Consider the following 57,671-nt stretch of genomic DNA (forward strand, 5'->3'; position numbering starts at 1 on the left):
CCGCCCGCTGCCAGCCCACCCCGCCCGACCGCGCCGACACGGCACCGCTCTCCTCCAGCGCACCACGGAAACCGGCGGCCGACGCCAACTGCCGGACCAGCTCCCGCACCGGCACCGCACGCCCCGCGGCCACGTTCACCAGCCGCGGCAACGTCCCCGGCGCGGTCACCGCGAGCACGGCGGCCCGCGCCACGTCACGCACGTCCACGAAGTCCCGGTACGCCGACAGATCACCCACCCGCACCGTGCCGTCCCGGCCCTGACGCCGCAGCTCGGCGGCGAGCCGGCCCGGCAGCCCGGCCGCCGGCGCCCCCGGCCCGACCGGGTTGAACACCCGCAGCACCACCGCGTCCAGCGGCGCCGCCACCACCGTCAACGTCCCCGCCAGCTTGGTCGCGCCGTACACCCCCACCGGACACACCGGCGCCGACTCCGACAACGCCACCCCCTCCGGACCGGCCCCGTACTCGGCCGCCGACCCCAGATGCACCAGCCGCACCCCCGGCGCCGCCAGGGCCAGGGCGGCACACAACACCGCCGGTCCCCGAGCGTTGGCCTCCGCGAGTGCCGTCGGATCACCGCCCACCGCCCCCGCGCAGTTGACCACCGCGTCCACCGCCAGCTCCCGCACCGCCGACGCCAGCACCGGCACCGGCACACTCCCCAGGTCGGCACAGAGATCGTTCCCCGCGGCCCGCCCGCCCACCAGCACCCGCACACCCGGCAGCGCGCGCAGGCACGCGACGGTGTGACCGCCGACGAACCCCCGCGCGCCCAGCACCAGAACCCGCACCGGCCGTCACGCCCCCCGCAGCAACAGGCCGCGGTGCGTGGTGAACTCCGCGTTGGCCCGGTCGTAGTCGGCCGGACGCCCGATGTCCAGCCAGTACCCGCCGAAGTCGTAACTGGCCGGTGACCGCCCCGCCGCCAGCAGATCCAGCACCAGCTCGTCGAAGCCCAACGGCAGCCCCGCCGTGTACGGATCGAGCGCGGCCCGGGTCAGCCCGTACACCCCCATCGACACCCGGTAGGCCATGCTGGGTTTCTCGGTGAAGCCCACCACCCGCCCGGCGTGCGTGGTCAGCACGCCGAAGTCGATGGTGACGCTGCGCTCGTAGGTGGCGATGGTCAGCGGCGGCCCCTCGGCGCGGTGCCGCCGCAGCATGTCGCCGTAGTCGAGATCGGTGAGCACGTCACCGTTCATCACCAGGAAGTGCTCCGGCAGCCGGTCGCGCAGGGTCAGCAACGGGCCGATGGTGCCCAACGGGCTCTCCTCGACCGCGTAGTCGACCCGCAGCCCCCACTGCGAGCCGTCCCCGACGTACGCCCGGATGATGTGTCCGAGGTGGCCGATGGCCAGCGTGCAGGTGGTGAAACCGGACGAGGCGAGCTGCCGCAGCACGATCTCCAGGATCGGATGCTGGTCGCCGATGGGCACCAGCGGCTTGGGCAGAGCGGTGGTGTAGGGACGCAGCCGGATGCCTTTGCCTCCGGCGAGAATGACCGCGTGCACTGGGAAGACCCCCTTGTGGCGAAGCGTCGGACGGAACGGCTCAGACGTTGTACAGATGTGTCTTGTAGCGGGCGAGGCCGGCCGGGTCACGGAAGAAGGCAACCGTGCCGGCGAGTCCGTCCTCCAGCGAGTGCCGGGGCGCCCAGCCGGTGACGGCACGCAACCGCGAGGCGTCGCACACCAGCCGCATCACCTCCGACCCGGCCGGCCGGACCCGCCGCGGATCCCGCCGCACCTCCACGTCGGCGTCCATCACCTTCCCCACCACGGCCACCAGGTCGGCCACCGAGATCTCCCGCCCGGTACCGGCGTTGAACACCCCACCGACCACCGCGTCCGCCGCCGCGGTACCCACCGCCAGGAACGCCGCCGCGGTGTCCGCGACATAGGTGAAGTCACGCGTCGGCCGCAGATCCCCCAGCGTGATCACCCGCCGGCCCGCCGCCAACTGACCGATCACCGAAGGGATCACCGCCCGCATCGACTGCCGCGGCCCGAACGTGTTGAACGGCCGCAACGTCACCACCGGCGTGCCGAAACTGGCGTGATAGCTCTCCGCGAGCCGGTCCGCCCCCGCCTTCGACGCCGCGTACGGCGACTGCGCGTGCACCGGATGCTCCTCGTCGATCGGCACGGTACGCGCGGTGCCGTACGTCTCGCTGGTCGAGGTGTGCACCAGCCGCGGCGTACCGTGCCGCCGCACCGCCTCCAGCACGTTGAGCGTCCCCACCACGTTGGTCTCCACGTACGAACGCGGTGCCTGGTACGAGTACGGAATCGCGATCAGCGCCGCCAGGTGGTAGACCACCTCCGCGCCGGCCACCAGCCCGTCCACCGAACCGGGGTCCCGCACGTCACCGAGGACCACCTCGGTCGCCTCCAGCACCGACGGCGGCAACGCGTCCAACCAGCCGTAGGACCCGAAGGAGTTGTACTGCACCATGGCCCGCACCCGATGGCCCGCGGCCACCAGCGCCTCCACCAGGTGCGATCCGATGAAACCCTCCGCGCCGGTCACGGCGACGGTTCCCGCTGTACTCATGACGGCCTCCAGCGACGATCAGACTGCCTTGATTGCCTCGACTCGCCCCGGCGCCTCGCGCCCGGGCGGCGTACCCCTCAGCGGTGCGCGGTGACCCGGCCCAGCCGGACATGGGCCACCACGGCCAGGACGACGGCGGTACCGCCGCAGACCACGGCACGCACCACGTCCGGCCCCGACGCCCGCCCGGCCCACGGGACCGACTGCGCGCCCACCGCCGCCGCACACGCCAGCGCCGGGAGCCACGCGATGCCGAACGCCTGCAACAACAACGCGACCCACAACAACGCACCGAGCGCCGCCAACCCCGCCACCGGCCACACCCCGGCACCACCCCAGACGGCCGGCGCCGCCCCCGGCACCACCAGCACGGCGACATACCCCCCCAGACACCGCGCCAGCACCCCGCCCATCCGCCCCCGGAACTCCCCGGCGCTCCCCACCGCACGCGACACCGCGAACGCCCCAGCGCGGTACCGGTGCAACAGCCACTCGGCCGGACCCATCGACAACGTCAGCACGATCCCCGTCCACCGCACCCGGTCACCCAGCACCAGCGACACCGTCAACACCCCGCCCGCCAGCCCGAACAACCCGAACGGCACCGACCGCGCCAACGCCGGCGCCGCCCCGGCCACCGCCTCGTCCCGCCACGCCCGCCGCAACCTGCGCACCGCCGCCGGCACCGCCAGCACCGGCGCCACCGGCAACACCACCAGCGGACCCCACCCCACCCCGGGAACCACCGCGAGCACCGCACCACCGGCCACCGCGGGCGCCAGCACCACCAGCAGATCCCGCTCCGCGTCCAGCACCAGCAACACCACCGCCGCCGCCAGGTACACCGACTCACCCACCGCGAGCCACCCGGCCGCCGCCCCACCGGCCACCGCCAGCGCCCCACCACACCCCAGCACCGCACCCGCCGCGGCACCCCGCAGCAGGCAACGCGCCGCACCCCGCCGCCCCGCGACCGCCAGCCACAGATACGCCCGGTGCGCCAGCCCCTGGTACCACCCCCACCCGATCAACGCCGTCACCACCAGCGCCGCCGCCCCGCGCCCGGACCCGCCCGCCACCGGACCGGCCAGCGCCAACGCCACCCCCGGCAACGCGAAGACCACCCCCCGCAGAAGACACCGCCGCACATCGGCCCGCCACGGGTTGGGCACCTCCGGCGGCGCGGGCGGACGGCGCTCCGTCCGCGCGTACAACTCCTCGGCCACCGCGAACAGATCACCACGACCCAGCCGCCGCGCCACCACCTCGTCCGACAACCCGTCGGACTCCAGCACCGCCGCCACCTCCCACGGATGCACGGCGGTGGCCAGCGTCTCCGCCAGCCGCTCGGCCAGCTCGTCCAACGGATCCGGCACGGCCCACGACGGACGGCGCCGTGGCCGCCGCAGCCCGGGCAGCGCGTCCCCGTCGTCCCCCGCGCCACCGGGCAGCAACCGCAACGGCGCGCTCACCGGCCGCCCTCCGCCGCCACCACCGGCCGGCCGACCACGCCATCCGCCGCCCCCGGCCGCACCCCCGCCGCCAGATCCCGGTAGATCACCCGGAACGTCTCCACCGTGCGGGCCAGCGTGAACCGCTCGATCACCCGCGACCGCGCCTCCTGCCCCATCCGGGCCCGCCGCGGCGGATCCGCCAGCAACTCCAGGGCCGCCCGGGCCATCGGCTCCGGCTCCCGCGGCGGCACCACCAGACCCGCGTCCCCCACCGCCTCCCGCACCCCGCCCACATCGGTGGAGACCGTCGCCCGACCGCACGACATCGCCTCGATCAGGGTGAACGGAAACCCCTCACTGATACTGGAGAGCATCACCACGTTCCCCGCCGCGTAGGCGTCCCGGATGTCCTCCACCCGCCCCTCGAAGACCACCGCGTCCGCCACCCCCAGCTCCACGGCCAGCTCCTCGCACCGCCGCCGGTACCCCTCACCCCCGCGCGGCGTACCCCCGAACAACCGCAGCCGCGCCCCGGGCACCTCCGCCCGCACCAGCGCGAACGCCCGCACCAGCGTCTCCAGGTCCTTGATCGGGTCCACCCGGCCGGCCCAACTCAGCGTCGGCACCTCAGGCTCCGGCCCCACCTGCGGAAACGCCTGCGGATCCACCCCGTTGTACACGGTGCGGATCCGCTCCGCCGGCGTACCCCCGCGCTCCTCCCACCGCCTGTTGTAACGGTTCCCCGGCGTCACCAGCGCCGCCCGGCGGTAACTCTCCTGCGCCAGTAACCGGAAGAAACCCAGCAGCAACGCCTTCACCGGCCACGCGTACGGCCCCGTGCGATACCCCAGATAACGCTCCCGCAGATAGATCCCGTGCTCGGTCAGCAGGAACGGCGTACCGTGCCGATGATGCGCCACCAGCCCCGGCAACGCCGCCAGCCCGCCGCTGACCGCGTGGGCCACCCCCGACTCCGGCACCGGCGCCGCCAGCGGACGCAGCGCGTGCTCCAGCAACTCGGTCGCCGTCAGCGCGTCGTGCAACGTCGGCCGGGCCCGCGCCACCTCCAGCCCCGGCCGCCGCCACACCTTCACCAGCGTCCGCAGCGCCCCCTCCGACCGCAACCCCGCACTGAGCGTGCCCCCCGCCGCCTCGTCGGCGAACCGGTACAACTCCCGCGCGAAATACCGCTCACACGCCGGATCCAGCAACGACAGCACGAACCGCTCGAACGCCGCGAGAAACACCCTGCGCCGCCTGCCCCGCGGCGCCCGCCCGGCCGGCGCCGGCCCCCACAACGGCACCGCCACCACCGACGACACCTGCGGCGGCACCTCCCACACCACCGGCTCCCGCCCGGTCCCGGTGACCGCCACCACCCGGAAGTCCACGTCCGGCATCCCCCGCACGAGCTGGTCGCACCACACGCTCACGCCACCGTGACTGTGCGGGTAGGTGCCTTCGGTCAGCAGTGTCACCGTGGTGGTGTCGGGTATGACGTCGTCGGCGGCTTGGACGGGTCTGTGGCGTGCGTCGGGTCTGTGGCGTGCGTCGGGTCTGCGGTGTGCGTCGGGTCTGTCCGGTTCGGTGGATCTGGCGTGCTCGGCGGGTCCGGCGGGTCTGGCGGGCTCGTCCGGCTTCTCCGGTGTGTTCGGCCTGCTCGGTCTGCCGGGTCTGTGTCCGGTGGTTGTGCGCATGAAGGTTCGGTCCCCGTGAGTGGTTGGGCGCCCGGTCGACGTTGGAACGGTCCTGCGGCGGGCCCGGTGCGGACGCGATGCGTGGCGCGGCGCGCCCGCACCGGGCAACTGCCCGCGGCCTCGTTACCGGCGGGTCCTCGGCGCGGCGGCCGGACGTACGGCACGCACGTCACCCGGCCCGTACGGCACCGCGCGGCGCACACCGTCCGGCACCCGCGACCGCGGCGCGGGGGCCTGGACACGGACCGCCGACACGGTCTGCGGACGTACCAGGGCGGGCGCCGACGGAGCCGGCAGCTCCAGCGTGACGCTGCTCTGCAACAGCCCGGGCGTGGCCCATCCGGACAGGGCGCCCGCGTATCCGCCGCCGAACGCGGAGCTGCCGATCAGCTGATCCTGCCGCGTACCGTCCGGCATGGTCGCCGGCACCGCGACGCCGTCGGGCGCCTCGACGGTGACGGTGTCACCGACCAGGTAGGCGGTCACCGATCCGCCCGCCACCGCGGCCTGCCAGGCGGCGCGCCGCTGGAGCTCCGCGCCGATGTCGGAGAGGCGCAGGTCGACGAAGGGCGTGTCGTCGGCGAAGAGGGCGCGGTACTGGCCCAGAACGGCGTCGAGCACCGGGTAGGCGATGCGGTCCTCGGCGAGGTTCGACTGGTGGATGAAGTGCGGGCTCGGGTTGTTCGACAACACGTGCCCCAGGTCGATCCGCGCCTCCAACGGCACGATGTACGACGCGTAGCCGGTGGTGGTGTCCAACGGCGCGGGCAGGCAACTGGAGGAGCCCGAGGACTCGCACAGCCCGCTACCGCCGGCCGCCTTGCTGGTGTAGATCCAGTTGTACTCGTCCACCTCCTCGTTGACATGGCCCGCGTTGTAGAACACGTTCATCGGCGTGCGCGGCACCGTCAGCGCCGGACCGGCCTGCCGCTGCCGCGGTTCGCGCGAGGTGTCGCTGGCGATCCACTTCACCCCGGTGGCGGTGAGCGCCGGCGCCAGGTTCGGGTTGTCCTGCGGCTGCTGCGGCAGCAGCTTGAGCCCGGAGTGCTCGCCGGTGACCAGTTCGTCGTCCTGGAGCGGGATGCCGTGCGCCGCGGCCCACTGGCGGTTCTGGTCGATCTGCGAGGTGATCGTCGACTGCGGCACCCAGGTCACCGCACCGGAGGAGTCGGTGGTGCACTGCCACGGCACCACGGTGACGTTCTGCACACACCCCAGGAACTCGTGACTGTAGGTGTGGTTCACCCAGCGGTAGGCATCCTTGTCACCGACGAGCTGCTGAGCCAGCGGATCCGAACCGCCGTTGTCCTGCGCGTAGTCGTCGCTGCCGCCGCCGTTGAACACGAAGTCGAAGGTCAGGCCGTTCGCCTGCGACCACTGCTTGGCATACTGCGCGTCGGCCGCCGTCATCCGGATCGAGTTGGCGTCCGCCCCGGTGCCGGGCGCGCAGTCCACATCACCCGGGGTGCACTTGAGCTGCGTGTTCCACCGGTCGTCGGCCAGCAGGACATCGTCCACGTTCACCGAGAAGTAGTTCCGTGCGGCCCCCAGATGCACACCCCGCGTCACCCACTCCACCATGCCCCGGGCCAGCAACCGGAACTGCTCCTGATACTGGTTGTACGCGAACGTCACCACCAACTCGCTGCGCCCGTCGTGGTCGTACTCCCCGACCAGCGAACCACGCGCCGCCGGCGACCCCGGCACCGCCATGTCCACCAACGGCGTGAACGTCGCCCCCGGCGCCTGCTGACCCAACGGCTGCGCCACGTACCCGTAACTCTCCGCAACCGTCGGCGAGTTGTCCTCGAACGGCACACTGCCCCGCAGATATCCGAACGCTCCCGCCAGGCCGGCCGTGGTGACCTGCGCGGTGTCTCCGTCGAGCGGACCGATGTAGCCGGAGTTCTGGGCGTAGTCCAGGCCCACTTGCGGCCGGGCGTAGGTGTAGGCGTCGATCTGCCGTATCTGGAACTGCTGCTCGTACGCGGCGAGCGCGCTCATCTCCGCCGACCCGGCCGCGAACGGATCGTCGTTCGGTGACACCACGGCCTGGAACTTCGCCCGTGGCTGTCCGTCCGTGATGTCACTGAGGAAAGCGGCGTCGATGGTGGGCCGGTTCGCGCTGGTCAGGTCGACCTTGGTGTAGGGCGTGCCCTCGCTGTCGAGTTCGGCGGTGATGGCCGCGGTGACCGGGCCGCCGTCGTCGAGGACGAGAACGCGGAGGTCGATGCGTGGGGTGGGGGAAGTGGTGGCGTTCGGGGTGGCTCTGAAGGTGGCTTTGGTAGTGGTTTTGGTCGTCGCTTTGGTGGTGGCGGCTGTGTCGGTGGCCGCCTGCGCCGCGGCCGGTGCGGTCAGTGTCAGCAGCGCGGCGGTGGCGGATATGGCGAGTGTTCGTCCGGTTCTGCCCATGGGCGTGGCCCCCCTCGGCGCGGCAGAGTGCTGCCGCCCCCTCTTGTGCGGTGTGGTGTGTTGCTGTGTGTCCGTTGTGCGGGCTGCGTCGGTTGTGTGCGTGCGGTGGGTGGGGTGGTGGCGGGCGCGTACGTCGGCGGACGGACGCGTTGGGCGGTGGGACGTCGGCGTGGCGGGGCGGTTGGCTTGTGCGCGGGTTGGTTCCCTGCCGGAGGGCGTGATGGCCGTGCCTCAGCTCGGTGGGCCGTTTACAGGCCAGGCTTCCGCGGCTGGGACGTCCCCTCGTCCCGACCGGTACAGCGTGGCGCGCTGCGGATCATTCCGCGTTCGCAGGGGACATTCTGGAGGGCGCCGGGGAAGTTTCCGTAACTGATTGCCGAAAACTGGCGTGAAGTATTCATTACTGGTCGGTCATCGGGTTTTCCCTATAGGCCACCGCTGCGGTCTTCGCCGTCTCCATGACCTGCTCACCTGCGAAGACGGTCCACGGGGAATGCGCTTTCCTTTCCCCGGGCTATGCGGTGCCAATCGGCCATATGTCAATCTCTCAGGGCGGTGTCACAGCCCGTCCACAGCATTTTGAGAGAGATGGCTGAGGATTGAAATGAGAACGCGCGGCACGGTGGTGTGCGGGTGTGTTTGTGAATGTGCCAGTGGCAACGGTGCGTTCGGTGCGGCCGGTGTTGTGTGTTGGTGGGCCGTCCGGAAATGAGGAGGCCCCACCCGGCGGCGCTTGGGGCTCACCGTGGGTGGGGGTCGGTGGGCCGTTGGGGCCGGGTGGGGCTGTGTTGGTGTTGTGGGGTTAGGGGTGGGTGGTGGTGATGGTGGTGGTTGTGGTGGTGGTGTGGTTTTGGGTGGTGTGGGTGGTGGTGGTGTGGGTGTGGGGTTGGGTGGGGTGGGGTTGGGTGGTGGTGTGGATGTGGGTGGGGGTGTGGTGTTCGGTGTAGTGGTGGAAGGTTGTGGTGAGGTGGGTGATGGTTTGGGGGGTGGGGTGGTGTTGGTGGTGGGTGGCTTGGCGGGCGGCTTCGAGGAGGAGCATGCCGGGGGTGTGGTCGGTGGGGTGGTCGTAGAGGGTGGGGTGGGTGGTGTCGGTGCGTAGGAGGTAGGTGTGGGGGTGGGGGGTGGTGGTGAGGACGATGTCGTGGGGGTTGGTGCGGTTGAGGTGGGTGGGGTTGAGGGTGGTGGGGGGTGGGGTGGGGGTGTGGGTGGTGGGGTGGTGGGGTTGGCGGATGCGGTGGTAGATGGTGGGGGAGTGGTTGGTGTATTGGGTGGTGGCGGTGGCGAGGGGTTGGTGGTCTTTGGTGATGGTGTAGGTGAGGTGGATGGTGTGGGGGGTGTTGCGGTGGTGGGTGATGTGGGTGGTGGTGGTGTGGATTTCGATGTGGGGTGGGGTGGGGGTGGTTTTGAGGTGGTGGGGGTGGTGGATGGTGAGGGTGAGGGTTTTCCAGATTTGTTTGTGGTCGAGGGGGGCGTTGTAGGTGGTGTGGGTGAGCAGGGGGATGGTCTGGCGGATGGTTTCGATGAGGAGGAGGGGGTCGTGGTGGTGGTTGACGGGGTGGTAGAAGGGGTGGTTGCGGGGCCATTGGGCGGTGATGGTGTGGTGGTCGGGGGTGGTCTGGCGGTAGCTGGTGAGGAGGACTTCGGCGTGGGCGGCGCGGTGGACGAGTTGGCGGGGGACGGTGGTGGTGAGGGGGGTGGGTGGTGGGGTGGTGTGGTGGGTGGGGTGTGGGTGGTGCGGGGTGGGGTGATGGCGGTGGTCATGTGTGGTGTCCCCCTTGGTGGTTGGTGCGGTGGGTGGTGGGTGGGCTGGTGCTGGGTTGGTGCCGGATGGGTGGGTGGTGGGTGGGTGGTTGGTGTGGTTGGTGGGCCGGGGCCGGGGCCGGGGTGGTGGCGGGGTCCGGGGTGGTGGCCGGGTGTGACGGGTGTGCGGGTTGTCGGGGTGGGTGGCCGGGTGGCCGGGTGTGCGGGCTGTTGGGGTGGGTGACGGGTTGTCGGGTGGGTGGGTGCCGGCTGGTGTGAGGGGCGGTGCCTGGGGTGTGACGGTTCGTCGGGTGTGGTTGTGACGGTTCGTCGGGTGTGGCGGTTTCCCGGGTGTGGGGTGGGGGTTGCGGGGTGGTGGCCGGCCGGGGTGGGGGTGTGGTGGCCGGCCGGGGTGGGGGTGTGGTGGTTGTGCGGGTTTCTTCGGGTGTGGCGGGGCCTGGGGTGGGTGGGCTGCCGGCCTGGCGGGTGGGTGGTGGTTGTGGGTGGGTGGTGTCTCCTGTCCTGGGGTGGGGTGGGTTGTCCGGTGGGGTGGTGCCGGGTGGTGGGTGGGCCGGTGGTGGTGCGGCCGGGTTGGCCGGTGTGGGGTCTGTGTGGTGCGGGCCCGGGTCGGGCCGGTGGTGCGGGCGGGGTAGGCCGGTGGTGGTGGTTGGGGTTGGGCTGGTGGTGGGTGGGTCGTGTGGGTGCGGGCCTGGTGGGCCGGTGTGGGTGGTGCGGGCCTGGTGGGCCTGGTGGTTCGGTGCGGGGTGGTGCGGGACCGGGTGGGTGTGGGTGGGGTTGTCCGGTGTGGGTGTGTGGGTGGGTGGTTGGGGTGGTGTGTGTCGGTGGCACATGCCGGGGGTGGTGGCATGGGTGTGCGGTGGTGTGCGTGCTGGTTGTCCGGTTTGTTTTGGGGTGGGGTGGGTGGGTTGGTGGTGGGTGGTGCGGGGGCGGGGTTGGTCCTATCGTGCGGGGTGGGGCGGGTCGGGGGGTGGGGCGGGGGTGGGGGCGAGGGTTAAAATACATACTGGATGGTTTCCTTTCTAGCGGTTTGGTGGAGGTTGCCGTGGCGCGGTTGAGGCAGGAGCGGGCGGTGCGGACGCGGGAGAAGATCGTGCTGGCGGCGGCGTCGGTGTTCGAGGAGCGGGGGTTTGCCAGGGCGAGTATCAGTGAGATCTTGGCGCGGGCGGGGGTGACGAAGGGGGCGTTGTATTTTCATTTTCCGTCCAAGGAAGCACTTGCACAGGGGGTGATGGCGGCGCAGGGGGATGCGCTGGAGCTGCCGGGGGGGACGGCGGGGCTGCAGAATCTGATTGATCTGACGTTGTATCTGGCGGGGGCGTTGCAGCGGGATCCGCTGTTCCGGGCGGGGGTGCGTCTGGCGGTGGAGCAGGCGGCGTTCGGGATGCGGGACACCACGCCGTACCAGTTGTGGATCGAGGCGTTCGGGGTGCAGCTGGTGGCGGCGAAGGAGCGGGGGGAGATGTGGCCGCACGTGGAGCCGGAGCGGATCGCGCGGCTGCTGGTGGGTGCGTACAGCGGGATCCAGTTGCTGTCGAAGTTTTATACCGACCGTGCGGATCTTCCGGAGCGGGTGGCGGAGATGTGGCGGTGTCTGCTGCCGGGGATCGCGGTGCCGGGGATGGTGGCGCATCTGCGGATCGACGAGCCGCTGGCGGCGTTGTCGTCGGTGCCGGAGGGGGGTCTTCGTCCGGCGCCGGTGCCGGCGGGCGGTGAGCCGGTGTCCTGACCGCTTCCCTGACCCGTTTCCCCGACCGCTTCCCTGCCCCCTTTCCCTGGCCGCTTCCCTGACCCGTTTCCCTGTCCGTTCCCCTGGCCTGTTCCCGTTCCGCCGGCCTGGCCGGCGACTCCGTTCCTGTTCCCGTTCCGCCGGCCTGTTCCCCTGGCCTGTTCCGTCGCCCCGTCCCGCCGTCCCGTTCCCGTTCCGCCTGCCCGTCGTGTGGTCTGTTGGGCTGTTTGTTGGGCTGGGTGTTCGCCGGCCGGTTCCGGTTGTGCGGGTGGGGGTGGGGCTGTGGGGTGCGTGTCCTGCGGCTGGGTTCGTGCGGTCCTGGGTGGGGGCGGTGCGGTGTGGGTGTGCTCCTGTGCCGGGTATGGGTGCGGTTCTCGGGCCGGTGGGGTGTCCCGGTCTGCGGTTGCCGGGGGTGCGTGATGGTTTGGGCCGCCGGCCGGGGCGGACGGTGGTCTTGTGCCCGGTGCCCGGTGCCCGGTGCCCGGTGCCCGGGGTCTGGTGCGGGGCGGGTTGTCCCGGGGCCGTGGTGTGGGCGGGCGGGGTGCCGCGGTTCCCGGTTTCCGGTTGCCGGTTCGGGGGTCGTGTGGTGGTCTTCGGTCTTCCCGGTGCGGGCGGGTCGCGGGTCGTGTGCGGGCTGGTCCGGTCTGTTGAGGGTGGTCTGCGGGTGCCGCAGGTCCGCCCGTGGGGGCGGGGGCCGGCCGGGTGGCTTGCGGGTGTTCGGGCGTGGGTGGTTTCGGTGTTGGGCGGTAGTGGGCCGGCCCGGTCGTTCCCGGGGCGGGTTGCCGGTCCGGTGCCGGCCGGGGGGCCGGGGGTGTCCGGGTCGTGCACGGTGCGGGTTCGGTCCGGGGCGGGTGGTATTGGGCTGTGCCCGGGTGTTTTGACCGGGAGCCGGCGTAGCCGTTCCGGCTGCCGGTTCTGTTTGTTCCCGGGTATGTCGTGTGGCCGGGCGGTCCTGGTGGGGGGCGTGCGGGACTGTCTCTCGTGCGGGGCCGTCTCGCGCAATAACTGATCGTTTCAGAATGAGGTTCGTAGGCGGCGCAGGCATATGAGGCTGCAGGCCAGTTCGAGCAGGCCCTGGTGGATGTCTGCGCGTCGCTCGTAGCGGATGCGGAGTCGCTTGAACTGGTGCAGCCAGGCGAAGGCACGCTCGACCACCCAGCGGACCTTGCCCAACCCGGAGCCGTGGGCGACGCCGCGTCGGGCGATCATGGGCTTGATGCCGCGTTTCCACAGCAGGCGGCGGTACTTGTCGAAGTCGTAGTCCCGGTCCGCATACAGCCGCCGGGGCCTGCGGCGGGGGCGGCCCCGCAGGCCCCGGATCGGCGGGACCGTGTCCAGCAGGGGCAGGAGCTGGGTGACATCGTGCCGGTTGCCGCCGGTGAGGGTGACGGCGAGCGGGGTGCCGTGACGGTCGACGATCAGGTGGTGCTTGGAGCCGGGGCGGGCCCGGTCGACGGGCGAGGCACCGACGTGATCCCCCCTTTCAACGCCCGGACGTGCGAGCCGTCCACGGCAAAGTCGTCCAGGTCCAACAGATCGGCACGGCGCAACTCGCTGAGCAGGGCGGCGTGCAGGCGGGGCCATACACCGGCCTCGGTCCAGTCCCGCAGCCGGCGCCAGGCCGTCACCCCGGAGCAGCCCACGGTCTCCGCAGGGACATCCCGCCACGCGACACCGGTCCGCAACACGTACAGGACGCCCGCGAGCGCCACTCGGTCGGGAACACGCAGCCGCCCGGGGTGGCGACGGCGCCGTTCGGGAGCGGGCGGCAACAGCGGGGCCACCCGCTCCCACAGATCGTCAGGAACAAGATCAGCACGCACCCCGGACACCCTGCCGACCAAGATCGTCGAGCGCAAGACCCACGGCTGAACTCATTCTGAAACGATCAGTAAGTCGTGCGGTCGGTCGTTGTCTTCCTGGCGGGGTGCGGTCACCCGCCGTGGCCACCCGTCGGGGCCGGCGTCGTGTGGCTGGGCGGTCCTGGTGGGGGGCGTGCGGGACTGTCTCTTGTGCGGGGCTGTCTTGCGCAATGGGTTGTGCGGTCGGTCGTTGTCTTCCTGGCGGGGTGCGGTCATCCGCCGTGGCCATCCGTCGGGGCCGGTGTCGTGTGGCCGGGCGGCAGTATCTGGTTGTCCGGCCGGCTGTGCCGCTGCCCGGGCTGGATGCCGTGTGCGGCCCGGGCGGTGGCGGCTGCACGCGCTGCGGCCAACTGCACCCGCGCCGCCGGGGACTCCCGCGCCGGGGGCTTCCGGGCCGTCAACTACACGCGGGTTGCCGGTGGTTCACGGGTTGCCGGGGGTTCTTGCGGCTGTGTTTTGTCCGGTCCGGGGCTGCGGCAGCCGTCTGCGTCCCGGGTGTGCCGGGCGTGCTCGTGTGCCGTTCTGGGCGTGTGTCCCGTGTGCGGCGCGGTGCTCGTTGTCAGCTGCGGGCTGCGGGCTGCGGGCTGCGGGCTGCGGGGCGGCGGAGCGCGTCACGCGGGCCGGGGCCGTTGCCGCATCAGTGCGGGCTGGGTCCGTTGCCGCATCAGTGCGGGCTGGAGTGTTGCCGCGCTGTGCGGGGCGGGTCCGTTGCGGGGGTGTCCGGTCGGGAAGGCGCCGGGCATCCGCACGGTGCCCTGCTGTACCGCCCCGCCCCGCCCCGCCCCGCCCCGTCCCGCCTCGTCCCGCCTCGTCCCGCCTCGTCCCGGCCCGGCCCGGCCCGGCCCGGCCGGGCCGGGACGAGGCGGGTCGCCGGGTGGTGCTTCGCGCAGGTCGGGCCGCGTTGCGTTGGTGTCCGGGCGGAAGGGCTGTTCTGTCCCGTCGGGCGGTGGTTGTGCGGCGGGCTGTCTGGAGGGGGGCTCCTGCTGGAGCGGGCGGGTGTGCAACGGGGCTGCCGGGGAAACGGGTGCCTGGCTGGCGGGGCGGATCCGGTGCGCCGCTGTTCCGGGGCGAAGGTCTCCCCGCCGTCGTTGGCTTTCCGTTCCGGTATCTCTTGCGAGTTTGTTCTTCGGGGTGGTGGGTGTCCTTTCGTGGCGGATGGTTGTGGCCGTGTTGTAGCGGGGTGCCTGGTGCCTGTCCGGGGTGCCGGGCGGCCCGTCCCGGGTGGGGTGGGGTTTCGGTGTCCTGGCGGGGCAGGGTATGTGCTGGCGGGGGTTTTCGAAGCATCCGCCGGACTGTGCGGGTGTGAGCTGGTGCGGCGCCGTCGGTTTCTGCCCGGGGGTGCGGCAGGTCGCGGGTGGCCGGAGGCGCGGGCAGTTCGCAGCCCGCGTGATGACCGGCCGCGTCCGCCGGTCTGCAGCCTCTGGTTCCCGAAGCCGGGGCCGGGTGCGGCCCGGTGTCTGTGTGGATGGCCGGAATGTGTGTTCGGGGCCGGGGTGTCGCAGGAACGTCTGCCAGGCCTGGCCGGTGTCCGCGTTGTCGCGCCGGTCTTGGAGGACGGCGACCGCAACCGCCGGGGCTGTCCGGTCCTTGGGCAGGTGCCCGGCCTGCGGCCGGGTCGATGTCGCTTTCGGGCGGGTGGAGTTCGCCTTGATGGTCCGGCCGGGTGGTGCGGTGGGCCGGCCGGGGTGGGCGCGGTCCCGTGTCTGTGTGACGGCCTTGCCGTCGTGGGCGGTGGCGGTGATGAGGTGGTGACGGCGGGCTCGGGCTGTGTCTGAAGGTTTGGCGGAGCGGGGCTGCGGCGCGTGTTCCGGTGGCCGGCCGCTTTTCGGGTAGGTGTGCGCCGGCTTCGGCAGCCGCATCCTACGGTTGCCGCGGATGCGGCCGGCCGGCTCGGCAGTCAGGTCCTGCAGGGCCCCGGGCCAGGCGGGTGGCGTCGTGGCCGGTGTCGGTTGCGTTGGTGGGGTCGGGCTCGCCCGGCGCCGACGGGTCTGCGGTGACGGGCTGTTCGACGGTATCGCGGAGCCGCGCGGCGGTGATCGCAAGGGGTATCGTCGGTCTGGCCGGGTCTGGCCGTGTCCAGGGTCTGTGTCCAGGGTGTGGTGCCCGTCTCCAGCACCGGGGCGAACGGGTACGGCCGGGGATGAGCGGTGAAGCGGTCTTGGCCCGGCCGTGGATGTGGCGGAACAGCCGCTGCGGCGCCTGCGGCGGGATGTCCGCGGGTGCCGGTCCGGCCCTGGCTGAGGCCGTCGTACCCGGCGCCGTGCCCGCGCCGGGTGCCCGGGCGGCAATGTCACCTCCAGCGCCGGGCGCACCGCACACAGCACCGTGTCTGCCGGCTCGAACAGTTCATCGCCCCGCACGGTCCGGCACGCGTACAACTCGTCGCGGAAGCGTGCCGCTTCCGCGGACGCTTCCCGTGCAGCAGCATCAGGGCGGCGGACTCGCCCCCTCAGGGTCTTCGTCGTGGTCACGTGCGCCTTGGCTGGAGCACGTGATCGGACGAAGGTGGCCCCGGCGTCCGGCGGTTGCCCGGCCGGGCTGCCCGGTTCCGATGTGCCGTTCGCAGTCAGTCGGGCAGGGCCACGGTGAGGTCCACCTCGATGAGCTGTCCGGGAAAGCCGAGCTGGGCGACGCCCAGGAGTGTGCTGGCGGTGGTGAACGCCGGTCCCAGGGCGGATTCGGTGAGCCGGCGCCATGCGGCTGCGAGAATGTCCCTTTGGCCGCTTCGCACGTAGATCACCGACCGCACCACGTGCTGTGGCTGGGCACCCGCCGCGGCCAGGGCGGTGAGAGCGTTCGCGGCCACCTGGTCGGCCTGCGTCTCGAGGGAACCGGCACCGACGAGGTCACCGTTCCGGTCGAGCGGGCACTGTCCCGCCAGGTAGGCCGTCCGCCCTGCCTCCACCACCGTGATGTGGTGGTAGCCGGGCGTCTGATGCAGCTGCTCGGGGTTGATGCGGGTGATCTTCTCGGTCATGTCCGCGAGTCTGCCGGGCGTGGTGCCGGCACGCACCGCGTTTTCGCCGCCGGCCGGCACCCCGCAGCGACCTGAGGCTGAAGAACAAGCCAAGGGCCAGGGGCGGCACGCAACGGCCGTGCGCTGCGGGGGTGTCCGCTGTGGCGGGCGGAGTCCGGGGGCATCAGGCCGGGCCGGGGAGGCAGGAGGGGAAGTGACGTCTCCGGCACCGCAGGGGTGCCCGGCACTGCGGGGGTGCGCCGGCTGTGCCGGTTCGGGCTTGCGCGGGTGCGAGGGCCGGCACGGCACGCAACGGCCGCGCCCTGCGGGGGTGTCCGGTGTGCCGGGCGGGGGCCCGTCCGCGCGGGGCCAGGGGTGCCGGCTGCGCCGGGCCAGGCCGGGCCGGGGCGGGTCTGGGGGCTGCTGGTGGCCGGCTGCGGGTGGGGCTGGTTGTGGCGGCACCGCCCCTCCGCGGGGGAGGGGCGGTGCCGGGGGGCCGGGCCGGGGGCGGGTCCGGCCGGGGAGGGTGCGGTGTGCGGCGGGGGCGGATGGGCCAACGGGCCCGGGACGGGGCGGGGCTGGGGGGCCTGGGGGAGGCGGGGGGCTGTGTCGTGGTGCGGTTTCCCCCTGGCCCGCCGGGGCGGGGGACCCGGGCCGGGGTGTGTGTCTCCTGCGGCTGCCGGGCCCTGGCGTGCGGGCGGGATGCGGGCGGCGGGACGGGCTGTGCGTGCGGGCTGCGGGCTGCGGGCTGCGGGCTGCGGGCTGCGGGCTGGGGGCTGCGGGTGTGGGGCCGGGGCCGGAGGATGGGGGCGGGGTGGAGCGGTCCGGCGGGCGGTGCCGGTGGTGCGGGGTGGTTGCCAGGGCGGACGGAGGGCTTGTCGGTACCGGTTATGCGGTTTGTTTTTGGGGGGTGAGGGGTGGGGCGGGGTGGAGGTGGGTGTGGGCGTAGGCGGCGGAGACGAGGGTCATGTGGTGGTGCCAGCCGGGGTAGGAGCGGCCTTCGAAGTCCAGCAGGCCGAAGTCGCTTTCCAGGGTGCGCAGGGCGGTTTCGGTGCGGGTGCGGTGGCGGGTGAGGGTGAGCAGGTGGTCCAGGCGGTGGGTGTGCAGGTTGGTCAGCCACAGGTGGGCGGGGCGGGGGTCGGCGGGGGTCCACTGGGCCAGGAGGCGGTAGCCGGCGGCGGGGGCGGTGGTGCGGGCGGCGGGCAGGTGGACCGGGCCGGAGCGGGCGGTCAGGTGGCGGGGGCGGGTGCCGGCTTCGATGAGGCTGATGTGGCGGTGGTGGGCGGCGGGGGTGAGCAGGTCGCCGGCGCGGGCGAGGCGGGGTGCGGTGTGCGGGCGGGTGCCGGGGGCGGCGGCCAGGACGGGCTGGGCGGGGGAGATCTCCAGCAGGAAGCCCAGGCGGCGTTCGGTCAGGGCGGTGGCCAGGGGGGTGATGTCGCGCAGGTGGGGCAGGGCGGCGACCAGGGGGGCGCCGGGCAGGTTCCAGGCGGTGGCGGCGGTGTCGGCCAGGTCCAGGACGTGGGCCCATACCGGGCGGTGGGCGGCGTCGTCGGGGACGCGGGCGCGGGTGCGGCGGGCGGGGTCGGCGGCCCAGTGCCCGCCCAGGTACAGCCGCCAGTCCACCGGCAGGCTGGCCGGGCCGCAGGCGAGGAAGAGCCCGATGCCCACCTGGCAGTTGAGGGTGCGTCCGGCCTCGGGGACGAAACGGCGGTGGACCCCCACCGAGTGCTCCCCGCGTTTGGGGATGACCGTCAGGGCGGCCACCCACGCCTGCGGGCGCAGCCGGGCGGCGACCTGGCGGGCCAGGACCTGCCGGGAGGGCATCCACTCCCACGGGCTCTGGTTGACGAACTGCTGCAGGGAGTGCGCGGCCGTCGGGGAGGCGGCCACCGTCTGCGCCAGGCGCCGGATCGACTTCTTGCCCGGCAGCGCCAGCAGGCCGCGTAAGTACGCCTGCGCCCAGCGCCGCTGGTCGGCGCGGGGCAGATGGGCGAAGACATCCCGTGCGAACGCGGCCACCGACTCCTCCTCGGCCTGGGACATCGTCCGCACATCCGGCGCGTACGGCGCAGACACGCGACCCCCTCCAGCATCGGTCTCCTGGTGATCCACGGCGGCTCCCATCCTGCGCGGTCCAAGGGGCGCCGGCGCCAGGGAAACCTGACGAAATGGTACCAGGCATTTGGTTTGTTTTTCGGGTGCAGCGGTTGCCCTGCCGCCTCCCGCCCCTCCCCGGTTGCCCCCGTCCCGGACGGCACCCCTCCGCCCCGTCCCGGACGGCACCCCTCCGCCCCGTCCCGGACGACGCCTCTCCGGCCCCGGGCCGGGACACCCTTCCGCCCCGGACGGGGGTTGCCCTCTCCCGCCGCGGGCCGGGGTGCCCCCGTTGCTGCCCCCGTTGCGGACCGGGTCGCCCCGGCCGCGCTCCCCGCCCGGGCCGCCGATGCCCCCGCCCCGGGGGCGGGCTGGCAGGGCGGGTGCCCCTGGGCTGCACCGCACTCCGCCCCCCTCCGGGGGGTGTTGCAGGCCGGATCGCCCCTCGCCGTGCCCGCCCCTGGGCTGCGATGCCCCGCTCGCGGGGCGCGATTGCCCCGTCCCGGGGGCGGGTTGGCGGGGCGGGGCCCGGCTTCCGCCGCGCCCCGGGCCTCTGGGGGTCTTGGCCCTCCGGCGTTCCCGGTCCTCTTGCCGGGCCCGGCCTGGCTTCGGCCTTCGTGGGTGCTTCCCGCTGCCTCTGGTGTCGTGTTTTCCGTGCCGTGGTTCCGTCCGGTGGTTCCGTGCGGTGTCTGGTTTGCGGCTGTTGCCGGGGGTTGTGTTGTTTCCGTTGTTCCAGGGTGGGGTGCGGGAGACGGGGGGCGGGGTGTTTGGGGGGTGTGGGGGTGTTTTTTGGTAAGTCGGTGTTGTGCGGGGGGTGGTGGCGGGGGGAGGGTGTGGGGGTGTGCCGGCAGGGTGCCGGCACGGAGCGGGGGTCTGCCCGGGGCGGGCGGTGGGCGGGCTGCCTGCGTGTGGCCCCGGCATCCGGTGCCGGGGTGTCAGGCGGTGCTGCCGCAGGTGCTGCTTCGGGGGCCGGTCGTCGACGGCTCGCCTTCCCGGGGGGTGCGGCGGCCCGTGCGGCTTGGTCTTTTGTGGAGGCGTGTCGTGCCGGTGACGGTCGATGTGTGGTTCGACTACATCTGCCCGTTCAGTCTGATCGCCCGCCGGGTCGTGGCGGGCGCGCTGGCCGACCGGGACCGAAACGGAACCGGGAACGGAGACGGGGACGGGACCGTGGACGGGGAGGGCCGGGTGGAGGTGTGCTGGCGGCCGTTCGAGCTGAACCCCGACTGCGCGGAGGAGGCGGGGGAGTACCCGCGGGGAGTGTGGGAGAACTCGGTGCTCCCGCTGGCCGCGCGGTACGGGGTGGCGCTGGGCCGGCCGCCGGGCCGGGTGCTGCGGCGCAGCCGGGCGGCGTTCACCGGCTACCAGTACGCGGCCGAGCACGGGGCCGGGACCGCCTACAACGACCTGGTCTTCTCCGCCTACTTCCAGCAGGGGATGGACATCTCCGACACCGCGGTGCTGGCACTGCTGGCCGGCCGGGTGGGCCTGGACCGGCGCGACTTCCGCGCCGCGCTGGGCTCCCCGCGCTACACCGACCGGCATCTGCGGGCGGTGGCCGAGGCGCGCCGGGTGGACCGGGTCTCGATGGTGCCCACCGTGGCGATCGGCTCGTGGCGGGTGGAGGGCGTTCCCAGTACGGAACAGATCCAGCGCGCGCTGGCCGGCGCGCGGGCCCGCCAGACCCCGGCCGCCTTGTGACCCCGGCCCTCGTGCGGCACCGGCCGCGCCGCGGCCCCGGATCCTGTCCGGTACGGGCCCGTGTCGCGGCCCGGATCCTCTGCGTCCCCGGCTGCGCCGGTGCCCCGGCCGCCTTGTGACCCCGGCCCCTGTGCGGTACCGGCTGCGCCGTGGGCCCGGATCCTGTCCGGTACGGGCCCGTGTCGCGGCCCGGATCCTCTGCGTCCCCGGCTGCGCCGGTGCCCCGGCGGCTGCGTGACCCCGGCCCCTGTGCGGTACCGGCTGCGCCGTGGGCCCGGATCGTCTGCGTCCTCGGCTGCGCCGGTGCCCCGGCGGCTGCGTGGTTCCGGCTGCGCCGTGACGCCGGCCGTTCTGTAGCCCCGGCTGCGCCGTTATCCCGGCCGCTGCCTGTCCCCGGCTGCGCCGGAGTGGTGGCCGTACGGTGACGGTGTCCGGCTGGGCGGGCGGGTAGGCGGACGGCTGGGCGGTGCGCTGATGCCCCCCCGGGCTTCGAGGGGCGGCGGGCCGCGGCGGCGGGGCGTGGTGACCCCCGGCGGCCCGGGAAGTGCCGGTGGTGGTGACGGTCACGCTGACGCCCCCGCACTTCCGGGGTGGCGGGCCGCGCCGCCGCCCGCGTTGCCCGGTCTCCCGTCACCGCCCGCATCCGCACCCCCCGTCCGGGACCGTGCCTTGTCGTCGCCGAGCGGGGCCTGTTGGTGTGGTGTCCGCTGTCTGCGGGGCCCGGCCGGTGCGGCGAGGTGAACCGCCCGTCAATGGCGTGCCTTTGGAAGGAGGGCCCGCCGGCACGGTCGGCCCTGGAGCTGTGAAGCAGGTGCCGGAGGGGGTGTTGCCCGGCCGACGGCGGCCCCCTGGGCCCCGGTTGACCCTGGGCAGCTGATGATGTGTGGCCTGCCCGGGGCTGCACTGGGACGCGCCGGGACGCCGGGGTAGGTGGGGCCGGCGCCGGACCGTCCCGCGTGCGGGAGGTGTTGTCCCGCACGGGCGTGCCGGACTCCCCGTGGGCGGCGTCTCGTCCGGGCGACTGGCGTGTGCGGGTGGGCGGCGCCGGGTCGCGCCAGGGCGCCGGGGGCGTGGCCCGCCGGGACCGGAGACGGTGCACACAGAGGTGGTGCGATCGGGGTGGCTGGGGGACCTGGCGTAGCCGGGCTTGGGGCGGGGTGCCTGCGCCTGCTGGTGTGTGCCCCGGTGCAGTACCGTTCGCGTGGTGCCGGCAAGGCGGCCGGGGCGTTGTCTCCTGCGGCGGTGCGGCTTCCGCCGGGCGTGGTGCCTGCCGGTGGCGGCCGGTTCGGGGCGGCTGGGGTGCGTGCGTCGAGGGAACGTTGGTCCGTGCGGCGGGCTGGACGGTGAGGCGGCGCCGCGCGTTTCGCACGTACGGTGCCATCCGGTGCGGACGGTTCCGGGACCGGGAGCGTGTCGGGCTGCGGGCGTGTTGGCCGGTGCGGTGCGTTGGGCGCCGAGGGGGTGCGGACAGTGTCGGGCAGCGGTGCCTGCTGGTGCGGCCGGTCCCGGGCCGGGGCACGCCTGCCAGGTGTGGTGAGTTGAACACAGAGGCGGTGCCGCGCCGTTCCGGGGTTGCGGGCCGTTCACGGGGCCGGCGGTCTCGTCGGCTGCGGGATGCGGGCCGCTGCGTTGTCCGGCGGGCGTGCCGTGTCGCCGGTGGCCGGTCCCCTGCGGGGGTGTGTGTCTGAGGGCGAGGTGGCCGGGAGAGGGAACGCCGAGGCGGTGTCACATCGGGCGCCGTGCTCGCTGGGTGCGGCCGGTTCGGGGCGGCTGGGGTGCGTGCGTCGAGGGAACGTTGGTCCGTGCGGCGGGCTGAACGGTGAGGCGGCGGCGCGCGTTTCGCACGTACGGTGCCATCCGGTGCGGACGGTTCCGGGGACGGGAGCGTGTCGGGCTGCGGGCATGCCGGAGGGTGCGGACAGTGTCGGGCAGCGGTGCCTGCTGGTACGGCCGGTCCCGGGCCGGGGCACGCCTGCCAGGCGTGGTGGGCTGAACCGGCAGGCGGGGCCGCGTCTTCGGGGGCCCGTTCGCGGGGCTGCCGTACCGCCGCCTGCCCGGGCCCCGCCTGCTGGGGACGGCCGGATGGGGTGAACGCGGAGGTGCTGCCTGGTGTGTTGCGATGCGCGGGGTGTCCGCCGGGGCGGCTGGTCTTCGGGGCGGAGCGCACGGGGCACGGGCGTGCCGGCCTGTTCGGCGTGTCTTGCGGGTGTGCGGCGCCTTTCCATGCGGCCGGTCTCGGCCCCGGGCCGCGTACACCGTAGGCGTGTTGGCCTGCGCGGCGGGCTGAACGGGAAAGCGGCGGCCCGCCTTTTGCTGGGGCTGCGGCGCCCGCACGGGCGCACGTACCCGTGGCGCGGCCCGCTCCGGCCACGCGGGGCCGGCGCACCCTGGGCACCCTCGCAAGGCCGGGTGGGGCCGGCGCCGCCTGCGAGCCCCCGGAGCCACGTGGGGCTGGAGCGCCCCGGGAGCTGCCCCTGCCCGGAACACGCGGGGACCGGTTCCGCCCCGGAGCCCCCCGGCCACGCGGGGCCGGCGCCGCCTGGCCGTTCCCCAGGCCACCCGGGGCCGGTCCGCCCCGGAGCCGCCCCCCCCGGGCCCCCGGGGCCATGCGGGGCGTGACCCGCCCCCGGAGGCTGCCCGGGGGCGGGTCAGGGGTGCAGGGCCTGGCGGAGGAGGGTGGTCAAGGTGGTGAGGGTGTCGGGGGGCAGGTGGGCGAGCAGGCGGGTGTGGGCGGTGGTGGTGGCGGTGAGGGCCTGGGTGGTCAGGTGGTGGCCTTCGGGGGTGAGTTCGACCCAGGTGCTGCGGCCGTCGTGGGCGTCGGCTTCGCGGGTGATGTAGCCGGAGGTGGCCAGGCGGCGCAGGACGTTGCTGGTGCCGCCGGAGGACAGGTGGCAGGCGGCGGTGATGTCGGTGGGTTTGAGGCGGTGGGGCGGGCCGGTGCGGTGCAAGGCGGCCAGGACGTCGTAGTCGGCGCGGGTCAGCCCGGTGGGGGCCAGGGCGGTGGTGGTGGCCTCGTCCAGGGCGGCGGCCAGGGCGGTGGTGCGGGCGGCGAGTTCGGTGACGGCCGCGCCGCGGGGGGCGGGGGCCGGTCGGGGTGCGGGCGCCGCGGGCGGTGCGGGGGTGGTCGGCTTCGGTGGCGGCGCCATGGTGTCCTTCTCGCCTGGTGCGGGTGGGTGGCAAGCGGCGGTGGGCATTTTAGGTGCCGCCCGCCGCGCCGCGCCAGGCCGCCCGGCCCCGTGGTGTCAAGTCCCTGCGCGCTGCGGGCAGGTTGCCCGCCCCCCGCCCCGGCGCCCCGGCCCGGGGGCGGGAAGCGGTACGGCCGGCCTCCGCGGGTGCGGGGCCGGCCGCGCCAGGACACGGAACCGGAAACCGGTGATCGGGGGTCAGGCGGTGGTGGGGTGGGTCAGGGCGGTGGTCCAGTGGTCCAGCAGGGCGTGGGCCTCGGCGTCGGTGCCGGCTTCGGCCCACAGGTGGGTGGCGGGGTGGGCGGGGTCGGGCAGGATGAGGGTCCAGCGGCCGTCGGCCTCGACGATGCGGATGCCGTCGGTGGTGTCGATGGTGCGGGTGCCGGCCTGGTCGGCGACGGTACGCATCAGGTGGCCCTTGGTCTCCCACGGGGTGGGCAGCCGGCGGCGCCGCACGTGGGGGGTGGGCAGGGCGGCCAGCAGGCTGCTGAGCGGTTCGCGGTGGGCGCGAAGCAGGGCGGTCAGGTGCAGCAGGGCGGCGATCGCGTCGGGGTGGGGGCCGGCCTGGGGGATGACGAAGGCGCCTTCGGTGTCGCCGGCCAGGATGGTGCGGCCGTCGGCGGCGGCACGGGAGAGCTGGCCGGGGGTGGTGGGGGTGTACTCCACGGTGGCGCCGTGGGCGGCGGCCAGGCCGGCGGCGGTGCGGCTGGCGGTGGCCGGCAGCGCGATGCGCCCGGTGCGGGCGTGGGCCGCGCTCAGGTGGCACATCAGCAGCAGCGTCGTCTCATCGGGCACCGGCCGGCCGGTGCCGTCGACCAGGTGGAGGCGTTCGCCGGTGGGGTCGAAACGCACCCCGAAGGCGGCGTTGTTGGCGGTGACGACGCTGCCGAGGTAGGCCAGGGCGCCGTGGCGTTCGGTGGCGGTCTCGGTGGCGCGGGCACCGTCCAGGCCGGTGTTGATGACCAGGGCGCGCAGCGCGGTACGGGAGATGACGGCGTCCAGCAGCAGGCCGGCGGCGCCGAACGCGGCGTCCAGGACCACCCGCACCCCCCCGCCGCCGTCACCGGCGTCCGGGTGGGGGATGCGGTCGGCCAGGTGGCCGGCGTAGGCGTCCAGGGCGGCCTGGGCGGCGGCCTCGCCGCTGTGCAGGGCGCCGATGTGGCCGGCGGTGGTGCGCCGGTGCTCGGCGCGGTGCATCAGGCGTTCCAGGGTGCGGTGGGCGGCCGGGGTGGCGTCGATGCCGTCGCCGTCCAGCACCCGCAGGTCGGCGCAGTCGGGCCGGCCGGGGGCGGCGGCGGCGATCAGGGCACCGCCGCCGGCCAGGGCGGTCTCGTGCCGGGCGACCGGCAGCGGCAGGTGGCCCAGGTCGCGCACGTCCACCCCGGCCGCCCGCAGCGCCGCGGTCAGCACCGGGGCCAGGACCTGCCCGGCGTGGGAGTGGTCACGGGCGACGGTGACCACCGCCCCGTCGGGGACCTGGGTGGCGAACGCCCCCGCCAGCCGGGCGGCGCTCTCGCAGGTCAGGTCGACGCCCAGGGCACCGGACAGGCCGCGGGAGGCGAACATGGTGCGCGGGGTGCGGGCCCGCAGCACGGTGGTGGCGGCGGTGGCGTGCGCCTCCAGGGTCCGCCCCGGGGGCACCATGACCCCGGCGGCGACCGTGGCGTGCTCCTTGAGCAGGCACCCGTCGCCGAGCACGGCGCCCTCACCGATCCGCGCCCCGCCGCGCAGGCGGCTGTTGCGGCCCGTCACGCACCCGGCCAGGGCGGCGGCCGGGCCGATGTAGCTGTGCTCGCCGACCACCGCGCCCTCGGCCACCGCGGCCTGCTCGACCACGGTGCCGGCCCCGATGACGGTGCCCGGGCCGACCCGGGCACCGGAGGCGATCTGCGCACCCGGGCCGATGACCACCGGCGCGTTCAGCTGCGCGTCGGCCGCGATCCGCGCCCCGTCCCCGACCCAGATGCCCGCCTCCCGCTCGCTGCCCACCGGTTCGACCTCCACCCGCCCGGCCAGCACGTCGGCGTGGGCGGCCAGGTAGCTGTCGTGGGTGCCGATGTCCTCCCAGTAGCCCTCGGCGACGTACCCGAACACCGGCAGGCCGGCCGCCATCAGCGCGGGGAAGACGTCCTTGGACCAGTCGGCGGCACCGTCGGGGACGTGCTGGAGCACCTGCGGCTCCATCACGTAGATCCCGGTGTTGACGGTGTCGGAGAACACCTGCCCCCAGGTGGGCTTCTCCAGGAACCGCTCGATGCGCCCGTCGGGCGCGGTGACGGTGATGCCGAACTCCACCGGCTCGGGCACCCGCGCCAGACACACCGTCACCAGCGCCTTCTTCGCGCGGTGGTAGGCGATCAGGGCGCTCAGGTCGAAGTCGGTGAGCGCGTCACCGGAGATCACCACGAACGGCTCGCCGCCCAGCAGCCCGGCGGCGTTCCTGACACTGCCCGCGGTGCCCAGCGGGACGCTCTCGTGCGCGTACGCCAGCTGCATGCCCAGGGCCGAACCGTCCCCGAACTCCTCGCGCACGGCATCGGCCAGATACGCCACCGTCACCACGGTGGAGGTCAGCCGGTGCCGCCGCAGCAGCCGCAGGACGTGCTCCATCACCGGACGCCCGGCGACCGGCAGCAAGGGCTTGGGCACGGTGGCGGTCAACGGGCGCAGGCGGCTGCCTTCGCCCCCGGCCATCACGACGGCCTTCATGACGGGACGGTCCCCTTCTGTCGAACGGAAAAAGAATCCAAGGTCAGCGATGTGCACCACCCCCCTGCCGGACCCGCACGGCGGCACCGGGACACAAGGGCCCCGCCACCGCACCGGCCCGGATGCGCGGGAACGGGCCCGCGCGCACCGGCACGGATGCGCACGGGCCGCGCCCCGGGGCCGGGGGACCGCGACGCCCCCCGGCCACGGAAGAACAGGGGGGTGGTCAGGCGGCCTTGCCGGCCGTGAGCGTCCCGGTCACCACCGTCACGCACTGGTCCAGCCCGCCGGCGGCCAGCATGCGCCGCACCGGCTCGCCGGCCCCGTCGACCACGATGTCCGCGCCGGCCGGCAGCCGCTGCTGCGCGAAGGCCAGACACCGCACCGCGCCCGCGGTCACCGACGTCAGCTCCGCCATGCGCAGCACCAGCCGGTCCATCGGACGCGCCAGCGCCGCCTCGATCAGCCGCCGCAGCCGCCCGACCTCCTCGTCGGTCAGCTCACCGGCCAGATACACCGTCGTGGTGGGCCCGGCATGCCCCACATACGCCTCGAACGCCATCAACGGCCTCTTTCGCTTGTCGGAGGGGGTGCAACCACTTGTCGGCGGGGTGCGACCACTTGTCGGTGGAGTGCAACCGCCGGTCGGCGGGGTGCGGCGGTGCCGCGACGGCCCCGGGCCGCCGCGGCACCGGCAACACCGCCGGCACGCGGGAGCGCGGGGCCGGTGCGCGCGCCTCACGCGGCGGCCCCGCGCGGGGTGCTCAGCCGCTCGATGACGGTGCGGGCCAGCAGGTGGCAGTGCTCGACCGTGCGGCAGGTGACCAGGTCACGGTCGACGACCACGTCCTGGTTGAGGTAGACCGCGCCCATGTTGCGCACATCGGCGGCCACGTTGTTGTGACAGGCCACCGGACGCTCCCGCAGCAGGTCCGGGGCGCGCGAGAGCAGCAGCAGCCCGTGGCTGGAGAACGCCTTGACCAGATGCGGCATCCGGAACGCACGGCGCATCAGCTCCAGCGCCGGCGGGTCCTGTTCGACGTTCTCGCTGTACCGCAGCCGGTCGGCGACCATCCCCGAGGGCACCAGCAGCGCGGCCAGCTGCGACAGTTCGTGGTAGTCCAGCGCCTCCAGATCACCGGCGACCTCCAGCGCCGCGCGGTGCCCGTGCCCGGTGAACGTCAGCGACGGCCGGCCCCACAGCCGGGTCAGCAGCTCGACGCCGGCGCCCTCCTCGGCGAACCGGCGCTGGTAGTAGCCGATCTCCTCTTCGACGAAGTCGCTTTCCAGCAGGATCCCGATGCGCTTGCCGACCAGCCGGCCGGTCGGCAGCGGGGTGACGATTCCCATGGTGTAACGGCCCCCCATGGCCTGGTTGCGGACGAAACGACGCGGCCGGCCCGCACGGGTGCGCCCTGCAACCGCGCACCACGGCACCGCCATCCGGGATGCCCGCCCCGCGGCCCGTCCCGCCCCGCCGCACCCGTCCCGCCCCGCGCCCGCCGCCGGCCCCGCACTCGGCGGCACCGCGGCATGCGCCCCGCGGCACGGCACGGCCCGCCCGGGCCCGCCCGGCCCCGCGCACCGCACCACCACCGCCCGGCCGCCCCCGCCCCCACGGCCACCACAGCAGCGCGGTGCCACCACGATGCGTAAAGACACCACCAGCTGCTCCCTGCCGGAGAAGATTTCGAGGAGGACCGTGACGACCGGTAAGAGGGACGGAAAGGAGATCGGGGAGACTTTCCAGGACACGGCGGAACAGGACCGGGGACCACCGGGCGCAGCTGTCCCGGACGCCCGCACCGGCCCCGCGGCCGCCCGGCCGGCCCGCCCGCCCGGCGGCCCGCCCGGGCCGCGACGGCGCCCGCCGGCCGGCCCGCGACCGCCGGCACCCCACCCCTCGGCAGGGCCGGCGGTCCTTCCCGCCCCGGCCCGGGACGGCACCTGGCGCGCCCGGGCCGGAGAAACACACATCCCGCAGTCAACCCGCGCCCCGGGCAGGCGGGCAACGCCGCAGCCGGCGCCCGCTGCGACTGTGGGGAGTTGCCGCAGTCGCCGCCGCCGCGCCCCCGCACCGCAGCCCGCCCGCCCGCCGCCCGTTCCCCACCAGTGCACACCCCCCGGCCCGCACCGCACACACAACCGGCCGCCCCCCGGCCCCCGACCCCGGCCGCAGCCCCGGCCCCACACCAGCCCGGTCCCGATCCGGCACCAGTCCCCGGCCCCCGCAGCCTCCTGTCAACCCCTCAGCCCCCTCCGAACCCTCAGCGCGTCCAAGTCCCCTTGATCCCCGCGGCCGTTGGAGGACCCCGGGCCGTCACGCCCCCCGCGAGCCCTCCGGGTCCCCGCGGCTGTCGTGAAAGCCGGCCAGTGGCCGCCGGCCCTGCCCGAAGCCCTCCTGCCCGCCCCCGGCCTTTCCCGTCCGCACCCGCCGCCGTCCGGTACACGGCCGGCGGCGGGAAAAACCTGGCCGGCGTTTTTCGAAATTCTGTCCGCACGCCTTTACCCGTGGTGGAATCCGGGCCCGCCGCAGGTAAAGCGCGTGATAGGTTCCGGGACCGGACGCGGAAGGGATCCGGCCCCTGGCGTGTCAGATCCGGCACCGGGAACGGGAGAGTGTTCAGTGGTGAAACAGGAAAGGGCGGAACGGACCCGGCACGCTCTGGTCTGCTCGGCGGCCGAGGTATTCGACCGGCTCGGCTACGAACGCGCCTCATTGGTGCGGATCAGCAACACCGCCGGTGTGACCAAAGGGGCCTTGTCCTTCCATTTCGCCACCAAGGAGGAACTGGCCGACGCGGTCGAGGACCTGGCCTGGCGCATGACCCGGCAGGCGGTGCAGGACGCCGCGGCCGGCGGCGGCACCGCGCTGCAGAACCTCATCGACGTCACCCACGCCCTGGCCCGGCTGCTGTCCGGCAACGCGGTCGCCCGCGCGGGCCTGCGGCTGAGCCGGGAACGGGACCGCGACGGGCAGGCGGAACAGCCGCAGTGGTTCTCCGCCTGGCTGCCGCAGGTCCGCGTCCTGCTGGAGGAGGCGGCCCGGGACGGCAGCCTGCTGCCCGAGGCCGACGTGCAGGCCCTGGCCGTGCTGATCACCTGCACCGTCACCGGCCTGGAGACCGCCCAGCGCGTCCCCGGCCACCTGTCCGCCGCCCTCCCCGACCCCGGCCCCGCCGGCCCGCTGCCCGCCCCCGGCCGCGCCTGGCTGGCCCGCATCTGGCACCTGCTGCTGCCCCGCATCGCCCCGGACGACCACACCGCCTCCACCAAAGCCGAAGGCACCCTGTGACCCCAGCGGCACCCCCCGCCCCGCTCCCCGCGCGAACGCGGGACACGCCGGTGCCCGCGCCCACACCGGGCACGGACGGCACCCACAACGCCCCGCCCGGCGTCCGCCCCGGTCCCGCAACCGGCCAGCCCGGGGCGTGCCCGGTCCGGTCCGTCCCGTGACGGCCTGGCTGCCGTTCGGGTGTCCCTGACCTGGGGTGGGGCCGGTCGTGGGGCTGCTGTGACGGGCTGCGGCCGTGCCGTGGCGTGGCCCGTGCGGGGTGCCCGGGACGCGAGTGCGCCGGGGCGGCGTCCCGAGACGAGGGTCTGCCGCGCGGGGGTATGGCGGGGTCCGGTTCCGTGGCGTGGTGGCCCGGCTGCCGTGCGGGTGTCCCTGGCCTGGGGTGGGGCCGGTGGTGGGGCTGCTGTGACGGGCTGCGGTCACGTCGTGGTGTGGCCTGTGCGGGGTGCCCGGGACGCGAGTGCCCCGGGGCCGGCTTCCTGGCGCGACTGGTGCGAGCGGGCCGGCCGCGGGCCTGTCCAACCCCCGTAACGCGGCTGCCGTGAACGGTCCGTGCCTGGGCGGATCACCCGGGCGGGCCCGCGCCCGGGCCGGTTGCGGACCGGCCGCCCGGATGCCGGTCCGCCCCTGCGCACCGGGTGCGCGTTCCGGTGCCCTGACGCCGCCGGTGCGAGCGGCCCGTGCCCGGCCAGGGCGCGAGGGTCTGCCGTCACCCGGCCGCACGGGGACGGCACGGCCCGGGCCGCCTCCGCCGTGGCGGCGGAGGCCCTGGGGGTACCGGCTCGCGGACGGCGCCCGGGGACGTGCCGGCACGCTCCTCCGGGCGGTGCCGCGCGGCCACGGCGGCCCGGGCCCGTAACGCGGTCGGCGCGGGCGGCCGGTTCCCGGGGCGGGTGCGGGCTCGCCCGGTTCCGTGCACCGGCTGCCGCTCACGGCCGGGCCCCGGCGATCCGGGGCCCGGGGTGCCCCCCGGTCCGGCTGCCGCGCAACGGCCCGGAACGCATCCGCCCGGGCGGAGGGGCCGCTCGCGCCCCGGCCCGGAAGGGGCGGACCGGCACGGTGCCGCGAGGCGGCTGCCGGGGGCAGTCCGGTACGCCCCCGGGAGCCGGGCGGCCGGCATTCGGGGCGGGCGGGGATTGGTGTTTCCCGGCGCCCGGTCCGGCAAGGGGTTCTTCCCCGGGGGCGGGATTTTGCGGCGGGGCGGTGTGGGCGGGGGCGGGGCGGGGGTATATTCGCGGGGCCGGGGCGGACGGGTTTTCCCCGGTTGAATCGGGGCGGGAAGCTGTTTCCCATCCGTGCCCGCGTGCCTATCGTGTTCGGTATGAGTCGAAACCCTGACCGCGTCCGCAAGGCGGTCATTCCGGTGGCCGGTCTCGGAACGCGTTTTCTGCCGGCCACGAAAGCGACCCCGAAGGAAATGCTGCCGGTCGTCGACAAGCCGGCCATCCAGTACGTGGTGGAGGAGGCCGTGGCCGCCGGGCTGTCGGACCTGCTGATGGTCACCGGCCGCAACAAGAGGCCGCTGGAGGACCACTTCGACCGCAATTACGAGCTCGAGGAGATCCTGCAGCGCAAGGGCGAGGACGAGAAACTGGCCCGGGTCCTGGAACCCAACGACATGGCCGACATCCACTACGTGCGCCAGGGCGACCCGCGCGGCCTGGGCCACGCGGTGCTGTGCGCGGCCCCGCACGTGGGCACCGACCCCTTCGCCGTCCTGCTCGGCGACGACCTGCTCGACCCGCGCGACCCGCTGCTGCCGTCGATGATCGAGACCCGCGAGCGGTTCGGCGGCTCGGTGGTGGCGCTGATGCAGGTGCCGGCCGACCAGATCCACCTGTACGGCTGCGCGGCGGTGGAACACACCGGTCCGGGACCGGTGGTACGCATCACCGACCTGGTCGAGAAACCCGCCGCCGACCAGGCCCCCAGCACCTACGCGGTCATCGGCCGCTACGTGCTGGACGCCGGTGTCTTCGGCGTGCTGCGCACCACCGCGCCCGGCCGCGGCGGGGAGATCCAGCTGACCGACGCGCTGCGGCAGATGGCCCGCACCGGCGACGCCGGCCCGGTGCACGGCGTGGTGTACACCGGGCGCCGCTACGACACCGGCGACCGCGCCGACTACCTGCGCGCCACCGTGCGCCTGGCGTGCGAACGCGAGGACCTGGGCGGGGACTTCCAGCGCTGGCTGCTGTCCTTCGTCGACCGCGAACTGCGCCCCGCCCCCGCCCCGGCTCCGGCCGCGGCCCACGAGGACAGCGCCGCCTGACCCCTCCGGCGCCACCACGGCACACCCGCCGGCACCGCACCACACCGCACCGGACACACCACCCGCCGCCGCACACCACGACGCATCACCACAACGCATCACCGCGGCACCTCACCACGCACCGCGGCACCTCACCACGCACCCCGGCCCGTGTAACCGGGGAGAATCCCCGCTTGCACGCCCGGCGCACGCCCGCGCCGTCAGCCTCCGCAACACCCTTTTAACGGACCGGTCATCTGGTTTTCTTCGGGGTGATGCGGAGGCTGACGTGCATCTGCGGCCCGTACTGAGCAAGCGCTGTCTATGCAGGTCAATGCCGACTTGGACGGGTAGTTGAGGTTTCTTCGGCCCGGTGGGCAACTGGGTAAGCGGAAGCGGCGGACGGGGCCGGGAACGGGTTGAACGCATTGCAAACCGTCCGGGGGGTTTGTAATCTGCTGGGTGCGCGCAGTGGTTGTCTGCGCGGGTTTTGCACGTTGCCGCCGTGTCAGCGAGATCATCCACGAGGGGGCGTATCCAGCGATGGCTGTCGTCAGTGTGCCGACGGCGCAGCAGGACATGGCCGGTCAGGCGTCGTTGGTGGCGGGGGAGGGCGCCGGTGGTCTGAGTGAGCCTCAGCTGGTGCCGCTCGGGCTGCTGCTGCCGGCCGATTCACCGCGCCGCAGCGCGGACAACGCCGATCACGCCCGGTCGCTCGCCGAGTCCGAGAACGGGTTCCCGCCGATCACCGTGCACCGGCCCTCGATGCGGGTGATCGACGGGATGTACCGGGTACGGGCGGCGGAGCTGCGCGGCCAGGCCCATATCGAGGTGCGGTTCTTCGACGGTTCGCCGGAGGACGCCTTCGTGCTGGCGGTGCGGTCCAACATCGGGCACGGGCTGCCGCTGTCGCTGGCCGAGCGCAAGGCGGCGGCGGCCCGGATCGTGCTCTCCCACGCCCACTGGTCGGACCGGGCGATCGCGGCGGTCACCGGGCTGGCGGCCAAGACGGTGGCCTCGCTGCGGCGTTCGGCCGCGCGCGGCACCGAGCAGCCGCAGGCGCGGATCGGGCGGGACGGGCGGCGCCGGCCGCTGGACAGTGCCGAGGGGCGCCGCCGGGCGGTGGAGCTGATCACCCGCAGCCCGCAGGCGTCGCTGCGGGAGGTCGCCAAGGCGGCCGGGATCTCCCCGGGCACCGTGCGCGACGTGCGCAGACGCCTGGCCAGCGGACTGGACCCGATACCGGCGCAGCGGCGGGCCGCGGCCCGGCCGGCCCCGGCGGCCCCGCCGCGCGGCGCGCAGCCGGCGGCGGTGCGCTCCGGCGGCCAGGTCCGGGCCCGTATCACCGCCGCGCGCACGCATCCGTCCCTGGCCCGTCCGGCTGCCGCGGGGGCGGCCGGACGGGTGCTGGGCCCCGCCGCGCTGCGCGGCGGTGCGGACCGGGACCGGGAGGCGATGTTCAAGGCGCTGTGCCGCGACCCCTCGCTGCGGCACTCGGAGACCGGACGGCTGCTGCTGCGGATGCTGGAGATGCACGCGATGGCCCCGCAGCAGTGGCAGGCGGTCACCGACGCCGTCCCGGCCCACTGCGCGGACCTGGTACGGGCGCTGGCCGCCGAATGCGCCCGCTCCTGGCAGGAGTTCGCCACCGTGGTGGCCCGGGGCCGGTGTGCCTGACCAGGACACCCCCCGCCCGCCGCGCCCCGGCCCCCGCCCGGCGCGGCGGCCCGCCGCACGCTGCGCGGAGCGGTCCGCGGCGCGGCCCCCGGCCCGGGCCGTGCGGCGGTCTGCGGGGCGTTGCGCGGTCTGCCCCGCGAGGCGGCCCGCGGGGCGGTGCCTGTTACGGGCCGCGGGGCGGCTCGCGGTGCGTACCGCGGTCCGCTGCGTGCGGCGGCCTGCGGCACGGCCTGCGGGCCGGCCCGTGAGGTGGCCTGCGGAACGGGCCGTGGAGCGGGCCCCGTTGCGGCGTGCGCGGCGGTCCGCGGTACGGCGTGCGGTCCGGTCCCCGTTGCGGCCTGCGGGCCGGGCCTCGTTACGGCTCGCGGGCCGCAGCGGGCTGATCCCGGGGCGCGGTCCGGCCCGGGGCGGCTCGCGGGGCGGGCCGTGGGGCGGGTGGGGTGGTGTGAGGGTTTCCGCCGCTGGGCGCAGGGTGCGCGCGGCGGCGGGGTGGTGGGGCGGGGGAGTGCCACCGCGTGGCCGGTGTGTGCCGGCCGGGCCGGCGGCGCGTCCCCCGTTTCCGTGTGTTGGTGAGTGGACGGCTCTAGGCGAGCCTGTTGGTTTCTCAAGGGAGTTGGCCGATGTCGGCGGTGGATGAGGTATATGCGGATGCGGGCCGGACCGGCCCGCGCTCCGGGGCCGGCCCGGGTACGGGCGCGGACCCGGCAACGGGCGGTGGCGGGGGCGCCGCGCCGAGGATGACCGGCCGTCAGCGGCTGGTGCTGGTGGTGCTGCTGGTCGCGCAGTTCATGCTGGCGGTGGACTTCTCGATCCTGAACGTGGCGCTGCCGCAGATCGGCAAGGGGCTGGGCTTCTCGCTGGCGAACCTGCAGTGGATCGCCACGACGTTCGCGCTGTGCGCGGCCGGGTTCACGCTGCTGTTCGGGCGGGTGGCCGACCTGTTCGGGCGGCGCCGGCTGTTCCTGGTGGGCCTGGCGGTGCTGGGTGCCTCCTCGCTGGTGGGCGGGCTGGCCGTGGACCCGGCGATGCTGCTGTGCGCGCGGGTGGCGCAGGGTCTTGCCACCGCGTGCGTGACCCCGGCCGGGCTGTCGCTGCTGACCACCTCCTTCCCCGAGGGGCCGCTGCGGGACAAGGCGCTGGGCCTGAACGGGGCGCTGATGTCGGCGGGGTTCACCACCGGCGCGATCCTGGGCGGGGTGCTGACCGACCTGCTCTCGTGGCGCTGGTCGTTCTTCATCAACGTGCCCGTGGCCGTGGTGGTCCTGGTGGTCGCCCCGGCGGTGCTGTCCGAGTCGCGGCCCAAGCAGCGGCCCCGTCTGGACGTGCCGGGCGCGGTGACCGTCACCGCCGGCCTGCTGGCCATCGTCTTCGGCCTGACCCAGGCCGGTGACCACGGCTGGGGCAGCGCGCCGGCGCTGGCCCCGCTGATCGCCGGCGTCGTGCTGCTGGTCGCCTTCTACTTCGTGGAGGCCAAGGCCGCCTCCCCGCTGGTGCCGGTGTCCATCCTCAAACGGCGCACCGTCATCTTCGGCAACCTGGCCGGCCTGATCGCCTTCATCACCGAGACCTCCCTGGTCTTCTTGATGACCCTGTACATGCAAGAGGTGCTGGGGTACTCGCCGCTGGCGGCCGGGCTGTCCTTCGGCGTGCTGGGGGTGGGCACCATCATCGGCGGCGCGGTGGCCGCCAGGGTGATCGCGGCCACCTCCACCCGGGTGACCCTGGCCGCCGGCGGCCTGCTGCAGACCGCGGCCACCGCCGTGCTGCTGCTGCTGGGCGCCCAGCACTCCTCGATCTGGCTGCTGCTGGCCGGCACCTTCGCCGGCGGCGTCGGCAACATGCTGGTCATCGTCGGCTTCATGGTCACCGCCACCTCCGGCCTGGCCGACCACGAACAGGGCATGGCCACCGGGCTGGCCACCATGACCCAGCAGATCGGCATCACCATGGGCACCCCGATCATGTCCGCGATCGCCACCTCGGTGATCGCCGGCCGTGCCGGAGGCGGCCCGGTCCTGGACGGGGTCCGCCTGGCGGTGGCCGTCAACGCCGCCGTCGTCCTGGCCGGCGCGCTGATCGTGCCCGCCGTCCTGCCCCGCCGCACCGCCGCCGCCCCGGCCCCCGCCGCCGCGGGCGGGGCGTAACCCCCTGGTGCCGAGGGGACGGGGCCGGGGGACCAACCCCCCGCGGCCGGTGACCTTCCTCGCCGGAAAGGGCCGGCCCTCCGCCACGCCAGGGCCGCCCGCCCCGCCCCCTCGCCGCGGCACCACCCCCCGGGCCCCTACACCCCCGGGGGGTTCGTCCGAGCACGACCGCAACAGAAAGAACCCCACGATGGCGATCGATCTGCACCTGGACGGCCGGGTGTTCGTGGTGACCGGGGCCTCCTCCGGGATCGGCCTGTGCTGCGCCCGGCTGCTGGCCGCCCAGGGCGCCCGGGTGGTGGCGGTGGCCCGCCGCCCGCTGCCCGCCGACGCCGGCCCGCACATCACCGCCGTGGCCGGCGACCTGACCGACCCGCGCACCGCGCAGGAGGCCGCGCAGACCGCGCTGCGCGCCCACGGCCGCATCGACGGCCTGGTCAACAACGCCGGCGCGCTGACCTCCCGCACCGGCTTCCTCCAGGTCACCGACGACGACTGGCAGCAGACCTTCGCCACCAACTTCCACTCCGCGGTGCGCATGACCCGCGCCGTGCTGCCGGCCATGATCGAACGCGGCGAGGGCGCGCTGGTGCACATCGCCAGCGAGGCGGCCCGTTTCCCCGCCCCGGCCCTGGTGGACTACGCCGCCACCAAGACCGCGCTGCTGTCGGTCTCCAAGACCCTGGCCGCCGAGTTCGGCCCGCACGGCATCCGCTCGGTGGTGGTCTCACCCGGCCCCACCCGCACCGAACTGTTCGACGCCCCCGGCGGCTTCGCCGACCAGCTCGCCGCCGAATACGGCATGGACCCCGACGCGGCCGTCGACCACTTCGTCCGCAACGAACGCCGCCTGCCCAGCGGACGCATCGGCACCCCCGCCGACGTCGCCCGCGTCGTGGCCTACCTGCTCTCCCCGCTGGCCGGCCAGGTCACCGGCACCGAATGGGCCGTCGACGGAGGCGCCCTGCGCCAGCTGTGACCGCCCGCCCCCCTGCCCCGCCCGACCCGACGAACCCCTTGACACCGCCCCCGCCCAGCGGCCCGCCGGGCGCGGTGGCCGCAAAGGACGAACCATGACCCCTGACGCCACCGACCGGCCCCCCCGCCCCCCGCCCCGACCCCGGCCCGGCCCCCCGCCCCCGAACGGCAAGCTCCCGAGGCACGGGAGCCTGCCTCCGTGCGGGAGGTTTCCGCTGCGCGGGCATCCGTTCCCGTGCGGGAGGTTTCCGCGGTGCGGGAGTCTGCCTCCGTGCGGGAGGTTTCCGCTGCGCGGGCATCCGTTCCCGTGCGGGAGGTTTCCGCGGTGCGGGAGTCTGCCTCCGTGCGGGAGGTTTCCGCTGCGCGGGCATCCGTTTCCGTGCGGGAGGCTTCCGCCGCGCCCGGCGCCACCGGCGTCAGGCCCATCCCCGCGCCGCCGCAGCCCCCGTCCGCCCGGCATGCCTTCGCGGTGCCAGCAACTCCCGCCGGGCGCGCGGCCGTTGCCGGACGGACGGCCGACGCCGCCTCGCCGCAGGACCTGACGGCGCCCGCAACCGCTCCCAGCGGTGCGGCGGTTGCCGGACGGACGACTGATGCCTCCTTACCGCAGGGTTCTGCCGGACGGCAGGGCACGGCGGTGCGGACGGCTCCGGCCGCCCCGCCGGCCGCCGCCGAGGGGCACGCCCTCGCGGTGCCAGCAACCCCCGCCGTGCGCACGGAAGTTGCCGGACGGACGGCCGACGCCGCCTCGCCGCAGGCCCTGACCGTGCCCGCAACCGCCTCCAGCGGCACGGCAGCTGCCGGACAGCAGACCGGCCACACCCTGCCGCAGCCCCCTGCGGGACCGGCCGGGAGCACGCCCGGTGCGCGACGGCCGGCCGGCACCGCCGCGCCGCAGCCGCACGCGATACCCGCAACCGGCGCCGCAGGAACGGCCGTTGCGAAGCGGCCGGCCGCCCCGCCGGCGGGTGCCGAGGGCCGGCCCCCGGCCGCGCCACCGGCCACGGCGGTACCGGCAACCGCCGCCGGAGACCCCGTGGTTGCGCACCGGGCGGACGGCGCCGGGGGAGAGCCGGGCCGGACGGTGCGGGGGGCTTCCGGCGGGCGGTTGTCCGGGGACGGCGCCGGGTTGCGCCCGTCCGGCGGTGCGCCGCGGGATCCGGCCGCAACGCAGCCGGCGGCCGGCGTGGAGCAGGAGAGCGCGCAGGACCGCACCGCGCGGTTCGAGCGGGACGCGCTGGTCCATCTCGACCAGCTGTACGCCGCGGCGCTGCGGCTGACCCGGGACCGGCAGGACGCCGAGGACCTGGTGCAGGAGACGTACGCGCGCGCGTACCGGTGCTTCCACCAGTTCCGGCCGGGGACCAATCTGCGGGCGTGGCTGCAGCGGATCTTGACGACGACGTTCATCAACGCCTACCGCAAGAAGAAGACCGAGCCGCCGCAGGCGCCGGCCGGGCAGATCGAGGACTGGCAGCTGGCGGGGGCGGCCTCGCGGCTGCCGGCGGGCGGGGAGTCGGCCGAGACGGCGGCGCTGCGCCGGATCTTCGACCCGGCGGTGGCCGAGGCGATGTCGTCGATCCCCTACGACCTGCGGCTGGTGGTCTACCTGGCCGATGTCGAGGGCTACGCCTACCGGGAGATCGCGGCGCTGACCGGGGTGCCGCAGGGCACCGTGACCTCCCGGCTGCACCGTGCGCGGCGCCGGCTGCGGGTGCTGCTGGCCCCCTACGATCCCGGTCACGGCGCCGGCCATGGCGCGCCCCGGCCGGGGGAGGGGGGCCCGCCGGGGTGCCAGCGGCCACGCGGCGGCGGGCGGGAGGCGCCGGCGCGCGGGCGGATCCCCGCCCAGCGCGGCCACCGCACCCCCGCCCCCGCCTCCGTCCCCGCCTCCGCCGCGACGGCGGGTTCCGCCGTGCCCGCGGTCTCCGGCGCGGGCCGGCCGGGCGGCGGGGCCGGGCAGGGGGGTGCGGGTTAGATGCCGGTGGCACTGCTGGCGCTGGCGCTGGGCGCGTTCGGGATCGGCACCACCGAGTTCGTCATCGTCGGTCTGCTGCCCGAGGTCGCCGGTGACCTGCACACCTCGATCCCGGCGGCCGGGCTGCTGGTGACCGGTTACGCGCTGGGCGTGGTGGCCGGGGCGCCGCTGATGACCGCGGCCGGGGCGCGGCTGCCGCGCAAGACGATGCTGGCGCTGCTGATGGTGGTCTTCATCGCCGGCAACGCGCTGTGCGCGGTGGCGGCCACCTATCCGCTGCTGATGGCCGGCCGGCTGGTGGCGGCGCTGACCCACGGGGCGTTCTTCGGCATCGGGTCGGTGGTCGCCGCCGACCTGGTGCCCAAGGAGAAGAAGGCCCGGGCGATCGCGCTGATGTTCACCGGGCTGACCATCGCCAACGTGCTGGGGGTGCCGCTGGGCACCTTCACCGGCCAGCGTTTCGGCTGGCGGGCGACGTTCTGGGCGGTCACCGTCCTGGGCGCGGTGGGCCTGGCCGCGGTGGTGGCCCTGGTGCCGGCCACGCCCCGCCCGCCGGCCGGCGGACTGCGCGGGGAGCTGGCGGTCTTCGCCCGCCCGCAGGTGTGGCTGGCGCTGGCGATGACCACCTTGGGCTTCGCCGGGGTCTTCGCCTCCTTCACCTACCTGGCGCCGATGATGACGCAGGTGGCCGGCTTCGCCCCGGGCACCGTCTCGTGGCTGCTGGTGCTCTTCGGCGCCGGGCTGTGCGCGGGCAACCTGATCGGCGGGCGGGCCGCGGACCGGGCCCTGATGCCCAGTCTGTACGGGTCGCTGGCCGCGCTGGCGGTGGTGCTGGCGGTCTTCGTCTTCACCGTCCACGACAAGACGGCGGCGGCGGTGACGGTGGCGGTCTTCGGCGCGGCCGGGTTCGCCACCGTCGCCCCGCTGCAGACCTGGGTGATGCGGCAGGCCGGCGGTGCGCCCGCGCTGGCCTCGGCCGCCAACATCGCCGCGTTCAACCTCGGCAACGCGCTGGGCGCCTGGCTGGGCGGGGCCGCCATCAGCGCCGGCTGGGGCTACAGCGCGCCCAACGGCATCGGCGCCGCCCTGTCGGCCGCCGGCCTTGCGGTGACCGCCGTCGCCGGCGCCGCCGCCCACCGCCGCCGCACCCCCGCCCGCCCCCCGGTCCCCGCGTCAGACCCCGCCCCGGCCCCCGCCTCCGGTCCCGGTCCCGTGCCCACGTCCGGTGCCGTGTCCGGTGCCGGAGCTGGGCCGGATCCGGCACCGGGGACCGTGTCCGCGTCCGAGCCCGGCTCCGTGCCGGTTCCCGTACCGGGCTCCGCACCCGCACCCGCACCTGCCCCGGCGCCGGCCTGCGGCCCCGCGCCCGGTACCGCGCCTCCACCCGCGCCCCCGCCGGGGCCCGCACCCGCGACCCGTGCGTCCGGGGCCGTGCGGGGCCGGCGCCGAACTTGATCCCGTACCGCCGTGCGGGCCGGCCGGGCCGGCCGGTACCGGTGCCCCACCGGCGCCGGGGCCGGCACCACCGGTCCGCGCACCCGGCGGGCACGTCCCATCCCGCAACCGGCCGGCCGCGCCCGGCGCGGCCGGCCGCAAGGAACGCCACCAAGGAGTCGTCGATGAGCGCTCTACCCCGCCGTACCGTCCTGGCCGGCGGTGCCGCCGTGGCCTCCGCCGCGGCCCTGGCCGCCCCGGCCGCCGCCGCGCCGCGCACCGCCGCGGACGGCCCGGACGGCGGACGCGGCGGTGCGTCCGCCGCGCCGAAGGGGGACACCATCACCCCCTCCGACCCGCGCTACCCGCTGTACACCACGGGCAACAACCAGCGGTTCGTGGCCCGTCCCGAGTACGTCAAGACGATCCGTTCCACCGCGGACGCCGAAGCGGCCGTGCGCGAGGCGGTCCGGACGGGCAAGCGCGTCGCGCTGCGCTCGGGCGGCCACTGCTTCGCCGACTTCACCTCCAACCCGCAGGTGCAGGTGCTGCTGGACCTGTCGGAGATGAACGCCGTCGGCTACGACCCGGCCCGCCGTGCCTTCTTCGTCGAGCCCGGCGCCCGCCTCTACAACGTCTACGAGGGCCTGTACAAGGGCTGGGGGGTGACCATACCCGGCGGCATCTGCTGGAGCGTGGGGGCCGGCGGCCACATCGCCGGCGGCGGCTACGGCCTGCTCTCCCGCGCCCACGGCCTGGTGGTGGACCACCTGTACGCGGTGCAGGTGGTCACCGTCGGCCGCGGCGGGCAGGTGCGCACCGTGGTGGCCACCCGGGAGCCCGACGACCCCAACCGGGACCTGTGGTGGGCCCACACCGGGGGCGGCGGCGGCAACTTCGGTGTGGTGACCCGCTACTGGTTCCGCTCCCCGGGCGCCACCGGCACCGACCCCTCCCGCCTGCTGGTGCGGGCCCCCTCCACGGTGCTGGTCTCGGCGGCGGCCGTCGACTGGTCGGAGCTGACCGAGGCGAAGTTCGCCCGCCTGCTGAAGAACTTCGGCGCCTGGCACGAGGCCAACTCCGCGCCCACCTCCCCGTACCGCCACCTGAGCAGCCTGTTCAACGTCTCCCACAAGGCCCACGGCAGCCTGGGGATGTTCACCCAGATCGACGCGGCCGTCCCCGGCGCCCGCCGCATGATCGACGACTACATGGCGGCGCTGACCGCCGGCACCGGGGTGACCCTCAAGCCGCTGGACCGCGCCGGCGGTGAACTGCCCGCCCTGCCCGGCATGCTGGCCCCCCGCGAACTGCCCTGGCTGCAGGCGTCCCGCCTGGTGGGGACCGACAACCCCACCATCACCAACCCCACCGCCCGCGGCGCCCACAAGTCGGCCTACATGCGCAAGAACTTCACCGACCACCAGATCGCCGCCCTGTACAAGGGCATGACCCGCCCCGACTTCCACAACCCCGACACCATGCTGGTGCTCTTCTCCTTCGGCGGGCAGGTCAACGCCGTCGCGGAGAACGCCACCGCCAACGCCCAGCGCAGCTCGGCGTTCAAGATGTGCCTGCAGACCTTCTGGACCGACGCCGCCGACGACCCGTTCTACCTGGGCTGGGCCCGTGAGGTGTACGAGGACTTCTTCGCCGCCACCGGCGGCGTCCCGGTCATCGGCGAGCGCACCGACGGCTGCTACATCAACTACCCCGACCGGGACGTCACCGACCCGGCCCGCAACCGCTCCGGCGTGCCGTGGACCACCTTGTACTACAAGGGCAACTACCCGCGCCTGCAGCAGGTCAAGAAGCGCTGGGACCCCACCGACTTCTTCCGCCACTCGATGTCGGTCAAGCCCGCCCGCTGACCGGCCGCACATCTGCGCACCTCCCGAAGGGGCCCGCCGCCCGGCAAGCGGCGGGCCCCCGCCCGTTCCCCCACCCCCGGCCCCGGCCCCGAAGCCCGGCGGATACGCCTGCGGGGCCCGGGAGCGCCCTTCGCGGCAACGGGACGGCGGCGCCCCGGAAGAAGGGCCCCTGCCGCCGGGCCGGAACGCCCTCGCGGCCCGTGGCCGTGCCCGCGGCCCCCGCCCCGGCGGGACGCCCCCGGAGCCCGTCCGGACGCCGCCTGCGGGGGCACACGCCCGTGTCCCGTGACCGTGCCCGCCGCCCTGCCTGTGCAACTGCCGTGAACGACACGCCGGCCGGGCCTGCACGTCCGGCACCGCACGCAAGGGGGCCGCCCCCTTCCCGCCTGCCGCGCCGCCCTGTTCCCGGGCAACTCCCGTGACCGCCGCGCCCGTTCGGGCCGCAGCGCCGTCCCGCGTCAGCTCCCGCAGCCGTCCGCCTCCCCGGAACTCCTTGCGTGCCCGGCGTGTACAGCGCGTCCGGCGGCGTTTGCACACCCGCTTGCACACCGCGGTGGCGGTGCGGGCCGGGGTGCGGGGGCGGGTGCAGCCGCTGGTCACCGGGGGTACGGCGGCGGGGTGCGGGGCGGCGGGGCGGCAGGCGGGCGGGCGGGGCGGCGGGCGGGGCGGGGGGAGGAGGGCCGTTGACACCGAGATAGCTCACGGGAAAGCTATCTAGTGAGCGATCCGGGGAGCGGGAAACTCCCGCCCCCGGCGCAAGGCCCCCGCCCCACCGGCCGGGCGGCGCCCCGCACCACGCACCACGGGCGCCCCGGCCGCCGCGGAGGAGCACGGCACCACACGGCCCGTACCCCGGCCCGCGGCCCTCACCGGCCGCCACGGCCGGCCGCGGACCGGATGCGCCATCCGACCCCGATCCACCCGAAGGGAAGACACCCATGCGTTCGGTCACCGTTGTCCTGGGAACCCGTCCCGAGGCCATCAAGTTCGCCCCCGTCATCCGGGCCCTGGCCGACGACCCCCGGTTCACCCCCGTGGTGGTCTCCACCGGACAGCACCGCCAGATGCTCGACGACACCCTGCGCGCCTTCGGCCTCCAGCCCGACGTCGACCTGGGCGTGATGGCCCCCCGCCAGACCCTCTCCCAGGTCACCTACCGCTCCCTGCGCGGCCTGGAGAAGCACCTGGCCGGCCACCCCACCGACGCGGTCCTGGTGCACGGCGACACCGCCACCACCCTGGCCGGCGCGCTGGCCGGCTTCCACCACCGCATCCCCGTCGTCCACGTCGAGGCCGGCCTGCGCAGCGGCCACCTGGGCTCCCCCTTCCCCGAGGAGGGCAACCGCCGCCTGGTCGCCCAGGTCGCCGCCCTCCACCTGGCCCCCACCCCCGGCAACAAGGCCAACCTGCTGCGCGAAGGCATCGCCGAGGACACCATCGTGGTCACCGGCAACACCGTCATCGACGCCCTGCGCTGGGCCGGCGGACGCTCCCCGGACTTCGGCGACCCGGCCCTGGACGACCTCGACGACGACCCGCGCCGCATCGTCCTGGCCTCCGCCCACCGCCGCGAGGCATGGCCCCACCTGACCGACATCGCCCGCGCCCTGCACCTGATCGCCTCCGAACCCGGCGTGCGCGTCGTGGTCCCCCTGCACCGCAACCCCGTCGTCCGCGAGGCCATGCTCCCGGTCATCTCCGGCCACCCCGACATCACCGTCGTCGACCCCCTGCCCTACCTCGCCTTCTGCCGCCTGATGGCCCGCGCCGACATGATCGTCTCCGACTCCAGCGGCTCCCAGGAGGAAGGCCCCGCCCTGGGCAAACCCACCCTCGTCATCGGGGACGTCACCGAACGCGGGGAAGCCGTCACCGCCGGCACCGCACGCCTGGTCGGCAAGACCACCGACGGCATCGCCGGCGCCGCCCTGGAACTGCTGCGCGACAGCGACGCCTACCTGCGCATGGCCAACGCCGCCAACCCCTACGGCGACGGCCGCGCCACCGCCCGCACCGTCGCCGCCCTGGCCCACTTCTTCGGCGACGGCCCCGCGGTGGCCGAGTTCACCCCCGCCGCCCCGGCCCGCACCGCCGCCTACGCCTGAACCGCCCCGACACCCACGAGACCTGACGATACGTCAGCAACCCCGGAGCCGACATGAGCACCGCCACCGCCCCGGCCACCGTGACCCGGCTGAACTTCTCCGGCCCCCACCTGCGCGCCGACCTCGTCCGCCACGCCCGCGGCCACCTCGTCGAAGGCCAGGCCATCGTCGTCAACCCCACCCCGCACCCGGTCACCGTCGACCACCACCCCCGCAAACCGATCCCCGCACTGTCCTCGGCGATCCTGACCGACGCCCGCATCACCGCCGCCGACACCCTGCTGGTCATCCGCACCGGCCCCGTCCCCCGCCCCGCCGACGTCGCCGCCGCCCCGGCCTGGACCCGCCTGTCCGACCTGCTGCCCGGCTTCCCCGCCACCACCGCACTGTGGCGCAGCCGCCAGGACGACGCCGGCACCGTCCACTTCGACCCCGCCCACCTGCTGGGCGAGACCACCGTCCCCGCCGCCCCCCAGCCGTTCGCCGTGAAGGTCAACGCCTGGTACGCCCCGGCCGGCACCGACTGCGGCATCCACAACGAACACCCCTTCATCGAGGTCCACACCCAGACCCACGGCACCGGCCGCATGCAGAAGTTCGCCACCGCCGACCCCGCCACCCGCTACCTCGACCTGCCCATGGCCCCCGGCTACACCACCCCCGACCCCTTCTGCTCCACCACCCCCGACGGCACCTTCCGCTACCCGTGGCACCAGTACCGCGCCGACACCGACAGCATCTGGCTCGCCGTCGAGTACCACCGCGTCACCGCCTGACCCGCACCCCCGACACAACACAACACAACACGGCACAGCACCCGGCATCCGACCCGCACCACACCCGGCGAAGGAGCAACCGCGATGACCAGCAACCGCACCCCCGGCCTGCGCACCCCGAAGTTCACCCCGGAGGTCGTCGCCGACCAGCTGCGCGACGGCTACTGGCTCGAAGCCCCCGACATCGACGCCGACCACCGCCCCGACCTGTTCGGCTACGGCCTGCGGCTGGGGGAGATCTACTGGTACCACAACGACGGGCAGTGGACCCGCCGGCTGGTCACCGACCGCGTCCCCATGCCGGTCGGCGGCGACTACGCCGACATCACCGGCAACGGCCACCCCGACATCGTCTTCTGCTACGACCTGTACGGGCCGATCGGCACCATCCACGACGCCAACACCGCCGGCGGCAAGATCGACTGGCTGGAGAACCCGGGCGCCCCGCACAAGGACGAGTCCCGCTGGAAGCGCCACTACGTGGGCCGCGCCACCGGCATGCACCGGCTGCGGGTGGGCCACTTCACCCAGACCGAGCGCCTGGAGATCGTCGGGGTGCCGATCGTGGCCAAGGAGGACGTCCACGCCGTCCTGCCGGTGGTGATGTTCACCCAGCCCGACAACGTGCGCGAGGCCGAGGAATGGCCGATGACCATCGTCGACGACACCCACTTCCGCATGATCCACGGCGCCGAGAAGAAAAAGGGCCTCATCCCCGGCGACCCCGAACGCGACTCGCTGCTGTTCGCCTCCGACGAGGGCGTGACCTGGCTGTACTGGGACACCGGCACCCGGCAGTGGATCAGGAAACTCATCGGCACCGGCGAGCGCACCCAGTTCGAGCTGACCGGCTTCCGCGGCAGCGGGGACGTCAACGCCGGCCGCATCGGCGACGACCCGATGGCCTACGTCGCCGCGATCGAGCCCTTCCACGGCAACACCGTCGCCGTCTACACCAAGGCCACCGACGGCCCGGCCGGCGAGGTGGAGTGGAACCGCGTCCTGCTGGACGTCTACGGCGACCCCAACGAGAACGGCGAGGGCCCCGGCCACCAGATCGTCTGCGCCGACTTCGACGGCGACGGCGAGGAGGAGTTCCTGGTCGCCCTGCGCGGCCCGTGGCCCTGGCAGGGCGTGATGTACTACAAGGCCATCGACCTGAAGGCCGGCATCTGGGCCAAGTGGCGGGTCTCCGACGAGTCCGTGGCCCGCATCGCCACCGCCGACTTCAACGGCGACGGCCGCCTGGACTTCGCCACCATCGCCTACTCGGTCCAGAACTACTACGTCGCCAAGGACGCCAAACTGATGGTCTACCGCAACGCCATCGGCGACCAGGACCCCGCCGACACCCCGGAGCCCGACTTCGGCTTCGGCCCCGGATACGGCGAGTACGGCGAGCACTGACCCGCCGGCCCAGGGGGCGGCCCCCACCCCGGCCGCCCCCGGCCCGCCCCGGTACGCCACCGCCCCGCGAACCACCCCCGCACCACCGGGCGTTGACCCGGGCCCGTACCACCGGGGCTTCCGGGGACCGCCCGCGTACCGCACGGCCCCCGGGAACGGGCCCCGTACCACGGGCCGTTGAGCCCGGCCCCGTACCACCGGTGCTTCCGGGAACCGGCCCCGTACCACCAGGCCCCCGGGAACCGGCCCGCACCGCCGGCGATCCCGCCCCCGGCGCAGGCCGGGCCCCGTCCCCCCGGGGCCCCGGCGCGGGCGGCATCCGCAACCGCAGGGGCACCGGCACCGCCGGGGCCCGCCCGCCGCACCGGCCCCCACCGCCACCGCGGCCCGCACCACCCCACCCGCCAGTCTCCTGACACCACATCAGGAAGCGCGTCCCGTCCCCCACCCGGTGGCGCGCCCGGCGGAACGTTCTTCCCGCCCCCGCCGCCCGGCCGCGAACGTCCGGCCCGGCCGGCAGACCCCCTCGCACCCCGACATCCCATCCCGTCCCGAAAGGCTGAACGTCATGTCTTCGACCCGCTCTGTGACGGCCGGATCCGCCGCCGAGGCCAGACCCGCCGCACAGCCGGGGCGCCGCCCGCCGCTGCCGTCCCTGACCGGTCTGCGGTTCTTCGCCGCCTTGCTGGTCTTCTTCTTCCACTCCTCCCTGTCGAACTCCCCGATCCCGCCGAACGCGGCGATCAACCCGTTCGCCGACCACGGCCTGGCCGGCGCGGTGGAGACCTTGTTCAGCAAGTCCGGCTACGTCGGGGTGTCGTTCTTCTTCGTCCTGTCCGGCTTCGTGCTGGCCTGGGTGGCCAAGCCGGGGGAGCGGCCCACCGCCTTCTGGCGCCGCCGCCTGGTGAAGATCTTCCCCAACCACCTGGTGGTCTTCGCCGCCGCGATGGTGCTGTGGGCCGGGTCCTCGGTCACCGGGGTCGGCCAGTGGCTGCCCAACCTGTTCCTGCTGCACACCTTCTTCCCGCAGCCGCAGATCAACCTGTCGGTCAACCCGCCGACCTGGTCGCTGGGGAGCGAGCTGCTCTTCTACGCCCTCTTCCCGCTGATCGTCATCCCGATCCGCAAGATCGCCGAGAAGCGGCTGTGGCTGTGGGCGGGTGTGATGGTCGCCGGCATGGTCGGCGTCCAGCTCGTCGCGCAGTTCCTCATCCCCGCCACCCCGAAGTCGGCCATCACCCCCATCTCCGACATGCAGTTCTGGTTCGGCTACCTCTTCCCGCCCGGCCGGGTCTTCGAGTTCGCCCTCGGCATCATCCTGGCCCGCCTGGTGATGACCCGCCGCTGGCCGCACCTGCCGATCAGCGCCTGCCTGGTGCTGATGGCCGCCGGTTACGGCGCCGCGCTGCTGCTGCCGTTCCAGTACGGTTTCGTGGTCGCCACGATCATCCCGGTCGGCGCGCTGATCGCCACGGTCGCCCAGGCCGACACCGAAGGCCGCCCCACCCGGATGCGCGGCCCGGTGATGCAGTGGCTCGGTGAGGTCTCCTTCGGCTTCTACCTCGTCCAGGGCGTGACCATCTTCTACCTGCGCAAGCAGCTGCTGGGCACCCACACCTACTCCTGGCCGGTCGCGCTGGCGGTGGTCGCCTTGTTCTTCGCCGCCTCGCTGCTGGGCGGATGGCTGCTGCACCGCTACGTGGAGATGCCGGCCATGCGCCGCTGGAGCCGCTCGCGCCGCCGCCCCGCCCCCGCGTCGTCCGCCCCCGTGTCGTCCGCCGTGGCACCCGCTCCTGCCCCCGCCGCCACCGTCCCCGCTGCCTCCGCCGCCGCTGAACCGGTGCAACGGCACCACGGCACCGGGAAGGAGGAAGTCCTCGCCGACGTGACCTGACCTCACCAGCCGCCACGCCCCCGTCCACCGGCCGGGTGCACCCCCACCGCCGAAACGGGGGCGCACCCGGCCCTTCGCCACCCCGAGCCGGCCCCCGGACCACACCCGACCCGCGCCGCCGCCCCGCCCCCGTCCCGCCCCCCGACCGTCACCAGGAGCCCTTGCGATGACCCGCACCCCCGACCACCCGACCGCCCAGCCCGGCCGCCCGGCCGTCACCGGCAGCGTGCACGCCGGCGGCGCCGACATCGCCTACACCGCCGCCGGCCGCGGCCCGGGCCTGCTGCTCGTCCACGGCTCGACCGCCGACTCCGAGGCCAACTACGCCGGGCTGCGCCCGCTGTTGACCGGCCACCGCACCGTGATCACCGCCGACTACGCCGGCAGCGGCGCCACCGCCCTGCCGCCGGGCGGGGAGCTGACCGTGGACCTGCTGGCCGAGCAGATGGCCGCGGTGATCCGCGCGGCCGGCCCCGGCCCGGTCGACGTGGCCGGCGCCTCCCTGGGCGCGGTCGTCGCCGCCGCCCTGGCCGCCGCCCACCCGCACCTGGTGCGCCGCCTGGTCCTCATCGGCGGCTGGGCCCGCAACGACGACCCGCGCCAGCGCCTGGCCCTGGGCCTGTGGCACCACCTGGCCCGCACCGACCGCACCGCCTACCAGCAGTTCATCACCTTGCTGTCACTGTCCCCGCAGGCCCTGTCCGCGCTCGGACCGGACGGCATCGCCCGCGCCGCCGCAGCCGCCGAACCCACCGAAGGCGCCATCCGCCAGATCGAACTGGACCTGGCCGCCGACATCCGCGACCGCCTGCCGCACATCACCGCCCCCACCCTGGTCATCGGCGCCCGCCAGGACCAGGTCATCCCCGTCACCCACGCCCGCGAACTCCACCAGGCCATCGCCGGCTCCCGCTACGCCGAACTCGACTGCGGCCACAACATCCCCTTCGAAGCCCCCGCCGACCTCGCCCGCCTGATCGACACCTTCCTGACCTGACCCCCGCCCGCCCCCCGGTCCCGTCGCACCGGCCCCGCGCGCCCACCCGGGCACGCGGGGCCGGAGCGTTCCGGCCGCCGGCAAGGCCAGCGCGGGGCACCCTCGTCGAACGGCCAGACGTCGTCGGCGAACACCCGCGCGAACCAGTGCGGCTGGACGTCCCGCAGCCGCAGCGTGCGCCAGCGCCGCGGATCGGCCGGCTCGGGCACCGCGACCTGCACATCGGGCCCGTAGGCGAACAGCCGCTCCTGGCAGACACCGCACGGAGCCAGGATCCCGTACCCGGCCCCGGCCCCGGCAGCGGTCACGCACACCGACGCCACCACACGCCGCCCCCGCTTGAACGCCTCGCAGATCGCCCCCGTCTCATGACACAGCGCCACCGCGCTGTCGGGCGCCTGCGGGGCCGTACTGGTCAGCACCGTCCCGTCCTCCAGACGCAGCGCCGCCGCCCCGGACCACTGCCGCCCCGCGAAACGCGTACGCGCCAACTGGACCGCGGCATCCACCAGTTCCTGATCGACAGCCATGCCCGCACCGTAACCGACGCACCCCCCGCCGGGGGACTTCGGGCGCGCACGGGCCACGGCCCCGGAGGCAGGATGCCCCCGGGGCCGTCACGGCGCGGAACACGGAAGAGCGGGGCGCTCAGGCGGCCCCGGCGGTCACCACGCGGGCCGCGTCCGCCACGGTGGCGGGCGGGCGCAGCGCGAAGGCCTCGGCGAGCAGCTGGTAGGAACGCAGCCGGTCGGCGGGGTCGTGGGTGAGGGTGTTGACCACCACCTCCCGCACACCGTGGGCGGCGGCCAGTTCGCTGATGGCGGCGTGGACCTGCTCGGGGGTGCCGTGCAGCACCGAGGGACGGTGCACCGCGGCCCGCTCCCGTTCCCGGGAGGACCAGCGGTGGGCGCGCACGGTGGCCGCCGACGGCAGCGGACGGTCCTCGCCCAGGTCCTTGCGGGCCCGCCACAGCAGCATCGCGTCGGCCAGCTGCGTGGCCTTCGCCGCGGTGTCGGCGGTCACCGCGCGCACCGCCAGCACCCCCTGCCCGCCACCGTCCGCCACCGGCCCGGCGGCCAGCGCCTGCCGGTAGGCGGCGAACGCCGCACCCCCCGGCGCCGGCGCCAGGAAATGCGCGAAGGCGAACGAGGTCCCCAGCGCCCCGGCCAGCTGCGCCGAACGCGTCCCCGCCCCCAGCAGCCACACCTGCGGCGGCACCACCCCGGACGGCATCACCGCCTCGTGCGCGTCCCCGCCCGCACCCCCCAGGTAGGCCAGCACCTGCGCCACCTGCTCGGGGAAACGCTGCGCCGGCCCGCCGGCCCGCCCCAGCCCCAGATCGATCCGCCCCGGATACACCGCGGCCAGCACCTTGAACACCTCGGCGACCTTCACCGGGTCGTACCGCGGCAGCAGCACCCCTCCGGTGCCGATCCGCAGGTGACGGGTCCGCCCCAGCAGCACCGCCGCCAGGATCTCCGGGGCGCTGCCGGCGAACCCGGGGGAGTGGTGGTGCTCGGCCACCCACAGCCGGGTGAACCCCAGCACGTCCAGGGCCTGCGCCAGTTCCACCGAGGCGCCCACCGCCCCGGCCGCGGTGCCCTCCTCGGCCACCGGCGTCTGGTCCAGTACCGACAGGCGCAGCATCACCGCCGCCCCCCTTCCTCGACTCCACCGGCGGCCCGCGGGCCACCGGTGATCACCGGAACGATCTCGTAGGTGCGCTGGAAGACCAGGTTGTGCAGGTCGGAGGCGGCGATCGCCCGCAAGGTGGGCACCTCGTCGGCCGCCTGCTGCGCGGTGAAGACGTTCAGCGGCCAGTCGGCCACCGTCGCCCCGCGCAGATGCGGATGGTGGAAACCGGAACCGTAGAAGGCGTGCAGCGTCACCGGCGCGATCCGCTGCGCCCGCTGCTCGGGCCACGACAGCGTCCACGCGGCGGCCAGCGACCGGTCCGCGGTGCGCACCACCCCGGTGGCCTCCACCTGCCCGGTGTCCAGCATCAGATGGGTGTTGAACTCCTGGAGCACCTGCCGGGCATAGGGGTCCAGCAGCTCCACCGCGGTACGGAACAGCGCCTCCTTGCCCTGCCGGGAGGCCGCGTCACCGTGCCTCCCGTCCCGCAGGTCGCAAAAGTGCCGGACCAGCGCCTGCACCACCGGCGGCTGCGCGCCGGGGGCGGCCTGCCGGCCGGCGGGGGCGGGACTGCTCATCGAAACACACGCTCCTTCACACGAAACCGTCCGGACACCACCGCCCGGACCGGGAAGACACCACACCGGGGGACCGGCGCCCGCCGCCCCCTCCCGGGACCGTTGCGGCGACGGGCACACCCCCCCCGCACCCACATCAACACCGCGCACGCCCACACCCTGCGCCCACGCGCACCTGCGCTGCCCGCGTCGGCGGTCAGGCACCCCGGCCGGCCGCGGGCGCGGGAACCTCCAGCGCGCGCACCGCCGACCCCAGCCAGCGGCGCAGCGCGTTGCCGGCCGGCGCCCGCCCCGGCAGCCCCCGGCCCGCCGGGGCGATGAACGCGCCGTGGCCCAGCAGCGGGAACTCCCGCGTCACCACCGGCACCCCCGCCTGCCCCAGACGGCGCGCGTAGGTACGCGAGTCGTCGGCCACCGGGTCCCGCCCGCCGAAGGCGATCACCGCCGGCGGCAGCCCGGACAGCTGCGGCGCGTGCAGCGGCGTGCTGTACAGCCGTATGCCGTCCGCGGCCACCGGCTCCCCCTCCCCTTCGCCGCGGTAGTCGCGCCAGGCGGCCATCAGCCCTTCCCGGTCGGGGAAACCGCCGGGGTTGCGGTGGTAGGAGGGGGCCAGGCAGGCCGGGTCCAGCGGCGGGTAGGCCAGCACCTGCGCGGCCAGCGGCCGGCTACCGCCGTACCGGTCACGCCAGGCCAGGGCCGCCCCGGCGGCCAGTGTCCCGCCGGCGCTGTCCCCGCCCACGGCCACCCACGGCCGCCCGCCCGCACCGTCACCGGCCGCCTGCGCCCAGGCCCACTCCACCGCCGCCAGCACATCGCACAGCGCCGCCGGATGCCGGTGCGCCGGCGCCAGCCGGTACTCCACACCCACCACCCGGGCCCCGGACTGCACCGCCAGGTCCGCGCACGCCTCCTGCCAGCCGGCCACCGACCCGGCCCGCCAGCTGCCGCCGTGCGCCCACACCAGCCACCGGCCCCCCTGCACCCCGCCGGCCGGGCACAGCACCCGTACCGGCACCCGGCGGCCGTCACCCGGCACGGTCCCGGACTGCCACACGACGCCGTCCGGCGCCGGCGATGCGGTGGGGGTCATGGCCATCCTCCTCGCGAAACCAGCAATCGGCACAACACAACAACACGGGTACGACACAACACCGCGGACACGACACAACAAGGCACACAGCACAGCGGCCCGCTCCGGCACTCCGCGGTGACACCACCTCAGAATGCGCCCCGCCGGGCGGCGTTACCCAGCCACCTGGGCAAGGTAGGCGCCGCCAGGGTAGGAACGCGCAGGGTACGCACGCCAGGGACACCCTGCCCGGCCGCCGGCGGGCGACACTGAAACACATGGACACCTCAGCCGAACTGGGAGAATTCCTGCGCAGCCGGCGTGCCCGGCTGCGTCCCGCGGACGTCGGACTGCCCCCGCACACCGCCCGCCGCAAGGTCACCGGGCTGCGCCGGGAGGAACTGGCCATGCTCGCCGGGGTGAGCCTGGCCTACTACACCCGCCTCGAACAGGGCGCCGCCGGCGCGGTCTCCGACCAGGTGCTGGCCTCCCTGGCCCGCGCCCTGCGGCTGACCGAGGAGGAAGGCACCCACCTGCGGGCCCTGGCCCGCGCCGCCCGCCGCCCGCCCCGCACCTCCCGCACCCCGGCCGCACAGGAGTGCGCCCGCCCGGCCACCCGCCGCCTGATCGGCGCGATGGACACCGTCCCGGCCCTGGCCGCCGACCGGCGCGGCGACGTGCTGGCCTGGAACCGGCTGGGCCACCTGCTGTTCGCCGGCCACCTGGCCGCCGACAGCCCCGACCGCCCCGCCGACCGCCCCAACCTGGCCCGCCTGCTCTTCCTCGACCCGCACACCCGCGAACTGTTCACCCGCTGGGAGACCGAGGCCCGCGACACGGTCGCCGCCCTGCGCCGGGCCGCCGCCCGCCACCCCGAAGACCGCCGCCTGGCCGCCCTGATCGGCCGGCTCTCCCTGGACAGCCCGCAGTTCGCCGCCTGGTGGTCCCGCCACCCGGTCCGCCCCTGCGCCGGCCCCCAGGTCCCCCTGCACCACCCCGTCGTCGGCCCGCTGACCCTCACCCGGCAGACCATGCGCCTGACCGACGACTCCGGCCACCGCCTGATGCTCTTCACCGCCGAACCCGGCTCCCCCTCGCACGCCGCCTTGTGCCTGCTCGCCCGCTGCGCCGCCGAACCCCGCGCCGCCTGACCCCCGCCGCGATACGCTGCCCCGCCACCCACCAGCGAACGGACACCCCCACCGCCGGGGGACCGCCGCACGGACGGTGACATCCGCCGGGCCTGCTTGGCGCGGTGCCGCCGGGGACGTCCACCGGCCCCGCCGCACACCAGACAGCGCCGCCGGGTACGGCCAGGCCGGGCACCGGCGGGCGAAGGACCCGCGGCCACTTCCCTGGAAGCGGCGCCGCCCCGGCCCGTCCGGCGCGCTGCCGACGAGGGGGCAGCCCCACCGGGCACCGGCGGACGAAGGGCCCGCGGCCATGCTCAGGGACGGCACCCGTACCCCGGCGCGCTGCCGCCGGGGGAACCGCCGCACCGGACAACGGCGGGCGGGAGTATCCGCCGGGCTCCTTTCGGACAGGCCGCCCCCGGGGGCCGCTTCGCGCCGTGCCGCGGAACGACCACCGGTCCCGCCGCACGCACACCGACAGCGCCACCCGGTGCGGCCAGGCCGCGCCACCGGCGGCGGCAAGGGCCCGCAACCACGTTCGCTGGAAGCGGCACCGCCCGGCCCGCCTGGCGCGCTGCCGACGAGGGGGCAGCCCCACCGGGCACCGGCGGACGAAGGGCCCGCGGCCATGCTCGGGGACGGCACCCGCACCCCGGCGCGCCCCCGCCGGTGACAGCCGCCGCGCCGGGCACCGGCGGACGGTGACATCCGCCGGGCTACCTCCGGCCCGGGCCGCCCCCGGCCCCTTTCCCGGCCGGCCACCCGGGCCGGGCCGGCCCCCCGGCGGGACGGCGCCCGCTCCGGGCCCGGGGCCGCGGCCACCCCGCCGGCGCAGCCCCCGCCCCCGCCCCCGGGGGAGCGCGGCCCGCACCCGCAGGGCGCCCCCGCGGGCGGCGCCCCTCAGAACCCCTCAGATCACGCCCTGCGCCAGCATCGCCTCGGCGACCCGCTCGAACCCGGCGATGTTGGCCCCGGCCACGTAGTCGCCGGGCACCCCATAACGTTCGGCGGTGGCGGCGCAGGTGTCGTGGACCGAGCGCATGATGGCGTCGAGTTCGTCCTCGGCGCGGGCGCCGCTCCACTGCTCGCGGGCGGCGTTCTGCCGCATCTCCAGGGCGCTGACGGCGACCCCGCCGGCGTTGGCGGCCTTGCCGGGGCCGAAGACCACCCCGTTCTCCTGGAGCAGACGCACCGCCCCCGGCGTGGCGGGCATGTTGGCGCCCTCGGCGACCGCCTTGACCCCGCCGCGCAGCAGGGCACGGGCCCCGTCGGCGTCGAGCTCGTTCTGCGTGGCGCACGGCAGGGCGACGTCGGCGGGCACGTCCCACACCCGCCCGCCGGCCACGTACCGCGCCGAGCCGCCGCGCGCCTGGGCGTAGGCGCTGATCCGGGCCCGGTCACGCTCCTTGACCTGCTTGAGCAGCGCCAGGTCGATGCCCTTGTCGTCGACGACGTAACCGCCGGAGTCCGAGGCGGTCACCACGTTCGCGCCGAGCGCCTGCGCCTTCTCGATCGCGTACAGGGCGACGTTGCCGGAGCCGGAGACCACCACCTGCCGGCCGTCCCAGTCCTGGCCGCGGCTGCGCAGCAGGTGGCCGGCGAAGAGCACGACCCCGTACCCGGTGGCCTGGGTACGGGCCGCCGAGCCGCCCCACAGCAGGCCCTTGCCGGTCAGGGCGCCGCCCTCCCAGCGGTTGGTGATGCGCCGGTACTGGCCGAACAGGTAGCCGATCTCGCGGCTGCCGACGCCGATGTCGCCGGCCGGCACGTCGGTGTGCGCGCCGATGTGCCGGTGCAGTTCGGTCATGAACGACTGGCAAAAACGCATCACCTCCGCGTCGGAACGGCCGCGCGGATCGAAGTCGGAGCCGCCTTTCCCGCCGCCGATGCCGAGCCCGGTGAGGGCGTTTTTGAAGATCTGCTCGAAGCCCAGGAATTTCACGATCCCCAGGTTCACCGAGGGATGGAACCGCAGGCCGCCTTTGTAGGGGCCCAGCGCGCTGTTGAACTCCACACGGAATCCGCGGTTCACCTGGACGGCACCGGAATCATCCTGCCAGGGAACGCGGAACATCACCTGGCGTTCGGGTTCCGTGATCCGCTCCAGCAGGGCGGCCCGGCGGAACTCGGGGCGGGCGTCGAGAAGCGGCCCGAGCGATTCGAGCACTTCACGCACCGCCTGGTGGAATTCGGCTTCCCCCGGGTTCCGGCGTACGAGCTGTTCCTCCAGTGCCGCGTGCCAGGGCGAGGTGGGATGAGGCATCGTCGTGGGAATCCTGTCCGCCGTCGGAGTGGGACACATTGGATGGGCATGACAAACGCCGGTCCATGGTCCCGGCCCCCGCCCGGACGGGCAAGACACCCCCGGCCCCGGTGAGAGCAACCCCACACCCCCACCCCGCCCCGCGGTCCCTGCGCGCCGGCGCAGGACGGCGGCCCGCGCCGCGGTACTGCGGCGCGGGCCGTGGCCGCAAAGCCCGCCGACAGGGCCTCCGGCGACAGGCCGGGGCCGGTGACGGGCTGACGGACGACGGGCCGGCAACGCGGCCCGGCGGGGACGGGCTCCCCCGGGGGCGCTGCTCCTTCCCACGCCCCGGGAGCCCTGCGGACCTACCAGTAGTGGCGCCGGCCGCCGACCGCGTGGCCCAGGGAGCCCAGCAGCCACAAGATCGCCCCGATCACCAGCAGAATGATGCCGATGGTCCACAAGATGGCGATCTTGGCCACGAATCCGACGACGAGGAGGATGATGCCGAGGACGATCACTTTGTCCTCCGATCTCGCAGTGCGCTTTCTTTATCACTCTCGTCCCGCCGGGCCCCGCAGGCAAGCCCAGTACCCTTGATCCCCAGGTATCTCGGCCTGCGCAGTTTTCCGACGGAAAACGTTGCTCTTTCCGTTACCGGCCGCACCGCTCACCACCGGTACCAGCGACGCCTGCTCCCGGTGTCGGCAGCCCGGAAAACAAATCCCAGCAGCCACACCACCGCCACCACGACGGCGATCCACCACAGCACCTTGACGGCGAATCCGAGCCCGAACAGCAGCAGAGCCAGCAGAAGAACGAGCAGCAACGGGACCATGGTTGTCCACCTCCGATCCGGCGGGTGCCCGCAACTGCCTTGTCCATGCCGCCGAATGACAATTCCCGCCCCCACGCCCCCCCGCCACCCGCAGCCGACCCGCACCGCGAGCTGACAGCACCTCACCCCCGCCCCCCGGACACACAAACCCCCACCCAGGAAGACGACCCACACCCGGCCAAGACCACCGCCTCCCCGGCAAACCCCCCTCACGTGTCACAATCAGGGCCAATACCGCACCGTGACAGGAATCTGCCGCCGGTGGGGTCTCCCGGACGAAGACCGGCAAGGGAGGCCATGTCATGGACGCACACCACGCAACACCGCACCCCGCACCACCCGGCACCGCCGCCATCCCCCCGCCGGACCACCCCCCGGCCCCCCGCCCCCTGGGCACACTGCTGCGCAAGGCCGCCTCCCTCGCCGCCGGAGCCACCCTCAGCGCCCTGGTCCGCCTCGCCGTCGAACACCTGGCCAGAGCCCTGTGACCGCCCCCCGCACCCCCCACCGGCGGATCACCCACACCCTCACCACCGCCCTGCTCACCGCCGGAAGAACGCCGACGACATGGGCAAATTCAATGCCGCTCAACACACCCCACCGCCCATCACCACCACCGGCCACACCTACCAGCCACCCCACCCCCTGCCCCACGCCGCCCCCGGCACCCTGATCGCCGCCACCGACCACGGCCCCGACCCCCACCTGGCCAACGCCCACCGCTGGACCGTCCTCTACCACACCACCAACACCCACGGCACCGACACCCCCGTCAGCGGCACCCTCCTCGAACCCCCGGCCCCCACCCCCGGCGGACGCCCCGTCATCTCCTGGGCCCACGGCACCACCGGCATCGACGACGCCTGCGCCCCCTCCCACACCCCCGACCTCGGCCACCCCGCCTACGCCCGCCAAATCACCACCTACCTCCACGCCGGCTACACCATCGCCGCCACCGACTACCCCGGCCTGGGCACCCCGGCCCGCACACCTACCTCGTCGGCACCGACGAAGGCAACGCCGTCACCGACATCGTCACCACCGCCCACCACCTCCTGCCCCACCTCGCCCCCACCTGGTTCGCCATCGGCCACTCCCAAGGCGGCCAAGCCGCCCTCTTCGCCGCCCGCACCCCCCACCACCCCCCCGCCGCCACCATCGCCATCGCCCCCGCCAGCCACCTGGAAGCGATGCTCCCCGGCATCATCGCCTCCACCAACACCAACGCCATCTCCTTCGCCCTGTACTCCCTGG

At 74.8% G+C, this 57,671-nt stretch carries 37 protein-coding genes and 1 pseudogene (1 of these 38 cut by a window edge); 17 read left to right on the forward strand and 21 right to left on the reverse strand.

The features are described 5' to 3' along the window. The 7 genes from SCATT_RS27330 to SCATT_RS39785 all read right to left on the reverse strand — a co-directional run. Nucleotides 1-793: the 5' portion of an NAD-dependent epimerase/dehydratase family protein gene (locus SCATT_RS27330; RefSeq protein WP_014146473.1), read on the reverse strand. It extends 113 nt beyond the left edge of the window; 793 of the gene's 906 nt are visible here — the first part of the coding sequence; the start codon lies at nucleotides 791-793; the stop codon falls past the left edge of the window. A gap of 6 nt (nucleotides 794-799) precedes the next feature. Then, nucleotides 800-1,513, reverse strand: coding sequence for a sugar phosphate nucleotidyltransferase (locus tag SCATT_RS27335; protein WP_014146474.1), 714 nt, complete (start codon nucleotides 1,511-1,513; stop codon nucleotides 800-802). Nucleotides 1,514-1,553: 40 nt separating this feature from the next. Continuing rightward, nucleotides 1,554-2,555, reverse strand: a complete 1,002-nt coding sequence (locus SCATT_RS27340; RefSeq protein WP_014146475.1) for a GDP-mannose 4,6-dehydratase — start codon at nucleotides 2,553-2,555, stop codon at nucleotides 1,554-1,556. Nucleotides 2,556-2,632: 77 nt separating this feature from the next. Then, the gene (locus SCATT_RS27345; protein WP_014146476.1) at nucleotides 2,633-4,027 is read right to left on the reverse strand and encodes a hypothetical protein; all 1,395 of its coding nucleotides are present in this window, start codon (nucleotides 4,025-4,027) and stop codon (nucleotides 2,633-2,635) included. Then, nucleotides 4,024-5,487, reverse strand: coding sequence for a GT4 family glycosyltransferase PelF (pelF, locus tag SCATT_RS27350; protein WP_173405663.1), 1,464 nt, complete (start codon nucleotides 5,485-5,487; stop codon nucleotides 4,024-4,026). Before pelF ends, SCATT_RS27345 begins: the two co-directional genes overlap by 4 nt. Nucleotides 5,488-5,829: 342 nt before the next feature. After that, nucleotides 5,830-8,118 carry a hypothetical protein gene (locus SCATT_RS27355; protein ID WP_014146478.1) on the reverse strand — a complete coding sequence of 763 codons (2,289 nt, stop codon included), beginning with the start codon at nucleotides 8,116-8,118 and terminating at the stop codon, nucleotides 5,830-5,832. Nucleotides 8,119-8,920: 802 nt separating this feature from the next. Then, nucleotides 8,921-10,726, reverse strand: coding sequence for a ScbA/BarX family gamma-butyrolactone biosynthesis protein (locus SCATT_RS39785; protein ID WP_014628786.1), 1,806 nt, complete (start codon nucleotides 10,724-10,726; stop codon nucleotides 8,921-8,923). A 195-nt stretch (nucleotides 10,727-10,921) separates the two neighbouring features. Here SCATT_RS39785 and SCATT_RS27365 point away from each other — a divergent pair, with 195 nt between their 5' ends. Beyond that, entirely contained in the window at nucleotides 10,922-11,605 is a 684-nt protein-coding gene (locus SCATT_RS27365) for a ScbR family autoregulator-binding transcription factor (protein WP_014628787.1), read from the forward strand. 1,014 nt (nucleotides 11,606-12,619) lie between these two features. Here the strand turns inward: SCATT_RS27365 and SCATT_RS27370 are convergent. The 3 genes from SCATT_RS27370 to SCATT_RS40445 all read right to left on the reverse strand — a co-directional run bounded on the left by SCATT_RS27370 (nucleotide 12,620) and on the right by SCATT_RS40445 (nucleotide 18,499). Beyond that, a protein-coding gene (locus SCATT_RS27370) for an IS5 family transposase (protein ID WP_086010123.1) occupies nucleotides 12,620-13,428 on the reverse strand; the annotation gives its coding sequence in 2 pieces (ribosomal slippage) (nucleotides 12,620-13,089 and nucleotides 13,089-13,428; 810 coding nt in all). 2,605 nt (nucleotides 13,429-16,033) lie between these two features. Next, on the reverse strand, nucleotides 16,034-16,444 hold the full coding sequence (locus tag SCATT_RS27380; RefSeq protein ID WP_014146487.1) for a RidA family protein: 411 nt from the start codon (nucleotides 16,442-16,444) through the stop codon (nucleotides 16,034-16,036). Between the two features lie 867 nt (nucleotides 16,445-17,311). Next, on the reverse strand, nucleotides 17,312-18,499 hold the full coding sequence (locus tag SCATT_RS40445) for an IS701 family transposase (RefSeq protein ID WP_014146488.1): 1,188 nt from the start codon (nucleotides 18,497-18,499) through the stop codon (nucleotides 17,312-17,314). 1,059 nt (nucleotides 18,500-19,558) lie between these two features. Between SCATT_RS40445 and SCATT_RS27390 the strand changes: the two genes are divergently transcribed. Further along, nucleotides 19,559-20,218 carry a DsbA family oxidoreductase gene (locus SCATT_RS27390; protein ID WP_014146489.1) on the forward strand — a complete coding sequence of 220 codons (660 nt, stop codon included), beginning with the start codon at nucleotides 19,559-19,561 and terminating at the stop codon, nucleotides 20,216-20,218. Nucleotides 20,219-22,866: 2,648 nt separating this feature from the next. On the opposite strand, the gene SCATT_RS40450 is transcribed toward SCATT_RS27390, so the two are convergent. From SCATT_RS40450 to SCATT_RS27410, 4 genes are all read right to left on the reverse strand, one after another. Continuing rightward, the gene (locus tag SCATT_RS40450; RefSeq protein WP_014146490.1) at nucleotides 22,867-23,364 is read right to left on the reverse strand and encodes a MarR family winged helix-turn-helix transcriptional regulator; all 498 of its coding nucleotides are present in this window, start codon (nucleotides 23,362-23,364) and stop codon (nucleotides 22,867-22,869) included. Nucleotides 23,365-23,601: 237 nt separating this feature from the next. After that, a complete protein-coding gene (locus SCATT_RS27400) occupies nucleotides 23,602-26,112 on the reverse strand; it encodes a sugar phosphate nucleotidyltransferase (RefSeq protein ID WP_014146491.1) in 2,511 nt (836 codons plus the stop codon). Nucleotides 26,113-26,338: 226 nt separating this feature from the next. After that, a complete protein-coding gene (locus SCATT_RS27405) occupies nucleotides 26,339-26,674 on the reverse strand; it encodes an STAS domain-containing protein (RefSeq protein ID WP_014146492.1) in 336 nt (111 codons plus the stop codon). Nucleotides 26,675-26,850: 176 nt separating this feature from the next. Next, nucleotides 26,851-27,462: a DJ-1/PfpI family protein gene (locus tag SCATT_RS27410; protein ID WP_014146494.1), complete on the reverse strand. Its 612-nt coding sequence runs from the start codon at nucleotides 27,460-27,462 to the stop codon at nucleotides 26,851-26,853. Nucleotides 27,463-28,738: 1,276 nt separating this feature from the next. Between SCATT_RS27410 and SCATT_RS27415 the strand changes: the two genes are divergently transcribed. The 13 genes and pseudogenes from SCATT_RS27415 to SCATT_RS27475 all read left to right on the forward strand — a co-directional run bounded on the left by SCATT_RS27415 (nucleotide 28,739) and on the right by SCATT_RS27475 (nucleotide 48,919). Beyond that, the gene (locus SCATT_RS27415) at nucleotides 28,739-29,407 is read left to right on the forward strand and encodes a ScbR family autoregulator-binding transcription factor (protein ID WP_014146496.1); all 669 of its coding nucleotides are present in this window, start codon (nucleotides 28,739-28,741) and stop codon (nucleotides 29,405-29,407) included. A gap of 1,321 nt (nucleotides 29,408-30,728) precedes the next feature. After that, a complete protein-coding gene (locus SCATT_RS27420) occupies nucleotides 30,729-31,679 on the forward strand; it encodes a UTP--glucose-1-phosphate uridylyltransferase (RefSeq protein ID WP_042507595.1) in 951 nt (316 codons plus the stop codon). A 522-nt stretch (nucleotides 31,680-32,201) separates the two neighbouring features. Further along, on the forward strand, nucleotides 32,202-33,335 hold the full coding sequence (locus SCATT_RS27425; protein WP_014146498.1) for a ParB/RepB/Spo0J family partition protein: 1,134 nt from the start codon (nucleotides 32,202-32,204) through the stop codon (nucleotides 33,333-33,335). 737 nt (nucleotides 33,336-34,072) lie between these two features. Continuing rightward, nucleotides 34,073-35,479, forward strand: a complete 1,407-nt coding sequence (locus tag SCATT_RS27430) for an MFS transporter (protein WP_042507596.1) — start codon at nucleotides 34,073-34,075, stop codon at nucleotides 35,477-35,479. A 190-nt stretch (nucleotides 35,480-35,669) separates the two neighbouring features. Next, on the forward strand, nucleotides 35,670-36,458 hold the full coding sequence (locus tag SCATT_RS27435; protein ID WP_014146500.1) for an SDR family NAD(P)-dependent oxidoreductase: 789 nt from the start codon (nucleotides 35,670-35,672) through the stop codon (nucleotides 36,456-36,458). A gap of 1,185 nt (nucleotides 36,459-37,643) precedes the next feature. Beyond that, nucleotides 37,644-38,435 carry a sigma-70 family RNA polymerase sigma factor gene (locus tag SCATT_RS39810; RefSeq protein WP_014628798.1) on the forward strand — a complete coding sequence of 264 codons (792 nt, stop codon included), beginning with the start codon at nucleotides 37,644-37,646 and terminating at the stop codon, nucleotides 38,433-38,435. Then, nucleotides 38,436-39,635: pseudogene (locus SCATT_RS27445) on the forward strand (MFS transporter); the annotation flags it as partial. A gap of 419 nt (nucleotides 39,636-40,054) precedes the next feature. Next, on the forward strand, nucleotides 40,055-41,740 hold the full coding sequence (locus tag SCATT_RS27450) for an FAD-dependent oxidoreductase (protein ID WP_014146503.1): 1,686 nt from the start codon (nucleotides 40,055-40,057) through the stop codon (nucleotides 41,738-41,740). A gap of 938 nt (nucleotides 41,741-42,678) precedes the next feature. Then, on the forward strand, nucleotides 42,679-43,845 hold the full coding sequence (gene wecB / locus SCATT_RS27455) for a non-hydrolyzing UDP-N-acetylglucosamine 2-epimerase (RefSeq protein WP_014146504.1): 1,167 nt from the start codon (nucleotides 42,679-42,681) through the stop codon (nucleotides 43,843-43,845). 53 nt (nucleotides 43,846-43,898) lie between these two features. Further along, entirely contained in the window at nucleotides 43,899-44,621 is a 723-nt protein-coding gene (locus tag SCATT_RS27460; RefSeq protein ID WP_014146505.1) for a hypothetical protein, read from the forward strand. Between the two features lie 84 nt (nucleotides 44,622-44,705). Further along, a complete protein-coding gene (locus SCATT_RS27465; protein WP_014146507.1) occupies nucleotides 44,706-46,028 on the forward strand; it encodes an FG-GAP repeat domain-containing protein in 1,323 nt (440 codons plus the stop codon). A 568-nt stretch (nucleotides 46,029-46,596) separates the two neighbouring features. Next, the gene (locus SCATT_RS27470) at nucleotides 46,597-47,922 is read left to right on the forward strand and encodes an acyltransferase family protein (protein ID WP_014146508.1); all 1,326 of its coding nucleotides are present in this window, start codon (nucleotides 46,597-46,599) and stop codon (nucleotides 47,920-47,922) included. A gap of 166 nt (nucleotides 47,923-48,088) precedes the next feature. Beyond that, on the forward strand, nucleotides 48,089-48,919 hold the full coding sequence (locus tag SCATT_RS27475) for an alpha/beta fold hydrolase (RefSeq protein WP_014146509.1): 831 nt from the start codon (nucleotides 48,089-48,091) through the stop codon (nucleotides 48,917-48,919). Here the strand turns inward: SCATT_RS27475 and SCATT_RS37775 are convergent. The 4 genes from SCATT_RS37775 to SCATT_RS27490 all read right to left on the reverse strand — a co-directional run bounded on the left by SCATT_RS37775 (nucleotide 48,835) and on the right by SCATT_RS27490 (nucleotide 52,222). After that, entirely contained in the window at nucleotides 48,835-49,449 is a 615-nt protein-coding gene (locus tag SCATT_RS37775; protein ID WP_014146510.1) for a cytidine deaminase, read from the reverse strand. The genes SCATT_RS27475 and SCATT_RS37775 overlap by 85 nt on opposite strands. Before the next feature lie 118 nt (nucleotides 49,450-49,567). After that, nucleotides 49,568-50,566, reverse strand: coding sequence for an MsnO8 family LLM class oxidoreductase (locus SCATT_RS27480; protein ID WP_014146511.1), 999 nt, complete (start codon nucleotides 50,564-50,566; stop codon nucleotides 49,568-49,570). Further along, entirely contained in the window at nucleotides 50,566-51,132 is a 567-nt protein-coding gene (locus SCATT_RS27485; protein ID WP_014146512.1) for a hypothetical protein, read from the reverse strand. The genes SCATT_RS27480 and SCATT_RS27485 overlap by 1 nt, the downstream gene beginning before the upstream one ends. A gap of 196 nt (nucleotides 51,133-51,328) precedes the next feature. Continuing rightward, the gene (locus SCATT_RS27490; protein ID WP_014146513.1) at nucleotides 51,329-52,222 is read right to left on the reverse strand and encodes an alpha/beta hydrolase fold domain-containing protein; all 894 of its coding nucleotides are present in this window, start codon (nucleotides 52,220-52,222) and stop codon (nucleotides 51,329-51,331) included. A 257-nt stretch (nucleotides 52,223-52,479) separates the two neighbouring features. Between SCATT_RS27490 and SCATT_RS27495 the strand changes: the two genes are divergently transcribed. Next, nucleotides 52,480-53,352, forward strand: coding sequence for a helix-turn-helix domain-containing protein (locus tag SCATT_RS27495; RefSeq protein WP_014146514.1), 873 nt, complete (start codon nucleotides 52,480-52,482; stop codon nucleotides 53,350-53,352). Between the two features lie 892 nt (nucleotides 53,353-54,244). Here the strand turns inward: SCATT_RS27495 and gdhA are convergent. The 3 genes from gdhA to SCATT_RS27505 form a co-directional block, all read right to left on the reverse strand. Next, a complete protein-coding gene (gene gdhA, locus SCATT_RS27500; RefSeq protein ID WP_014146515.1) occupies nucleotides 54,245-55,597 on the reverse strand; it encodes an NADP-specific glutamate dehydrogenase in 1,353 nt (450 codons plus the stop codon). 347 nt (nucleotides 55,598-55,944) lie between these two features. Then, nucleotides 55,945-56,100: a DUF6131 family protein gene (locus tag SCATT_RS39090; protein WP_014146516.1), complete on the reverse strand. Its 156-nt coding sequence runs from the start codon at nucleotides 56,098-56,100 to the stop codon at nucleotides 55,945-55,947. Between the two features lie 149 nt (nucleotides 56,101-56,249). Then, the gene (locus SCATT_RS27505) at nucleotides 56,250-56,417 is read right to left on the reverse strand and encodes a hypothetical protein (protein WP_014146517.1); all 168 of its coding nucleotides are present in this window, start codon (nucleotides 56,415-56,417) and stop codon (nucleotides 56,250-56,252) included. A 302-nt stretch (nucleotides 56,418-56,719) separates the two neighbouring features. Here SCATT_RS27505 and SCATT_RS27510 point away from each other — a divergent pair, with 302 nt between their 5' ends. Then, the gene (locus SCATT_RS27510) at nucleotides 56,720-56,905 is read left to right on the forward strand and encodes a hypothetical protein (protein ID WP_014146518.1); all 186 of its coding nucleotides are present in this window, start codon (nucleotides 56,720-56,722) and stop codon (nucleotides 56,903-56,905) included. Nucleotides 56,906-57,671 lie beyond the last annotated feature (766 nt).

The organism is Streptantibioticus cattleyicolor NRRL 8057 = DSM 46488 (genome assembly GCF_000240165.1).
Classification (GTDB): Bacteria; Actinomycetota; Actinomycetes; order Streptomycetales; family Streptomycetaceae; genus Streptantibioticus; species Streptantibioticus cattleyicolor.

Coding starts and splice junctions, on each gene's coding strand:
- SCATT_RS27340 (WP_014146475.1), bottom strand. CDS start 2,555: ATGAGTACAGCGGGAACCGTCGCCGTGACCGGCGCGGAGGGTTTCATC.
- SCATT_RS27355 (WP_014146478.1), bottom strand. CDS start 8,118: ATGGGCAGAACCGGACGAACACTCGCCATATCCGCCACCGCCGCGCTG.
- SCATT_RS39785 (WP_014628786.1), bottom strand. CDS start 10,726: ATGCCACCACCCCCGGCATGTGCCACCGACACACACCACCCCAACCAC.
- SCATT_RS27380 (WP_014146487.1), bottom strand. CDS start 16,444: ATGACCGAGAAGATCACCCGCATCAACCCCGAGCAGCTGCATCAGACG.
- SCATT_RS40450 (WP_014146490.1), bottom strand. CDS start 23,364: ATGGCGCCGCCACCGAAGCCGACCACCCCCGCACCGCCCGCGGCGCCC.
- SCATT_RS27400 (WP_014146491.1), bottom strand. CDS start 26,112: ATGAAGGCCGTCGTGATGGCCGGGGGCGAAGGCAGCCGCCTGCGCCCG.
- SCATT_RS27405 (WP_014146492.1), bottom strand. CDS start 26,674: ATGGCGTTCGAGGCGTATGTGGGGCATGCCGGGCCCACCACGACGGTG.
- SCATT_RS27410 (WP_014146494.1), bottom strand. CDS start 27,462: ATGGGAATCGTCACCCCGCTGCCGACCGGCCGGCTGGTCGGCAAGCGC.
- SCATT_RS27420 (WP_042507595.1), top strand. CDS start 30,729: ATGAGTCGAAACCCTGACCGCGTCCGCAAGGCGGTCATTCCGGTGGCC.
- SCATT_RS27425 (WP_014146498.1), top strand. CDS start 32,202: ATGGCTGTCGTCAGTGTGCCGACGGCGCAGCAGGACATGGCCGGTCAG.
- SCATT_RS27430 (WP_042507596.1), top strand. CDS start 34,073: ATGACCGGCCGTCAGCGGCTGGTGCTGGTGGTGCTGCTGGTCGCGCAG.
- SCATT_RS27435 (WP_014146500.1), top strand. CDS start 35,670: ATGGCGATCGATCTGCACCTGGACGGCCGGGTGTTCGTGGTGACCGGG.
- SCATT_RS27450 (WP_014146503.1), top strand. CDS start 40,055: ATGAGCGCTCTACCCCGCCGTACCGTCCTGGCCGGCGGTGCCGCCGTG.
- wecB (WP_014146504.1), top strand. CDS start 42,679: ATGCGTTCGGTCACCGTTGTCCTGGGAACCCGTCCCGAGGCCATCAAG.
- SCATT_RS27460 (WP_014146505.1), top strand. CDS start 43,899: ATGAGCACCGCCACCGCCCCGGCCACCGTGACCCGGCTGAACTTCTCC.
- SCATT_RS27465 (WP_014146507.1), top strand. CDS start 44,706: ATGACCAGCAACCGCACCCCCGGCCTGCGCACCCCGAAGTTCACCCCG.
- SCATT_RS27470 (WP_014146508.1), top strand. CDS start 46,597: ATGTCTTCGACCCGCTCTGTGACGGCCGGATCCGCCGCCGAGGCCAGA.
- SCATT_RS27475 (WP_014146509.1), top strand. CDS start 48,089: ATGACCCGCACCCCCGACCACCCGACCGCCCAGCCCGGCCGCCCGGCC.
- SCATT_RS37775 (WP_014146510.1), bottom strand. CDS start 49,449: ATGGCTGTCGATCAGGAACTGGTGGATGCCGCGGTCCAGTTGGCGCGT.
- SCATT_RS27480 (WP_014146511.1), bottom strand. CDS start 50,566: ATGCTGCGCCTGTCGGTACTGGACCAGACGCCGGTGGCCGAGGAGGGC.
- SCATT_RS27485 (WP_014146512.1), bottom strand. CDS start 51,132: ATGAGCAGTCCCGCCCCCGCCGGCCGGCAGGCCGCCCCCGGCGCGCAG.
- SCATT_RS27490 (WP_014146513.1), bottom strand. CDS start 52,222: ATGACCCCCACCGCATCGCCGGCGCCGGACGGCGTCGTGTGGCAGTCC.
- SCATT_RS27495 (WP_014146514.1), top strand. CDS start 52,480: ATGGACACCTCAGCCGAACTGGGAGAATTCCTGCGCAGCCGGCGTGCC.
- gdhA (WP_014146515.1), bottom strand. CDS start 55,597: ATGCCTCATCCCACCTCGCCCTGGCACGCGGCACTGGAGGAACAGCTC.
- SCATT_RS27505 (WP_014146517.1), bottom strand. CDS start 56,417: ATGGTCCCGTTGCTGCTCGTTCTTCTGCTGGCTCTGCTGCTGTTCGGG.
- SCATT_RS27510 (WP_014146518.1), top strand. CDS start 56,720: ATGGACGCACACCACGCAACACCGCACCCCGCACCACCCGGCACCGCC.